General features: G+C 73.4%; 49 protein-coding genes (2 of these 49 running past the window's edge). 19 read left to right on the top strand and 30 right to left on the bottom strand.

Annotation, left to right across the window (positions count from 1 at the left end; genetic code table 11):
* Positions 1-628, top strand: the 3' portion of a protein-coding gene (locus AB0J76_RS27025) for a low specificity L-threonine aldolase (protein ID WP_352328505.1). The gene continues 422 nt to the left of window position 1, outside the view; 628 of the gene's 1,050 nt are visible here — the last part of the coding sequence; its start codon lies beyond the left edge, outside the window; its stop codon occupies positions 626-628.
* Between the two features lie 7 nt (positions 629-635).
* Here the strand turns inward: AB0J76_RS27025 and AB0J76_RS27020 are convergent, their stop codons facing one another.
* On the bottom strand, positions 636-2,057 hold the full coding sequence (locus AB0J76_RS27020) for an NAD(P)/FAD-dependent oxidoreductase (protein WP_352328503.1): 1,422 nt from the start codon (positions 2,055-2,057) through the stop codon (positions 636-638).
* A 57-nt stretch (positions 2,058-2,114) separates the two neighbouring features.
* On the bottom strand, positions 2,115-2,756 hold the full coding sequence (locus tag AB0J76_RS27015; protein ID WP_352328502.1) for a DUF305 domain-containing protein: 642 nt from the start codon (positions 2,754-2,756) through the stop codon (positions 2,115-2,117).
* A gap of 119 nt (positions 2,757-2,875) precedes the next feature.
* Here AB0J76_RS27015 and AB0J76_RS27010 point away from each other — a divergent pair, with 119 nt between their 5' ends.
* Positions 2,876-3,577, top strand: a complete 702-nt coding sequence (locus AB0J76_RS27010; RefSeq protein WP_352328500.1) for a DUF3105 domain-containing protein — start codon at positions 2,876-2,878, stop codon at positions 3,575-3,577.
* A gap of 94 nt (positions 3,578-3,671) precedes the next feature.
* On the opposite strand, the gene ald is transcribed toward AB0J76_RS27010, so the two are convergent.
* Positions 3,672-4,787 carry an alanine dehydrogenase gene (gene ald, locus AB0J76_RS27005; RefSeq protein ID WP_352323880.1) on the bottom strand — a complete coding sequence of 372 codons (1,116 nt, stop codon included), beginning with the start codon at positions 4,785-4,787 and terminating at the stop codon, positions 3,672-3,674.
* A gap of 166 nt (positions 4,788-4,953) precedes the next feature.
* On the opposite strand from ald, the gene AB0J76_RS27000 reads away from it, so the two are divergent.
* Positions 4,954-5,904 (top strand): excalibur calcium-binding domain-containing protein, encoded by a 951-nt coding sequence (locus AB0J76_RS27000; RefSeq protein ID WP_352323879.1) that lies wholly within the window; start codon positions 4,954-4,956, stop codon positions 5,902-5,904.
* Here the strand turns inward: AB0J76_RS27000 and AB0J76_RS26995 are convergent.
* The 3 genes from AB0J76_RS26995 to AB0J76_RS26985 form a co-directional block, all read right to left on the bottom strand.
* Positions 5,901-7,280: an NCS2 family permease gene (locus AB0J76_RS26995; protein ID WP_352323878.1), complete on the bottom strand. Its 1,380-nt coding sequence runs from the start codon at positions 7,278-7,280 to the stop codon at positions 5,901-5,903. The two genes, AB0J76_RS27000 and AB0J76_RS26995, sit on opposite strands and share 4 nt — an antisense overlap.
* A 61-nt stretch (positions 7,281-7,341) precedes the next feature.
* The gene (locus AB0J76_RS26990) at positions 7,342-7,575 is read right to left on the bottom strand and encodes an EF-hand domain-containing protein (protein ID WP_352323877.1); all 234 of its coding nucleotides are present in this window, start codon (positions 7,573-7,575) and stop codon (positions 7,342-7,344) included.
* Positions 7,559-9,766: a molybdopterin cofactor-binding domain-containing protein gene (locus AB0J76_RS26985; protein WP_352323876.1), complete on the bottom strand. Its 2,208-nt coding sequence runs from the start codon at positions 9,764-9,766 to the stop codon at positions 7,559-7,561. The genes AB0J76_RS26990 and AB0J76_RS26985 overlap by 17 nt, the downstream gene beginning before the upstream one ends.
* 95 nt (positions 9,767-9,861) lie before the next feature.
* Here AB0J76_RS26985 and AB0J76_RS26980 point away from each other — a divergent pair, with 95 nt between their 5' ends.
* Positions 9,862-11,430, top strand: coding sequence for a helix-turn-helix domain-containing protein (locus AB0J76_RS26980; RefSeq protein WP_352323874.1), 1,569 nt, complete (start codon positions 9,862-9,864; stop codon positions 11,428-11,430).
* A 2-nt stretch (positions 11,431-11,432) separates the two neighbouring features.
* On the opposite strand, the gene AB0J76_RS26975 is transcribed toward AB0J76_RS26980, so the two are convergent.
* The 3 genes from AB0J76_RS26975 to AB0J76_RS26965 are packed head-to-tail and all read right to left on the bottom strand — an operon-like array spanning position 11,433 to position 19,839.
* The gene (locus AB0J76_RS26975) at positions 11,433-14,240 is read right to left on the bottom strand and encodes a BTAD domain-containing putative transcriptional regulator (RefSeq protein WP_352323873.1); all 2,808 of its coding nucleotides are present in this window, start codon (positions 14,238-14,240) and stop codon (positions 11,433-11,435) included.
* Positions 14,237-17,044: a BTAD domain-containing putative transcriptional regulator gene (locus tag AB0J76_RS26970; protein ID WP_352323872.1), complete on the bottom strand. Its 2,808-nt coding sequence runs from the start codon at positions 17,042-17,044 to the stop codon at positions 14,237-14,239. The genes AB0J76_RS26975 and AB0J76_RS26970 overlap by 4 nt, the downstream gene beginning before the upstream one ends.
* Positions 17,041-19,839 carry a BTAD domain-containing putative transcriptional regulator gene (locus tag AB0J76_RS26965; protein WP_352323871.1) on the bottom strand — a complete coding sequence of 933 codons (2,799 nt, stop codon included), beginning with the start codon at positions 19,837-19,839 and terminating at the stop codon, positions 17,041-17,043. Before AB0J76_RS26965 ends, AB0J76_RS26970 begins: the two co-directional genes overlap by 4 nt.
* Positions 19,840-20,291: 452 nt before the next feature.
* Between AB0J76_RS26965 and AB0J76_RS26960 the strand changes: the two genes are divergently transcribed.
* The 4 genes from AB0J76_RS26960 (at position 20,292) to AB0J76_RS26945 (ending at position 24,770) form a co-directional block, all read left to right on the top strand.
* On the top strand, positions 20,292-21,575 hold the full coding sequence (locus tag AB0J76_RS26960) for a helix-turn-helix domain-containing protein (protein WP_352323870.1): 1,284 nt from the start codon (positions 20,292-20,294) through the stop codon (positions 21,573-21,575).
* A gap of 44 nt (positions 21,576-21,619) precedes the next feature.
* The gene (locus AB0J76_RS26955) at positions 21,620-22,201 is read left to right on the top strand and encodes a copper resistance CopC family protein (RefSeq protein WP_352323869.1); all 582 of its coding nucleotides are present in this window, start codon (positions 21,620-21,622) and stop codon (positions 22,199-22,201) included.
* Positions 22,198-24,174 (top strand): cytochrome c oxidase assembly protein, encoded by a 1,977-nt coding sequence (locus AB0J76_RS26950; protein ID WP_352323868.1) that lies wholly within the window; start codon positions 22,198-22,200, stop codon positions 24,172-24,174. Before AB0J76_RS26955 ends, AB0J76_RS26950 begins: the two co-directional genes overlap by 4 nt.
* A 206-nt stretch (positions 24,175-24,380) precedes the next feature.
* The gene (locus AB0J76_RS26945; RefSeq protein WP_352323867.1) at positions 24,381-24,770 is read left to right on the top strand and encodes an ATP-binding protein; all 390 of its coding nucleotides are present in this window, start codon (positions 24,381-24,383) and stop codon (positions 24,768-24,770) included.
* Between the two features lie 13 nt (positions 24,771-24,783).
* On the opposite strand, the gene map is transcribed toward AB0J76_RS26945, so the two are convergent.
* Positions 24,784-25,632, bottom strand: coding sequence for a type I methionyl aminopeptidase (gene map / locus AB0J76_RS26940; protein ID WP_352323866.1), 849 nt, complete (start codon positions 25,630-25,632; stop codon positions 24,784-24,786).
* A 32-nt stretch (positions 25,633-25,664) separates the two neighbouring features.
* Here map and AB0J76_RS26935 point away from each other — a divergent pair, with 32 nt between their 5' ends.
* Positions 25,665-25,841 (top strand): hypothetical protein, encoded by a 177-nt coding sequence (locus AB0J76_RS26935; RefSeq protein WP_352323881.1) that lies wholly within the window; start codon positions 25,665-25,667, stop codon positions 25,839-25,841.
* 7 nt (positions 25,842-25,848) lie between these two features.
* Here AB0J76_RS26935 and AB0J76_RS26930 read toward each other — a convergent pair whose 3' ends face one another.
* Both AB0J76_RS26930 and AB0J76_RS26925 read right to left on the bottom strand, forming a co-directional pair.
* On the bottom strand, positions 25,849-26,496 hold the full coding sequence (locus tag AB0J76_RS26930) for a cyclase family protein (protein ID WP_352323865.1): 648 nt from the start codon (positions 26,494-26,496) through the stop codon (positions 25,849-25,851).
* Positions 26,493-26,744 (bottom strand): hypothetical protein, encoded by a 252-nt coding sequence (locus tag AB0J76_RS26925; protein WP_352323864.1) that lies wholly within the window; start codon positions 26,742-26,744, stop codon positions 26,493-26,495. Before AB0J76_RS26925 ends, AB0J76_RS26930 begins: the two co-directional genes overlap by 4 nt.
* A gap of 73 nt (positions 26,745-26,817) precedes the next feature.
* On the opposite strand from AB0J76_RS26925, the gene AB0J76_RS26920 reads away from it, so the two are divergent.
* Entirely contained in the window at positions 26,818-27,759 is a 942-nt protein-coding gene (locus AB0J76_RS26920; RefSeq protein WP_352323863.1) for a LysR family transcriptional regulator, read from the top strand.
* 58 nt (positions 27,760-27,817) lie between these two features.
* On the opposite strand, the gene AB0J76_RS26915 is transcribed toward AB0J76_RS26920, so the two are convergent.
* The gene (locus AB0J76_RS26915) at positions 27,818-28,396 is read right to left on the bottom strand and encodes a hypothetical protein (protein ID WP_352323862.1); all 579 of its coding nucleotides are present in this window, start codon (positions 28,394-28,396) and stop codon (positions 27,818-27,820) included.
* Between the two features lie 103 nt (positions 28,397-28,499).
* Here AB0J76_RS26915 and npdG point away from each other — a divergent pair, with 103 nt between their 5' ends.
* Positions 28,500-29,153, top strand: coding sequence for an NADPH-dependent F420 reductase (npdG, locus tag AB0J76_RS26910; protein WP_352323861.1), 654 nt, complete (start codon positions 28,500-28,502; stop codon positions 29,151-29,153).
* Here npdG and AB0J76_RS26905 read toward each other — a convergent pair.
* From AB0J76_RS26905 to AB0J76_RS26880, 6 genes are read right to left on the bottom strand one after another with little or no spacing between them, the layout of a single operon-like run.
* Complete coding sequence (locus AB0J76_RS26905; protein ID WP_352323860.1) at positions 29,150-29,755, bottom strand: response regulator transcription factor; 606 nt, start codon at positions 29,753-29,755, stop codon at positions 29,150-29,152. The genes npdG and AB0J76_RS26905 overlap by 4 nt on opposite strands.
* Positions 29,752-30,843: a histidine kinase gene (locus AB0J76_RS26900; RefSeq protein WP_352323859.1), complete on the bottom strand. Its 1,092-nt coding sequence runs from the start codon at positions 30,841-30,843 to the stop codon at positions 29,752-29,754. The genes AB0J76_RS26905 and AB0J76_RS26900 overlap by 4 nt, the downstream gene beginning before the upstream one ends.
* Positions 30,844-30,862: 19 nt before the next feature.
* Positions 30,863-31,582: an ABC transporter permease gene (locus tag AB0J76_RS26895; RefSeq protein ID WP_352323857.1), complete on the bottom strand. Its 720-nt coding sequence runs from the start codon at positions 31,580-31,582 to the stop codon at positions 30,863-30,865.
* The gene (locus tag AB0J76_RS26890) at positions 31,579-32,460 is read right to left on the bottom strand and encodes an ABC transporter ATP-binding protein (RefSeq protein WP_364390750.1); all 882 of its coding nucleotides are present in this window, start codon (positions 32,458-32,460) and stop codon (positions 31,579-31,581) included. The genes AB0J76_RS26895 and AB0J76_RS26890 overlap by 4 nt, the downstream gene beginning before the upstream one ends.
* 46 nt (positions 32,461-32,506) lie before the next feature.
* Complete coding sequence (locus tag AB0J76_RS26885; protein WP_352327859.1) at positions 32,507-33,196, bottom strand: alpha/beta hydrolase; 690 nt, start codon at positions 33,194-33,196, stop codon at positions 32,507-32,509.
* A 13-nt stretch (positions 33,197-33,209) separates the two neighbouring features.
* A complete protein-coding gene (locus tag AB0J76_RS26880; protein ID WP_352327860.1) occupies positions 33,210-34,655 on the bottom strand; it encodes a PLP-dependent aminotransferase family protein in 1,446 nt (481 codons plus the stop codon).
* Positions 34,656-34,715: 60 nt separating this feature from the next.
* Between AB0J76_RS26880 and AB0J76_RS26875 the strand changes: the two genes are divergently transcribed.
* A complete protein-coding gene (locus AB0J76_RS26875; RefSeq protein WP_352327861.1) occupies positions 34,716-35,888 on the top strand; it encodes an aminotransferase class I/II-fold pyridoxal phosphate-dependent enzyme in 1,173 nt (390 codons plus the stop codon).
* A 47-nt stretch (positions 35,889-35,935) separates the two neighbouring features.
* The gene (locus tag AB0J76_RS26870; protein WP_352327862.1) at positions 35,936-36,871 is read left to right on the top strand and encodes a serine/threonine dehydratase; all 936 of its coding nucleotides are present in this window, start codon (positions 35,936-35,938) and stop codon (positions 36,869-36,871) included.
* Between the two features lie 70 nt (positions 36,872-36,941).
* Here the strand turns inward: AB0J76_RS26870 and panB are convergent, their stop codons facing one another.
* The gene (panB, locus tag AB0J76_RS26865; protein WP_352327863.1) at positions 36,942-37,781 is read right to left on the bottom strand and encodes a 3-methyl-2-oxobutanoate hydroxymethyltransferase; all 840 of its coding nucleotides are present in this window, start codon (positions 37,779-37,781) and stop codon (positions 36,942-36,944) included.
* A gap of 134 nt (positions 37,782-37,915) precedes the next feature.
* Between panB and AB0J76_RS26860 the strand changes: the two genes are divergently transcribed.
* The 3 genes from AB0J76_RS26860 (at position 37,916) to AB0J76_RS26850 (ending at position 41,572) form a co-directional block, all read left to right on the top strand.
* Complete coding sequence (locus AB0J76_RS26860) at positions 37,916-39,157, top strand: MFS transporter (protein WP_352327864.1); 1,242 nt, start codon at positions 37,916-37,918, stop codon at positions 39,155-39,157.
* Between the two features lie 248 nt (positions 39,158-39,405).
* Positions 39,406-40,947 carry an MFS transporter gene (locus AB0J76_RS26855; protein WP_352327865.1) on the top strand — a complete coding sequence of 514 codons (1,542 nt, stop codon included), beginning with the start codon at positions 39,406-39,408 and terminating at the stop codon, positions 40,945-40,947.
* A 7-nt stretch (positions 40,948-40,954) separates the two neighbouring features.
* The gene (locus AB0J76_RS26850; protein ID WP_352327866.1) at positions 40,955-41,572 is read left to right on the top strand and encodes a TetR/AcrR family transcriptional regulator; all 618 of its coding nucleotides are present in this window, start codon (positions 40,955-40,957) and stop codon (positions 41,570-41,572) included.
* A gap of 72 nt (positions 41,573-41,644) precedes the next feature.
* Here the strand turns inward: AB0J76_RS26850 and AB0J76_RS26845 are convergent, their stop codons facing one another.
* The 5 genes from AB0J76_RS26845 to AB0J76_RS26825 form a co-directional block, all read right to left on the bottom strand.
* On the bottom strand, positions 41,645-42,757 hold the full coding sequence (locus tag AB0J76_RS26845; RefSeq protein WP_352327867.1) for a DNA alkylation repair protein: 1,113 nt from the start codon (positions 42,755-42,757) through the stop codon (positions 41,645-41,647).
* Positions 42,758-42,857: 100 nt separating this feature from the next.
* Positions 42,858-44,630: an NAD+ synthase gene (locus tag AB0J76_RS26840; protein WP_364390746.1), complete on the bottom strand. Its 1,773-nt coding sequence runs from the start codon at positions 44,628-44,630 to the stop codon at positions 42,858-42,860.
* A 32-nt stretch (positions 44,631-44,662) separates the two neighbouring features.
* Positions 44,663-46,159, bottom strand: a complete 1,497-nt coding sequence (locus tag AB0J76_RS26835) for a BTAD domain-containing putative transcriptional regulator (protein ID WP_364390744.1) — start codon at positions 46,157-46,159, stop codon at positions 44,663-44,665.
* 49 nt (positions 46,160-46,208) lie between these two features.
* A complete protein-coding gene (locus tag AB0J76_RS26830) occupies positions 46,209-48,089 on the bottom strand; it encodes a sensor histidine kinase (protein WP_352328052.1) in 1,881 nt (626 codons plus the stop codon).
* Positions 48,090-48,206: 117 nt separating this feature from the next.
* Positions 48,207-49,400, bottom strand: a complete 1,194-nt coding sequence (locus tag AB0J76_RS26825) for an MFS transporter (RefSeq protein ID WP_352328051.1) — start codon at positions 49,398-49,400, stop codon at positions 48,207-48,209.
* Between the two features lie 58 nt (positions 49,401-49,458).
* On the opposite strand from AB0J76_RS26825, the gene AB0J76_RS26820 reads away from it, so the two are divergent.
* Positions 49,459-50,436 carry a DUF5937 family protein gene (locus tag AB0J76_RS26820; RefSeq protein ID WP_352328050.1) on the top strand — a complete coding sequence of 326 codons (978 nt, stop codon included), beginning with the start codon at positions 49,459-49,461 and terminating at the stop codon, positions 50,434-50,436.
* A 29-nt stretch (positions 50,437-50,465) separates the two neighbouring features.
* Here the strand turns inward: AB0J76_RS26820 and AB0J76_RS26815 are convergent, their stop codons facing one another.
* A complete protein-coding gene (locus AB0J76_RS26815) occupies positions 50,466-51,446 on the bottom strand; it encodes a terpene synthase family protein (protein ID WP_352328049.1) in 981 nt (326 codons plus the stop codon).
* A gap of 8 nt (positions 51,447-51,454) precedes the next feature.
* The gene (locus AB0J76_RS26810) at positions 51,455-52,000 is read right to left on the bottom strand and encodes an EF-hand domain-containing protein (RefSeq protein WP_352328048.1); all 546 of its coding nucleotides are present in this window, start codon (positions 51,998-52,000) and stop codon (positions 51,455-51,457) included.
* A gap of 153 nt (positions 52,001-52,153) precedes the next feature.
* On the opposite strand from AB0J76_RS26810, the gene glnA reads away from it, so the two are divergent.
* On the top strand, positions 52,154-53,515 hold the full coding sequence (glnA, locus tag AB0J76_RS26805) for a type I glutamate--ammonia ligase (RefSeq protein ID WP_352328047.1): 1,362 nt from the start codon (positions 52,154-52,156) through the stop codon (positions 53,513-53,515).
* A gap of 26 nt (positions 53,516-53,541) precedes the next feature.
* Here the strand turns inward: glnA and AB0J76_RS26800 are convergent, their stop codons facing one another.
* Together AB0J76_RS26800 and AB0J76_RS26795 are read right to left on the bottom strand one after the other, a co-directional pair.
* Positions 53,542-53,886, bottom strand: a complete 345-nt coding sequence (locus AB0J76_RS26800; RefSeq protein WP_352328046.1) for a YciI family protein — start codon at positions 53,884-53,886, stop codon at positions 53,542-53,544.
* 37 nt (positions 53,887-53,923) lie between these two features.
* The gene (locus AB0J76_RS26795; RefSeq protein WP_352328045.1) at positions 53,924-54,517 is read right to left on the bottom strand and encodes an AAA family ATPase; all 594 of its coding nucleotides are present in this window, start codon (positions 54,515-54,517) and stop codon (positions 53,924-53,926) included.
* A gap of 445 nt (positions 54,518-54,962) precedes the next feature.
* On the opposite strand from AB0J76_RS26795, the gene AB0J76_RS26790 reads away from it, so the two are divergent.
* On the top strand, positions 54,963-55,676 hold the full coding sequence (locus AB0J76_RS26790) for a hotdog fold domain-containing protein (protein ID WP_352328044.1): 714 nt from the start codon (positions 54,963-54,965) through the stop codon (positions 55,674-55,676).
* 44 nt (positions 55,677-55,720) lie between these two features.
* Here AB0J76_RS26790 and AB0J76_RS26785 read toward each other — a convergent pair whose 3' ends face one another.
* A protein-coding gene (locus AB0J76_RS26785; RefSeq protein ID WP_352329481.1) for an alpha/beta hydrolase crosses the window boundary here: on the bottom strand, positions 55,721-55,829 show its 3' end. Its footprint extends 740 nt past the window's final position; only the last 109 of its 849 coding nucleotides appear in the window; its start codon lies beyond the right edge, outside the window; it ends in the stop codon at positions 55,721-55,723.

Raw genomic sequence — 55,829 nt, 5'->3', positions numbered from 1 at the left:
GGTGGTGTCCATCTCCAACACCACCGAGTGGGGCACCGTCTACACGCCCGAGGAGATCGCCGCGATCTGCGCCCACGCGCACGAGCTCGGCCTGCTCGTCCACCTCGACGGCTCGCGGCTGACCAACGCCGCCGCCGCGCTCGACGTGCCGATGCGGGCCCTGACCACCGACGCGGGCGTGGACGTGCTCTCCTTCGGCGGCACCAAGATCGGCCTGCTGTACGGCGAGGCCGTCGTGGTGCTCAACCCGTCGGCGGCCACCGGCGTCGACTACATCCGCAAGACGTTCATGCAGCTGTCGTCCAAGATGCGGTTCGTCTCGGCGCAGTTCGAGGCGCTGCTCTCGGGCGACCTGTGGCTGCGCAACGCGCGGCAGGCCAACGCCATGGGGCGGCGGCTGGCCGAGGCCGTGGGGCGCATCCCGGGCGTCAGGCTGCCCCGGCCCGTGGAGGCCAACGCGGTCTTCGCGATCCTGCCGGCGGACGTCACCGAGCGGCTGCAGAAGCGCTTCCGCTTCTACACCTGGAACGAGGCGACCGGCGAGGTGCGCTGGATGTGCGCCTTCGACACCACCGAGGCGGACGTCGACGCGTTCGCGGCGGCGGTCGCCGAGGAGATGCGGGCCTGACCGGCGGTCAGGAGGCGTGCCGCTCCGCCTGCGTGGCCAGGCGGGCGGCCTGCCAGCCGCCCATCCCGTGCACGCCGGGCCCCGGCGGCGTCGAGGACGAGCAGAGGAACACCCCCGGCAGCGGGGTGCGCCACGGCGCGGCCGACCAGACCGGCCGCCGCACGAGCTGGACCAGGTCGTTGAGCCCGCCGCCGATGTCGCCGCCGACCAGGTTGGGGTTGCCCGCCTCCAGGGCGGCGGGGCCGGTGGCGTGCCTGGCCAGCACCCGGTCGCGGAAGCCGGGCGCGTACCGCTCGATCTGGTCCTCGACGGCGTCCGTCATGTCCACGGCCGAGCCGTTGGGGACGTGGCAGTAGGCCCACAGCGTGTGCCCGCCCCTGGTCGGATCGGCCGCGTACGGCTGCACGACCAGCACGTACGGGCGGGGCGAGTGCCGTCCGGCGGCGACCTCCGCCTCGGCGAGCGCGATCTCCTCCAGCGTCCCGCCCAGATGCACGGTCCCGGCCCGCGCGACCTCCGGGTCACGCCAGGGCACCGGGCCGTCGAGCGCCCAGTCCAGCTTGAAGACGCCGGGCCCGTACCGGTAGCGGCGCAGGCCGCGGCGGTAACCGGCGGGCAGGTCGGCCATCGCGAGGAACTGCCGGGGCGTCACGTCGAGCACCACCGTCCGGGCGTCGAGCTCGTCGAGCCGCTCGACCCGGTGGCCGGTCACCGCCTCGCCGCCCAGCGAACGCAGCTCGGCCACCAGCGCGTCGGCCAGCACCTGCGAGCCGCCGCGCACCACCGGCCAGCCCACCAGGTGGGCCAGCGCCCCGAGCACCAGCCCGTACCCGGCGCTGACGGGGGAGCGCAGGTCGAGCATGGAGTGCGCGGCCAGCCCGGCCAGCAGCGCCCGCCCCTCGACGGTGCGCAGCGCCCGCCGGCCGAACGTCGTGGCCGGCAGCACGGCCGCGGCCCCGAACCCGGCCGCCCGCGCGAACGTGCGGGGCCCGGCCCGCCACGGCCCGAGCGGGCTGAGCAGCACCTCCACCAGCGGGAACCCGGCCCGCGCCGCCGCGCCCGCGGTCGCCTGCCAGATCCGGCCGTCCCTGCCGAGCCCTTCAGCCGTACGGGCCGCGTCGCGGTGCAGCAGCACGGCCGGACGGTCGTCGAGCGGATGGGCCGCGGCCACCGGGGGATGGGCGAACTCGACCCCCTTGAGGTCGAGCGCCCGCAACGCCGGCGAGGCCAGCGCCATCGCCATCACGGTGGCGCCCAGGTCGTGCACCCGGCCGGGCAGCGTCAGCTCGCCGGAGCGCAGCCCGCCGCCGAACCGGTCGGCGGCCTCCAGCAGCAGCACCTCGCGCCCGGCGCGGGCCAGCATGACCGCGGCGATCAGCCCGTTGGGGCCCGACCCCACGACGACCGTCTCAGCCCTTGCGGTGATCATGGCGCCCGCCCTTCCGCGCTCCGGGCCTCCAGCCTCTCACGCCGCCCCGGGCGGGGTTCAGGAGGCCAGGATCGACGGGTACGGCTGCGCGCCCCGCTGCTTGAGCAGGTCGGTCATCAGCTTGATCTCACCGCTCTGCCCCTGGACGATCTTCTGGGCCATGCCGGCCACCTCGTCCCGCTTGGACAGCTTGAGCAGCCCTTCGGCCATCTCCACGCCGCCCTCGTGGTGGCGGATCATGAGCTGCAGGAACAGCACCTCGGCCTGGACGCCCTGCAGCTCCTTGAGCTTGGCCAGCTCCTGCGGCGAGGCCATGCCCGGCATCGTGCCGGGGGCGGTGCCGGGCGTCGCCGGCGTGGCGCCGTGGCCGTGGCCCGCCATCCAGGCCATCGGCCGCTGGTCGGTCGCCTGGTCGAGACCCCACTGCTGCAACCAGCCCTGGAACATGCCGCGCTGGTTGGACTGCGTGGTGATGATGTCGAAGGCGAGGTTCCTGATCTCCTTGGCCGGGTTCTTGTCCCGGATGACGAACGCCATCTCCACGGCCTGCGCGTGATGCGTGGCCATGTCGCGGGCGAACCCGGCTTCGGGCGAGGAGTCGCCGGGCGTGGAGTCGCGGCCGAACAGCAGGAACGCCGCGGCGAGGAGCACCAGCACGGCGCAGACGATCAGAACGGGTTTTCTGGCGGGCTTTTCCATGGCTCGTCCAGCGTACCCATGCCCGCGCAAGCTGTGATCCGACGCTTATGCGCCTCTTATTCTCCGCATACGCCGGTAGGGCATAGGGTGACCGGAGTCAGGTAGCCGTTGGAGGGACGATGACGAAGGAGAAGGCGCAGGCGAGGCGCGAGCATCTGCAGAAGATGCGGGCCGAGCAGCAGCGCAAACAACGCCGCGCCGCACTGCTCATGTGGGGGACGGGCGGTCTCATCGTCGTGCTCCTCGTCGGCGTGGTGGGCGTCTACCTGGTCAACCAGGCGCGCGCGACCTCGCTCGACGCGGTGGCCAACTACAAGTACGAGGCCGGCCAGCACGTCGCCAAGACGGTCACCTACAAAGAGACCCCGCCCGTCGGCGGCGAGCACAACAACTACTGGCAGCAGTGCGCGGTCTACGACAAGCCGATCCACAACGAGCACGCGGTGCACTCGCTGGAGCACGGCGCGGTCTGGATCACCTACCGCCCCGACCTGCCCAAGGCGCAGCTCGACGCGCTGAAGGAAGTGGCCACCTCCACCGGCCAGCAGGACTACATGCTGGTCAGCCCCTACCCGGGCCTGCCGGCGCCGATCGTCGCCTCGACGTGGGGCCACCAGCTCAAGCTCCAGGACCCGTCCGACCCGAAGCTCCCGGCCTTCATCAAGAAGTACCAGAACGGCCGTGACACCCCCGAGCCGGGCGCCATCTGCGGCGGCCAGGACGCCATCACCACCACGGCCGACCAGGCTCCGCTGCCGCCCGCGCCGACGGGCAACACCCCGATGGAGACGCTGGCGCCCTCGCCCAGCCAGTCCAAGTAACACCCCTTCGCGAGATGTCGAGGGCCCGGCTCCGGCCGGGCCCTCGACGTCTGTCCGGGGTTCCGCCGGAGGTCGCCGGCCAGCGGGCCGCGGCTCAGGCCAGCACCTCCTCCAGCGGCGTCCACTCCAGGCCGTGCGCCTCGGCCACCGGCCGGCTGGTCAGGCGTCCCTCGTGGGTGCTCACGCCCGCGGCCAGGGCGGCGTCCGTACGGACCGCCTCGCGCCACCCCTTGCCGGCGACGGCCAGCGCGTACGGCAGTGTCACGTTGGTCAGCGCGAACGTCGAGGTGTGCGGCACCGCGCCCGGCATGTTGGCCACGCAGTAGAAGACCGACTCGTGCACCCGGTACGTCGGCTCGGCGTGCGTGGTCGGCCGCGAGCCCTCGAAGCAGCCGCCCTGGTCGATCGAGATGTCCACCAGCACCGAGCCCGGCTTCATCCGGCTCACCAGGTCGTCGGTGACCAGCGTGGGCGCCTTGGCCCCCGGCACCAGCACCGCGCCGATGACCAGGTCGGCCTCCAGCACGGCCTTCTCGATCTCCAGGGTGTTCGACGCGACCGTCTGGCAGTGGCCCTGGTAGATCATGTCCGCCTGGCGGAGCTTGTCGATGTTGCGGTCGAGGAGCAGCACCTCGGCCTGCATGCCGAGCGCGATGGCGGCGGCGTTCATGCCGGACACCCCGGCGCCGATCACCACGACGTTCGCCGCCCGCACACCGGACACGCCGCCCATGAGCACGCCCCTGCCGCCCTGCGAGCGCATCAGGTGGTACGCGCCGACCTGCGGCGCCAGCCGTCCGGCCACCTCCGACATCGGGGCGAGCAGGGGCAGCGAGCCGTCCCTGTTCTGCACAGTCTCGTAGGCGATGGACGTGACGCCCGAGTCGAGCAGGGCCCTGGTCAGGGGGCCCGAGGCGGCCAGGTGGAGGTAGGTGAACAGGATCTGGCCCTTGCGCATCCGGTGGTACTCCTCGGCCACCGGCTCCTTCACCTTCATGATCAGGTCGCACGTGGCCCACACCTCGTCGGCGTGCGGCGCGATGACGGCGCCCGCCGCGGCGTAGTCCTCGTCCGGGATGGCCGAGCCGAGGCCCGCCTGCCGCTCGACGTGGACCTGGTGCCCGTGGCGTACCAGTTCGTGGACGCCCGCGGGGGTGAGTGCGACGCGGTACTCGCTGTTCTTGACCTCGCGGGGAACTCCGACCTTCATGGGGTCATCCCTCGTTCGCGTGGAAAGTTGTCGCCAACCTGCGTTCTCATTTCCATTTTTCCTCCGATCTCACAGATGGGTGAGGATTTTTCGGCTGATTACCCCGCTGCTGCCCGTCCTCGATAAGCTCACCGGCAGCCCGAACGTCAGGATGGGGTCGTCAACGATGGACAGACCGGTAGAGGCGCCTCCCGCGGAGCCGGAAGAGCCGGCCGAGCCGGAGGAGCCGAAGGCCAGCCGTCTCACCACCCTCGTGCTGACCGTCTCGCTGGTGCTGGTCGTCGTCGTGGCGGGCGTGCTCGGCACGGTCGCCGTCCTGATGACCAAGAGCCCCGACAGCCCGCTGCTCGGCGGCGCGCCGCCGCAGCGCCTGGCCACGCCCATCCACTTCGCGCCGGTCAAGGAGACCAAGACCGCGCCCTGCCCGGGTGAGCCGGCCGTGCTCGACGAGCAGCAGACCACCTGTTACCTCCTGGAGGACGGCGTCACGGTCGGCGCCGTGCAGCGGATCGAGGCCGTCCGGGGCACCGACAACTCCTACTCGGTGCGCATCGCGGTCGCGCCCGTCTTCAAGAGCCGGCTGGTGCGGCTCATCGACGAGCTCCAGCCCACGCAGCGGCAGGTCGCGATCGTGCTGGCGCCCGAAGGCGAGCAGACGCCGAAGACGGTCCTGGCCGCGCCGGTCGTCACCCAGAGCATGGACGGCGACAGCCTGAGCATCGCGGGCTTCACCAAGGAGGAGGCCGACGCGCTGGTGGTCCGGATACTCGGCGCGTCGCCGTCCCAGCCGTCCCAGCCGCAGCCGTCCCAGCCGGCCACCGACCAGCAGCCCCAGCAGCCCACCAACCAGCAACCGACGGACCAGCAGCAGCCCACGGACCAGCAGCCGCCGAACCAGCAGCCGCAGCAGCCCACGGACACCGGCCAGGGCACCGCGACCACCGGCACGACCGCCCCCGCGGGCGTCGCCCGCGTCCCCGACAAGCGGTACGCCAGCTGCAAGGAGGCCCAGGCCGCCGGCGACGGCCCCTACACGCGCGGGCGGCACGAGGAGTACTCCTGGTATCCCGACCTCGACCACAACGGCGTGGCCTGCAACAGCGCTGACATCCGCTAGCCGAACAGGGCCCGGAGGGCGTCGATGCCGAAGTAGGCCAGGAAGACCAGCGAGACGGCCCACAACAGCCACGGGATCTCCGCGAACCGGCCCCTGGCCGCCTTGATCAGCGTGTACGAGATCACCCCGGCCCCCACCCCGTTCGTGATCGAGTACGTGAACGGCATCAGCGCGATCGTCAGGAACGCCGGCACGGCCAGCTCGATGTCGGTCCAGGGCACGTTCTTGGACTGCGTCATCATCAGCGCCCCGACCAGCACCAGCGCGGGCGCCGCCGCGGCCGCCGGCACCACCGCGGCGATCGGCGTGAACAGCAGCGTCAGCCCGAGCAGCGCCCCGGTCACGACGCTGGCCAGACCGGTGCGCGCCCCCTCGCCCACACCGGCGGCCGACTCGACGAAGACGGTGTTGGCCGAGGCGCTGACCGAGCCGCCGATCATGCCCGCGACGCCGTCGACGGTCAGGATGCGGCCCAGCCGCGGCACCCGTCCGACCTGGTCCACGAGCCCGGCCTCGTCGCTGACGCCGATGATCGTGCCCATCGCGTCGAAGAAGCCCGACAACACCAGCGTGAACAGCACCACGGTCGCGGTCAGCGCGCCCGCCCTGGCGAACCCGCCGAACAGGTCGAACTGCCACACCAGCCCGAAACTCGGCGCCGCGACCAGGGACTCGGGCATGTGCGGCACGACCACCCCCCACTCCTTGGCGGGAACCGGCACCAGCGAGTTGACCACGACGGCCAGGACCGCGGTGACCGCGATGCTGACGAGGATGGCGGCCGGGGTCCTGCGCACGTACAGGACGATCATCAGCAGCAGGCCGAAGCAGAACAGCGTGACCGGCCAGCCCGTGAGGTGCCCGGTCGCGCCGAGCTGCACGGGGGTGCCGGTGCCCCGGGCGACGAAACCCGCGTCCACCAGGCCGATCAGGGCGATGAACAGGCCGATCCCGACGCTGATCGCGTGCTTGAGCGCCAGCGGGATCGCGTTCATGATCAGGGTGCGCAGGCCGGTGACGGCCAGGACGATGATGACCGCGCCCTCCAGCACGACCAGGCCCATCGCCTGCGGCCAGGTCATGTGCGGCGCGGCCTGGTAGGCGACCACCGCGTTCAGCCCGAGCCCGGCGGCCAGCGCGAACGGCGCGTTGCCGACGAACGCCATGAGCAGCGTGGAGATCGCGGCCGCCAGCGCGGTCGAGGTGGTCAGCTCGGCGATGGACAGCCGGGCGCCGGTGACGTCCGTCGCGCCGGCCAGGATGATCGGGTTGAGCAGGATGATGTAGGCCATCGCCATGAACGTGGTCAGGCCGCCGCGGACCTCGCGTCCGACGGTCGTCCCCCGCCCGGTCAGCTCGAAGAGTCTGTCGAGCACCACACGTCCCCCTCGTCATGATCGAGGGGAATGCGGGTCACCTACCCGGCGGGGGACATGATCACGCCTTCTCGTGCCGCCCGTGGCCGACCAGGCCGACGAACTCCTCCAGGCCGATCCGGCCGTCGCCGTCGGTGTCGGCCGCGTTGATGAACGCCTCGATCTCCTCCTCGGAGGCGCCGTGGACCCCCAGCGCCTCGTTGGCCTGCCTGATCTCGGCCGCGGTCAGCAGACCGTCGCCGTCGGTGTCGAAGCGACTGAACTCCGCCTCGGCGGCTTCACGACCGCTCGCCATCGGATACCTCCCCGTGATTGGACAAGGCGATATCTTCCGGCCTGATCGGAACGCGAGTCAACCGGAGCCCGGTCGCGGCGCGTACGGCGGCGGCCACGGCCGGGGTGGAGGAGAGCGTGGGCGGCTCGCCGGCGCCCCGGAGGCCGTACGGTGCCGACGGGTCCGGATTTTCCAGGATTTTCAGCTGCATGGGCGGCATGTCGAGCATGGTGGGGATCAGGTAGTCGGTGAACGACGGGTTCAGCACGCGGCCGTCGCGTATCTGGATCTCCTCCATGAGCGCCAGCCCGAGGCCCTGGGCCGTGCCGCCGTGGATCTGGCCCTCCAGCGCCTGCGGGTTCATGATCTTGCCCACGTCCTGCACCGCGGCCAGCTCCACCACCTTGACCAGCCCGAGCTCGACGTCCACGTCCACCACCGCGCGGTGCACGCACAGCGCGAGCTGCGTGTGCGAGTCGCCCTGCCCGGTCACCGGGTCCATCGGCTTCGTGGGCCGGTGCCGGTACTCCCGGGTCTCCTCGATCGGCCCGAACCTGGCCAGCGCCTCCCGCGGCGGCAGCCCCCCGAACCGCTCGCGCACCGCCTCGCAGGCCGCCTTGACCGCGCCGCCCGTCACGTAGGACTGCCGCGAGGCCGACGACGAGCCCGCCGAGCCCACGGCGGTGTCGGCGGTCGCCACCGTCACCTCCTCGATGCCCAGCTCGGTGCGCGCGATCTGGGCCTGGACCGTGACCAGGCCCTGGCCCACCTCGGCGGCGGCGGTGTGCACGGTGACCCGCGGCTCGCCGCCGACCAGCTCGGCCCGCACCCGGGCCGTGGAGTAGTCGTCGAAGCCCTCGGAGAAGCAGATGTTCTTGATGCCGACGCCGTAGCCGATCCCGCGCCGCACCGACTCGCCGTGCGTGGTCTGGGACACCCCGCCCGGCAGCGCCCGCAGGTCCGCCCCCGTGCGCGGCGCGGGCAGCGGCATGGCCTCCAGCTCGCGCAACATGCCGGCCAGCGGCGCGGGGGAGTCGATCACCTGGCCGGTCGCCAGCGCCGAGCCCTGGGAGACGGCGTTGCGCACCCGGATCTCGACCGGCGACAGGCCGCACGCCTCGGCCAGCCGGTCCATCTGCGACTCGTAGGCGTAACACGCCTGCACCGCGCCGAACCCGCGCATCGCCCCGCACGGCGGGTTGTTGGTGTAGACGCCCGCGGCGTCGATCCACACGTTCGGCACCTCGTACGGCCCGGCCCCCAGCGAGGCGGCGTTGCCGACCACGGCGGGGGAGGAGGAGCAGTACGCGCCGCCGTCCAGCAGGATGTCGGCCTTGACGTAGACGAGCCTGCCGTCGCGCGTCGCGCCGTGCTCGTAGCGCATCCGGGCCGGATGGCGGTGCACGTGGCCGAAGAACGACTCCTCGCGGCCGTAGACGATCTTGACAGGGCGGTTCAGGCGCAGGGCCAGCATGCACGCGTGCACCTGCATCGACAGGTCCTCGCGGGCGCCGAACGCGCCGCCGACGCCCGACAGCGTCAGCCGTACCTTCTCCGGCGGCAGGCCCAGGCAGGGGGCGAGCTGGTCGCGGTCCACGTGCAGCCATTGGGTGGCGATGTACAGGTCCACGCCGCCGTCCTCGGCCGGGACCGCGAGCCCCGACTCCGGGCCGAGGAACGCCTGGTCCTGCATGCCGACCTCGTACTCGCCGGTGACGACGACCTCGGCCTCGAACGTGTCGCCCTTGCGCACCGGCTGGCGCCTGACGTACTCGCGCGACTCGCGCGGATCGGTCACCGCCGGGCGCGGCTCGTAGTCGACCACGACGGCCCGCGCGGCCCTGCGCGCGGTCTCCGGATGGTCGGCGGCCACCAGCGCCACCGGCTCGCCCTGGTGGCGGACCTGGTCGATGGCCAGCACGGGCTGGTCCTTGTGGTCGAGCCCGTAGAACTTCTCGCCGGGCACGTCCTCGTGCGTCAGGACGGCCAGCACGCCCGGCATCCGCAGCGCCGGGCCCACGTCGATCGACCGGATCCAGGCCGACGGGTGCGGGCTGCGCAGCGTCACGCCCCACACCATGCCGTCGAGCCACAGGTCGGAGGCGTAGGCGAACTCGCCGGTCACCTTCAGCGTCGCGTCCGGCCGCCGGGCGCTCGTGCCGACCCCCTCGCCGACGCCTTCGGACCTGGTGGGGTGGACCGTCTCCGTCATCCTCCGAGTAGAGCACCGGCCCGGCCGGGCGTCCTATGCCCGTGACGTGAAATCCCGGTCATCGCTTGACAGAGCGGGCTTGTATATTCCTCCAAGTGCGCATCAGTGACCTGCTGGCGATCGACGAGCTGGGTCTCAGGCTGCTGGCCGGCGACCCGGAGCGCGAGTTCGGCACGGTCCACATCACCGACCTGCCCGAGCCGGGGCGCTACCTGTCCGGCGGCGAGCTGGTGCTGACCGGCCTGATGTGGCGCGACACCGCCGCCGACTCCGCCCGTTTCGTCACCGCCCTGGTGGAGTGCGGGGTGTCCGCGCTCGGCGCGGGCGCGGCCCGGCTCGGGCACGTGCCCGCCGACCTCGTCTCGGCCTGCGGGCAGGCCGGGCTGCCGCTGGTCGAGGTGCCGGTCGAGGTCTCCTTCCGCACGCTGGCCGAGCTGGTCGCGCCCCGGCTGTCCGGCGACGTGCGCGACGCGCTCGGGCGTCACCGCAGGCTCGTGGCGGCCCTGGCCGAGGGCGCCGACCTGCGCGGGCTGTTCGAGCTGACCGCCGCCGAGCTGGGCGTCACGGGCGCCGTCCTGTCCGCGTGCGGTGAGGTGGTCGTCGGTACGGCCGCCGATCCGGCGGGGCTGGCCAGGGCGTACCTGACCGCGCCCCGGCTGCCCGCGCTGGCCGGCGGCGCGACGCTCTTCGCCGTCGGACGCGGCCACCGGGCGGCCGGCTGGGTCCTGGCCTGCGACGGCGACCTGCTCGGCCGCGCCGACCTCGGCTACGAGCTGGCCGCCTGCGTGGCGCTCGAACGCGGCCGCCTGGAGGAGGGCCGCCGGGTCGAGCGCCGCCTGGCCGGGCAGCTCGTGGCGGCCGCCCTGGCCGAGTCCGACGCGGCCGACCTCAACGCCCGGCTGCGCACCTGCGGTATCGACGCGGACGAGCCGTACGCCGTGGTCAGCGCCACCGCCGCGCCCCCCGCCGCCATCGCCGCACCCCCCGGCGCCCCCGGCGCAGCCGATCCGGGCCCGACGACCCCGCCCGGCCCCGCTCCCGCCGTCCTCGGCGGCCGGATCCTGGAGGAACTGCTGGCCCGCGAGGTCGTCGCCGCCCCCGTCCCCGCCGAGCCGCCTCAGGGAAGTGGCGGCGGGGCGGTGGCGGTGGTCGCGTTGCGGGGGAGGAGCGCCGGGGAGCTGGCCGCGCGGTTGCGGGCCGGGGCCGCCGTGCTGGCCGCGCTGCCCGGCACCCGCCTGAGCGTCGGCCTGAGCGGCGCGCTGACCGGCGCCGCCGCGCTCAAGGGCGGCCTGGAGGAGGCCGGGCACGCCAGGCGGCTGGCGCAGGCCCGCGACGGCGGCGTGGTCACCAGCGACGAGATCTACACCCACGCGCTGCTCCTGGCCACCGTGCCCGGCGACGTGCGCCGCTCCTTCTCCGACCGGCTGCTGTCCCCGCTGCTCGCCTACGACCGCCGCCACCAGTCGGACCTCGTGCGCACGCTCGACGTCTTCCTCGACTGCTCGGGCTCGTGGAACGCCTGCGCCGAACGGCTCCACGTGCACGTCAACACGGTCCGGTACCGCGTCCGCAGGATCGAGGAGCTGACCGGCAGGAACCTGTCGGCGATGTCCGACCGCGTCGACTTCTTCCTCGCCCTCCGCGACACCACCCCACCCGCCTGACCTCACCTCTCCCGGTCCGCCGCGCCCGCCGCCCGCTCCTCGGCGACGCGCTCCAGCCAGGACGCGCTGTCCAGGGCCAGCGCCAGGGACTCCGCCTCGGCCAGGCGTTCCGCCGCCACCGTGCGCCGCCCCAGCAGCCGGTTGGCGCGGGCGAGCTGGATCAGGCACTGCACCTGCAGGAGCTTCGTACCGCCCGCCACAGCGAGGTCGAGCGCCCGTCCGAGCTGGGCGAGCCCGGCCTCCAGGTCACCGCGGTCGAGCTGGAGGCCGCCGAGCGCGTGGCGCATGTGCGCCTCCAGCGAGGCGTCGCCGGCCCGCCCGGCCATCGCCGCCGCCTCCTCCAGCGCGAGCGCCGCCTCCTCCAGACGGCCCAGGTGCCGGTAGGCGTTGCCGATCTGCAGGAGGGCGTACCGCTCGCCGACCTCCGAGGCGATCTCCCGGGCGATCTCGCGCTGGGCCAGCCCGTGTTCGAGGGCCAGGTCGTACCTCTGCGCCTTCACGTACGTGGCGGCCAGGTTGCCGTGGGCCCGTTGCTCGTCGAAGCGGTCGTTGAGCCGTCTGGCCAGGGTCAGGTGCCGGTCGAGGTGGTCCAGTGCGGCGGTGAGGTCGCCCTTGAAGTACTCGCCGGCCGCGGCCTGGCTGTGGGCGTGCATGGCGGTCTCGTCGTCGGCGAGGCGCTCGGCCACCGACAGCGCCTGGTTGCCGACGGAGATCAGATCGGCCACCCGGTAGGCCTTCTGCTGGGGCCACAACATGGCCAGGCCGATGGCGGCCCCCGTACGGGCGAGGTCATCGTCCGGGTCGGCCATGGCCTGGGCCGCGGCGGCCAGCAGGACGGCCTCCTCCTGCTCGATCCAGGCGTTCGCCTCGGCGGCGTCCCGGAAGGCGCGGCCCGGACCGGCCACCGCGAGGTGCGTCGGGTGGACCCGGTTCGGGTCCGCGGTACGGGCGGCCGACCGCAGGCTGACCGCGTAGTAGGCGAACACCCGCAGCAGCGGGGCCTTGCGGTCCTCGGCGGGGACCAGCTCGCCGGCGAACACCCGGACGAGGTCGTGCAACTGGAAGCGGTCCCGCGCGTCCCGTTCGATCAGGTGGGCGTCGCCGAGGCGGTCCAGCGCGCGCCCGGCCTCCCCCTCGGGCACGCCGGCCAGCCGGGCGGCCGCGTCCACCGAGAGGTCGGGGACGTGGAGCAGCCCGAGCAGGGCCAGCATCCGCGCGGCCGCCCGATCGACGGCGCGCTCGCTGTGCGTGAGATGGCTCCAGCTCGCCGCCAGCCCCGACCGGACCGCGAGGTCGCCCGCCTCCAGCTCCTGCAGCCGGGTGCGCTCGTCGGCCAGCCGGCCGGCCAGCTCGCCGACGGTCCAGTCCGGGCGGTCGGCCAGGCGCGCCCCGGCGATGCGCAGCGCCAGCGGCAGCCCGTCGCACAGGCGGATCAGCGACGCGGTGCCGGCGGGGTCGGCGCCGACCCGGCCCTCCCCGGCCAGCCTGGCCAGCATCGTTCCCGCCTCGGCGGACGAGAGCCGGCCGAGCCGGACCCGGACGAGATCGTCCTCCGCCCTGAACGAGTCCCTGCTGGTCACGAGGACGGAGACGCCGGCCGGCGGCGGCAGCAGCGGGCGGATCTGCTCCGGGTCGGCGGCGTCGTCCAGGAGCACGAGGAGCCTCTTGGACGCGGACCTGGCCTGCCACAGGGCCGCCGCCTCGTCCAGGCCGGGCGGCACCTCCTCGTTGCGGGTGCCGATCGCGCGCAGGAGCCGGGCGACGATCTCCTGCGGGTTCAGCCGCGGCACGTTCGGCGTCCCGCCGCGGAGGTTGACGAACACCTGCCCGTCCGGGAAGCGGTGCCGTACGGCGTGCGCGACGCGCACAGCCAGCGCGGACTTGCCGGAGCCCGGCGCCCCCGAGATCACGACCGGCGGACGTGGCCCGGTGTCGTCATCGGGGGCGAGCAGGCCCCGGAGGTGGGCGATCTCGCGCGGCCTGCCCACGAAGCCGAGGAGATCGCGCGGCAGCTGCCTGGGGGCCGGCACCGCCTCCCCGCCGGCTGTGGTTCGAGCGCTCACCAGGGCGTACGCCTGCCGCACGCCCGTCGCGGGCCCCACCCCCAGCCGGTCGCTGAGGACCCGCCGCGCCTCCGCGTACACGCGCAGCGCCTCCGGCCGCCGCTCGCAGGCGTCCAGCGCCAGGATGAGCAGTTCGTACGGGCGCTCGCGCAGCGGATGCCGGGCGATCAGGGACCTGAGCTCGGGGACGGCCTCGTGCGGCGCGCCGAGCAGGATCCTGGCCGCGGCCCGCCCCTCGACCGCGCCCGCGTGCAGGTCCTCCAGCCTGGCCCGCTCCGCCTCGGCGAAGGGCCCCGGCACGTCGCCGAGCGGGCGTCCGCGCCACAGCCCCAGCGCCCGGTCGTAGGCCCGCAGCGCCTCCGCCTGCGCGCCCGCCGCGGCCGACCTGTGCGCCGTCTCGGTGAGACGGGTGAAGGCGATCGCGTCCACGCGGTCCGGCTCGACCAGCAACCGGTACCCGCCCGCGGCGCTCACCACCAGGCCCGGCCGCTCACCCGGGTTCCGGTCCGGTTCCAGCGCGCGCCTGAGCCCCGCGACGTAGGTGTAGACGCTCTGCCGGGCGCTCGACGGCGGGCGATCGCCCCACAGCCCCTCGAACAGCCGCTCCTTGGTGACCACCCGCCCAGGGGCGGCCGCGAGCATCGCCAGGACCGCCTGCTGCCGCGGCGGCCCAGGATCGACCTCCATGCCGTCGACGGCGCACGAGACCGGCCCGAGGAAGCGCAGACCGAGACCGGGCGCGCTCATGAACGGCCCGCCGCGATGCTCATCGCCGCCCGGACGGCCGCCTGCTCGTCCCTGGCCCGTTTCTCCCAGGACAGGTAACCGAACCGCTCCGTGACGCGCACCGCGTCGTCGGCGTAGGACAGGGCCTCGTCGAGCCTGCCGAGCGCGCGCGACACCTGCGACAGCGAGATGAGGGCGTTCACGTTGAACCGGTGACCTGTCGAGCCGAGCAGGGACTGCGCCACCCGCAGGTGCTCCAGGGCGTGCTCGGGGTCGCCGAGCTGGATCAGGACATCGCCGAGCGCCAGGCGGACATGCGCCTCATGGGTGTCGTCGCCCGCCGCGAGGGCTCCGTCCAGGGCCTCGCAAAGCGGCTCGTACGCCTCGCGGGCACGTCCCAGGCCGAGCAGGCTCTTGCCGATCACGATGAGGGCGAAGCGGACACCGACCTGCGAGCCGGTCGCCCGTGCCACGTCCAGCTGGCGCTCGGCGTAGGGCAGCGCCTTCACGTAGCGCTGCGCCGTGACGTGGAGGTTGGCGAGGTTGCCGAGCGCGCGCAGTTCGCCGAAGGAGTCGCCGATCCTGGCCGCCAGCTCCAGCGCCGCCTCCAGGTGCGGCACCCCCTGTTCGGCCCGGCCCGTCAGGCGCAGGCCGTTGGCGATGTTGTCGTGCGCGACCAGGGCCAGGCGCTCGTCGCCGAGCCGCTCGCACACCCGCAGGGCCGGCACGTTGAGATCGATCATCTCCTGACCCGCGTGCTCGCGCTGCTGCTGCCAAAGGAGCGCGAAGGTCAGCGTCACGCCCAGCTCCGCCAGGTCGTCGTCCGGCGAGTCCAGAGCCTGGACGGCCGCCGCGTTGAGCACCTGCCGCTCCGCACGCAGCCAGGCCGCCGCCCGCCCGGCGTCCGCGTGCTCCCGGACGGGCCCCTCGACGTGCCGGGCGAGTTGCACCCGGTGCGGGTCGACGGTGACGCTCGCCGACCGCGCCGACGCGGCCAGATAGGACAAGGTTCGCAGCAGGGCCTCCTTCCAGTCCGCCGGGCGCAGCTCGCCGGCGAAGAGCCTGACCAGGTCGTGAAGCGCGTAACGCCGGTCATGGGCCCGTTCGAGGAGGTTCGCGTCGGCCAGCCGCTCCAGGGCCCGCTCCGCCTCCTCGACGGAGCTGCCGAGCAGCATCGCCGTCAGCTCGGCCGTCACGTCGGGCACGTGCAGCAGCCCCAGCAGCGGCAGGGCGCGGGCGGCCAGCCGATCGAGCGGGCGGGAACCGGTGGCCAGGCCGTGGTGACTGCTCGCGAGGCTGGAGCGCACGGCCAGGTCCCCGGCCGCCAGCTCGCGCAGGCGGCCTCGCTCGTCGGCGAGCCGGTCGGCGAGCGCGCCCAGGCTCCACCCGGGGTGGTCGGCGAGGCGGGCGCCGGCGATCCGGAGCGCCAGCGGGAGACCGTCGCACAGTCTCACCAGGGCGGCGGTCCGCTCGGCGTCGGCCCGCACCCTGTCGGCGCCGGCCAGCCCCGAGAGCATGACCGCGGCGTCGGACGAGGTGAGGCGGCCCAGCCGCAGCTGCACGCAGTCGTCCCCGGCGCTGAAGGACTCCCTGCTGGTCACGAGGAGGGTGACGCCCAGCGGGGTGCGCAGGAACGGCCTGACCTGCGCCAGACCGGCCGCGTCGTCCAGAAGCACCAGCAGCTTCCTGCCGTGCAGCTTGCTGCGCCACAGCGCGGCGGCCTCGTCCAGGTCGGCGGGGATCTCCTCGTTGGCCGCGCCGAGGCCGCGCAACAGCCGCCCCGCGATCTCATGGGGCGGCAGCGGGGAGACGCCCGGCGTGCCGCCGCGCAGCCCGACGGCGAGCTGCCCGTCGGTGAACCGGCCCTCGACCTGGTGTGCCACGTGGACGGCCAGCGCCGACTTGCCCACGCCGGGCGGCCCCGAGATCACCACGAACGGGTGCGGAGGGCCGTCCGCCGGCGACAGCAGAGATCTCAGCCAGGTCGTCTCCGCGGCCCGGCCGACGAACCCGATGAGATCGCGCGGCAACTGCCGGGGGACGGCGGGACGGGCCGGCTCGGGCTCCTCCTCGCCCCCGGACAGCAGCAGTTTGTGCGCCGCGCGCAGCCCTTCGCCGGGCAGGACGCCGAGCTCCGCGTCGAGGACGCGCCTGGCCTCCTCGAACGCCTGGAGCGCCTCCGCCTGGCGGCCGTCGCCGTCCAGGGCCAGGACGAGCAGCTCGTGCAGCCGTTCGCGCAGCGGGTGGCGGCCGGTCAGCTCGCGCAGCGGGGCGATGGCCTCGCGGGCCCGGCCGAGGCGGATGAGCAGCTCGGCGCGCCTCTCGGTGGCGCCGAGGAACAGCTCGTCCAGCCGCATGCGCTCGGTCTCGGCGAACGGGCCGGTCAGGCCGCTCAGAGCCACGCCCCGCCACAGCGCCAGCGCCCGGTCCAGTGTGCGCAGGGCGTCGTCGTCGTCCGGCCCGCGAACGTCGACCGTCTCCAGCAGCTCGGCGAAGACGCAGGAGTCCACCTGGCGCGGATCGACGAGCAGCCGGTATCCGCCCGCCTCGCCGACGAGCACCCTGGACCGCTGGCCCGGCCTGCGTCCGGGGTCGAGCGTGCGCCGCAGCCCGGCCACGTACGTGTAGATGCTCTGCCCGGCGCTGGCCGGCGGGTTCGCGCCCCACAGGCCCTCCACCAGCTGTCCCATGGTCACGACGCGGTCCGGGGGAGAGGCCAGCATGGCGACGACCGCCCGCTGGCGCGCGGCCCCCAGATCGATCTCCCGGCCGTCGAGCACGCCCGTCACCGGGCCGAGCAGGCGGATGGCCACGCCGTCGGTCACCGGTGCCTCGCGCGGGCCTCGTGCACGGCGGCCTGCTCTTCCCTGGCCTCCCTCTCCCACTCCGCCAGCCCGTCGGCCCCGGCCACCGCCTCGGTGACGTGCGCGAGCGCCAGGTCGAGCTCCCCCATGGCACGGTACGTGCGCGACAACCCGACCAGGTCGCGCACCCGTCCCACGCGGTAGCCGGCCCGTTCGATCAGCTCCAGGGCGATGAGGTAGTGGGGCAGGGCGTGCTCCGGCTCGCCCAGATCCAGATGCACCCGGCCGAGGACGGCGCGCAGCTGCGCCTGATGGGTCTTGTCGCCCACCTGTTCGGCCTCGGACAGGGCCGAGCTCAGGATCTCGCGAGCCTCCTCCGCCCGGCCGAGGGCCTGACGGGCCTCGCCGATGATGAGCATGGCGTACCGGGCGCCGACCCGCGCGCCGATGAGGTCGGCGATGGCGAGTTGCTGTTCGGCGCAGCCGATCGCCTGCTCGTAGTGGCCGCCGTTGAAGTACGCGTTGGCGAGGTTGCCCATCGCGCGCTGCTCGGAGAAGGCGTCGCCGAGCCGTCTGGCGAGGGCCAGCTCGGCCCGCAGGTGCTCGACGGCCTCCTCTATCCGCCCCTGCATGCGCAGGGCGTTGGCGAGCAGACCCCGCGCGTGCATCGTGCTCTCCGCGTCGCCGAGCCGTTCGCACACGGTCAGGGCCATGGAGCTGAGCTCGATCATCTCCAGCGTCCGGTAGCTGCGCTGGTAGGCCCATTCCAGGGCGAGCGTGAGCGCCACGCCCATCGCGGCGATGTCGTCGTCCTCGGCGGACAACGCCTGGCGGGCCGCGGCCGCGAGGACGGCCTCCTCCTCCAGCAGCCAGGCCGTCGCCTCCTCGCGCCCGGCCACCATGTGCGCGGCCGACTCCGGAGCGGTGCCGCGCCGGACGCGGTGCGGGTCCAGGACGCCGCTGGCCAGGTGCGTGGAGGCGGTGTAGTACGCGAGCGCGCGCAGGACCGGCTTCTTGGGGTCGGGTGGGCGCAGCTCGCCCGCGAACAGCCGGACGAGGTCGTGCAGCTGGTAGTGGCCCGGCCTGGGACGGTCGAGCAGGTGCGCGTCGGCCAGCCGTTCCAGGGCCAGGTCGGCGTCGGCGGGGTCGCAGTCGAGCAGCGTGGCGGCCGCCTCGGCGGTGATCTCGGGCACGTGCAGCAGGCCCAGCAGGGACAGCGTGCGGGCGGCCAGCCGGTCGAGGGGGCGGGGGCTGCGTTCCAGCGCGGTGTAGCCGGCCGCCAGGCTGGACCGTACGGCCAGGTCGCCGGCGACCAGCTCGTGCAGCCGCCGCCGTTCGTCGCCCAGGCGGCCGGCCATCGTCGCGATGCTCCAGTCGGGGCGGCTGGCCAGGCGGGCCCCCGCGATGCGCAGCGCCAGGGGCAGGCCCTCGCACAGCCGTACGAGCTCGGCGGTGTCGCCCGCGCCGGCCCGCACGCGCTCCTCCCCGGCCAGCCCGGCCAGCATCGCGGCCGACTCCGCGGGGGACATCCGGCCGAGTTCGAGCTGGTAGGAGTCCTCGCCCCAGGTCATGCTCTCGCGGCTGGTCACCAGCAGCGCGGTGCCGAAGGGGGTGGACAGCAGCGGGCGGATCTGCGCCAGGTCGGCGGCGTCGTCCAGCAGGACGAGGACCCGGCGGCCGTGCAGGAGGCTGCGCCACATCGCCGCCGCCTCGTCCAGGTCGGCCGGCACGGCGTCGGCCGCCACCCCCAGCCCCCGCAGGAACCGGCCGAGCAGGTCGAGCCCGGTCAGCGCGGGCAGTTCCGGGGTGGCGCCGCGGCAGTTGACGAAGAGCTGCCCGTCGGGGAAGCGCTCCTGGACCAGGTGGGCGACCTGGGCGGCCAGCGTGGACTTCCCGACGCCCGGCGGCCCGGAGACGATCACCAGCGGGGTCGGCGGACGCCCGCCGTCCGGGGCCAGCCGCCGCTCCAGCTCCTCCAGCTCGCGGGAGCGGCCCACGAACCCGGCCAGATGGCGCGGGAGCTGGTGCGGCACCCCGTCGCCGCGCCACGGTCCGGGCTCCCCGCGCAGCACCAGCTGGTGACACTTGCGTAACCCCTCGCCCGGCGTCAGGCCGAGCTCCTCCAGGAGCAGGACCCGGCCCTCCTCGTAGACCTCCAGCGCCTCCGCCTGGCGGCCCGACCGGTAGAGGGCCAGCATCAGCAGCTCGCGGACGCGCTCGCGCAGCGGGTGGCGGGCGGTCAGGTCGCGCAGGTCGTCGGTGAGCTCGTGGTGGCGGCCCAGGTGTAACAGGCTCTCGTACCGCTGCTCCAGCGCGGTCAGGCGTAACAGCTCCAGCCTGGCGCGCTCCCGCTCGGCGAACGGGCCGGTCAGGCCGCTCAGCGCGGTGCCGCGCCACATCGCCAGGGCCTCGTCCAGGATCCGCACGGCCTGGCGGTCGTCGCCTTCACGCCGGCAGCGCAGGGCGTCGTCGAGCCGCGCGGCGAAGCACACGGAGTCGACCTGCTGGGGAGCGATGTCGAAGACGTATCCGGCGCCGGTGCCCGGCAGCAGCCGCGACGGGGCGCGCCGCCCGCGGCCGGGCTCGAAGACGCGGCGCAGGCCCGCGACGTAGGTGTAGACGCTCTGCTCGGCGTTGCGCGGCGGCTCGTCGCCCCACATTCCCTGGACGAGCCGGTTCACCGAGACCGGCCGGGCGGCGGCCGAGGCGAGGATCGCGAGCGTGGCCCGCTGCCTGGCGGGACCGAGGTCGAGGGGCTGGAGGCCGCGTTCGGCGTGAACGGCGCCGAGCAGGCGGATGTAGATGTCGTCGCTCACGCGTCCTCCCCGGTTACGGCCCCGTGTCCGCTCACCAGGGCAGCGTAATCAGAATCCCGAGGAGGTGAAGCGGTCACACGACTGTAGATCGAATGTAGACGGCGTCAGGTACGCTCTCGGCCAGACGGAGGAAGAGGGGGCACATCGACGGGCTCGAGGACGTCGTCCTCATGGTGCGCTTTCACACCCTCGAAGGCTTGGTGCGGTGCAAGCCCCAGAGGTGCGCGACGCACCCCCTCATGGTGAGGTCAGCCGCTCAGCAGCAGTGCGCCAAGTCCTGGCCCGAATAGAGTGCAGACGTCTCGGCGTTCGCCGCCGTAACATTGCCTGCGACAGCCACCGCTGCGATGAGCACGGTGGCTAGCGCAGACAGGGCAATACGCATGCGCATGGGGGTTCTCCCTCGCCTATGTGGGGTTGCTCGGACTTCATCATCTCAGGGAGCAACGACTGTGACCACATCTGACCTGGTCGGCCTCCGTATTAAGACCGTTCGGCGACAGCGCGGCCTGTCACAGGCACAGCTGGCACACCCCGAGTTGTCGGACAGCTACGTCTCCTTGATCGAGAGTGGCAAGCGTACCCCTACCCCCGCCGTCCTGGAGTTGCTGGCACAGAAACTCGACTGTTCGCTGTCCTACCTGATCAACGGCGTGACCGCCGAGCAGATGGAGGACATCGAGCTGGCACTCGGCTACGCGCGTCTGGCGCTGGAGAACGGTGAGGTCGCCGAAGCGCGTACACGTTTCACCGAGTTGCTGGCGAACAACAACCTGACAGGGTTGACGGCCCTTCGTCAAGACACCGAATTCGGGCTCGCGCTCGCCACCCAGGCGGGCGGCGACCTCGACGGCGCCATCGCCATCCTGCTGCGCCTCCGGGAGGAGGAGCTGTCGGCCGAGCGCCGGATCGAGATCGCCATCAACCTGTGCCGCAGCTACCGGGAGAGCGAGCGGCTCACCGAGGCCGTCGAGGTCGCCGAGCGCATACTCAACGCCTCGGCGCGGCCCGCCTGGAACGATCTGCTCGTGGAGCTCGGCGGCAGCCTGCTGGCGGCGTACATGGAGCGCGGCGACCTGCTGCGCGCCCGGCAGTTCGCGGCCGAGCTGCTCAACGCGGCCGACGCCCTCGGCACCCCGCGCTCGCTGGTGGCGGCCAACTGGATGGCCTCCAACACGGCGGCCATCACCGGCCACACCGAGGAGGCGCTGGCCTTCGCCGAGCGGGCCATGGCCGTGCAACTGGAGCACGGTCAGCCCCGCAGCATCGCGATCATGCGGCTCGCGCTCGCCCAGAGGCGGCTGAAGGCCCGGCCGCACGAGGCCGCCGCCGCCCGCGACATGCTGCGCCAGGGCGTCGTCGAGCACGAGCAGACCTCCACCAGCCCCATCGAGCGGGCCCGCGTGCGCATCGAGCTGGGCGTCGCCGAGGCCATGACCGGAAACCTGGACGAGGCCGTCAAGCAGGCCAAGGCGGGTCAGGAACTGCTGCCGTATTCGGGCTCGGCGCTGGGCGCGGAGGCCGACCTGCTGCTGAGCCGGGTCTACGGCGGAGTCGGGCGGATGGAGGAGGCCCGCGCCCACGTGCTCCCGGTGCGCGACTGGCTGGCGCCGCTGCCCGACTCCCGCCGATCGGCGGCCACCTGGTACGCCACCGCCGAGACCATGGAGCAGCTGGGCGACTCCGACGGCGCCGTGGACGCCTACCAGCGGGCCCTCGCCTGCGCGGGGCTGTAGCGAGGTCAGGACCGGGCGGTGGCGTCGGTAGCCTTGGTGGTGCCATGAAGAGTTCCCCGCTCGCGGCACTCACCGCGATTCTCGCCGCCCTGTTCGTGCTCGGCACCGCCACCCCGGCGCTGGCCCACGACTCACTCAAGAGCAGCGACCCGGCCAAGGGCGCCGAGGTCGAGGCCCTCGACGAGGTCAGGCTGGAGTTCACCGCCAAGGTGCGCATGCCGTTCGTCATCGTCCGGGGCGCGGGCGAGGCCGTCTTCCAGGAGGGCAAGCCCGAGGTCGACGGCGCGGTGGTGCGGCAGGCGGTCAAGGGGCCGCTGCCGGGCGGGAAGTACACCCTCGCCTACCGGGTCGTCTCCTCCGACGGCCATCCCATCGAGGGCGAGATCCCCTTCACGGTCAAGGCGGCCCCGGCGGCCTCGCCGAGCGCGCCGGCCGCCGACGCGGCGTCGGCCGCGCCCTCCACCGCCGCCCCCGCTCCTTCCTCCGCCGCTCCGGTCGCCCCCGCGGCCGACCAGGCGGCGGCCACGCCGAAGGGCGGCTTCCCGACCTGGCTGGTCATCGTGATCGGCGCGCTGGTCGGCATCGGCATCGGGTTCCTGTTCAGCGCGCGGAAGAAGAAGCCATGAGCAGAACGGCGCGGCTCGCGCTCGCGGGTGCGGTGGCCGCGGTCGCCGCCCTGGTGATCGGCATGATCGCCGGCGGCAGGGCGTTCCCCAGGATCATCCCCGGGCTGCCCGACGCCGGCGCGGTGGTCAGGTGGGGCCTGCCGGTGTCCAAGCTGCTGATGGACGTCACCGGCGTGCTCACCGTCGGCCTGCTGCTCACGGCCGCCCTGCTGCTGCCCAACGACAAGGGCCTGCTCGGCAAGTCCGGCCTGCTCTACGTCAGGGCCTCGTCCTGGACGGCGCTCGGCTGGGCCGCCTCGGCGTTCCTGGCCATCGTGTTCACCACGGCCGACTCCTGGGGCCGTACTGTCCCGCAGATCCTCAACCGGGAATACCTGACCAGCACCGCCACCCAGACCACGCAGGGCGTGGCGCTCACGCTGGTGGTGCTGTTCGGGGTGGCCATCGCGCTGTTCTCGCGCGGCGCGATCACCGCCGGGTCCGCGGCCGGCCTGCTGGTCTTCGCGCTGGTGACGATGTTGCCGCCGCCGCTGACCGGCCACACCTCCTCCTCGCCCAACCACGACCTGGCCACCTCGGCCGTCTCACTGCACCTGCTCGCGCTCGCCCTGTGGGTGGGCGGCCTGGTCGTGCTGGCCGCGCACGCGATGCGCGGGCAGCCGCAGCTCACCGTGGCCGCCGCCCGGTTCTCCGCGCTGGCGCTGTGGTGCTTCGTCGCGGTCGGCCTGTCCGGCGTGTTCAGCCTGGTCGCCCGGCTCGGCGCGCTGTCCGACCTGTGGACCACCCAGTACGGCCTGCTGGCCCTGGCCAAGATCGTCGCCTTCGTGCTGCTCGGCTACGTCGGCTACTGGCACCGGCAGCGCACGCTCGTCGACCTGGAGGCGGGGCGGCCCAGGGCGTTCACCCGGCTGGCCGGCGGCGAGACGCTGCTCATGCTGGCCACCGTCGGGCTGGCCGTCGCGCTGTCGCGCACGCCGCCCCCCGAGTTCAGCGTGCCCGCCGACCGGGCCTTCGAGCTGCTCGGCTTCCCCGTCCCGCCGGAGATCACGATCGCGAACGTGTTCTCGCTGTGGTGGTTCGACCTGTTCTTCGCCGCGGTGGCCGCCGTGCTCGCCGGGCTCTACGGCGCCGGCGTCTACCGGCTGATGCGGCGCGGCGACTCCTGGCCGTGGGGGCGCACCGCCGCCTGGTTCATCGGCATCGCGCTGCTGGTGTTCGCCACCCAGAGCGGCCTGGCCCGCTACGCCAAGGTCCTGTTCGACGTGCACATGATCGAGCACATGACGCTGTCCATGATCGTGCCGATCTTCCTGGTCCTGGGCGGCCCCGTCACGCTGGCGCTGCGGGCGCTCAAGCCGGCGGCCCGGCGGGGCGACAGGGGCCCCCGGGAATGGATCACCACGATCCTGCACAGCCGGGTGGTCAAGGTCATGTCCCATCCGGTCGTGGCGACGGCCGTCTTCGTCGGCTCCACGTACGCCCTCTACTTCACGCCGCTGTTCGAGTCGGCCATGCAGGAGCACCTGGGGCACATCTGGATGACCCTGCACTTCCTGCTCAGCGGCTCGCTGTTCTTCTGGGTGATCATCGGCGTCGACCCGGGCCCGAGCCGGCTGCCGTACGTCGGCAGGCTGCTGATGCTCTTCGTCACCATGCCCTTCCACGCCTTCTTCGGCATCGCGCTGATGATGACCGGCTCGGTGATCGCCGCCGGCTGGTACGAGCCGCTCGGCCGTACGTGGGGCGACAACCTCCTGCAGACCCAGCAGGACGGCGGCGCCATCGCGTGGGGCTTCGGCGAGATCCCGACGCTGCTCGTGCTGCTGGCCATCGCGGCCCAGTGGTACCGCGACGACGAGCGGCAGGCCCGGCGCGGCGACCGCAAGGCCGACCGGGGCGGCGCCCGCGACACCGAACTCGACTCCTACAACGACTATCTCGCCCGTCTCAACCGCGCTGACAAGGGCGAGTAGCGGTTCGGCCATGGCACCCTATCCTCCGCCCACAGGTCTCAGGACCGCCGGGTAGCCTGTCTCACAGGGGAGAAGGGCATAACCTCATCAGCTAGCGCGCGCAGACCTTGAGGGGGGATTGCGCGACGCGTGCGGGGCGCCGGAGTGGGGACCGGCGCGGGCCCGGGGTGCCGAGGAAGGCGAGACCATTGGCGGAAGAGACACGCATGCGCGGGGGGCAGAGCCTGGCCGAGGCGCTCGAAGGCCTCCTGACGCAATGGTCGGAGCGGACGGGGATCGCCGTCGAGACCTGGGCGCTGCCCGGCACGGACGTGCCCTCACGGGTGTCGGGCGGCGTCATGGAGACGATGCGCGAGGCGCTGTCCAACGTCGAGCGCCACAGCCGGGCCCGTACGGTCGCGGTGGCGGTGACCACGGGCCCGAGCGGCCTGCGCCTGACGGTCAGCGACGACGGCCAGGGCTTCGCCGAGGGCGGCGCGGGGCGCGGGATCGCCCGGATGCGGGCCGCGTTCGCCGAGCTCGGCGGCACCCTGTCGGTCAACGGCGTGCCCGGCGAGGGCACGACGGTGAGCGGGGCGATCCCCAGGCGGCGCTGACGGCCAGGGCCGGTCAGGGGAGGGTCAGGATCTCGCTGCCCGACTCGGTGACCACGATGGTGTGCTCGAACTGGGCCGTGCGCTTGCGGTCCTTGGTCACCGCGGTCCACTTGTCGGGCCAGATGTCGTAGTCGATCGTGCCCAGCGTGAGCATCGGCTCGATGGTGAACGTCATGCCCGGCACCAGCTCCACCCGCAGCGACGGGTCGTCGTAGTGGGGGACCATGAGGCCGGAGTGGAAGCTCGTGCCGATGCCGTGGCCGGTGAAGTCGCGCACGACGCCGTAGCCGAAGCGCTTGGCGTACGCCTCGATGACGCGGCCGACCACGTTGAGCTGGCGGCCGGGGGCGACCGCCCTGATGGCCCGCATCATCGCCTCGCGGGTGCGCTCGACCAGCAGGCGCGACTCCTCGTCGACCTCGCCCACCAGGTAGGTGGCGTCGGTGTCGCCGTGGACGCCGCCGATGTAGGCGGTGATGTCGATGTTGACGATGTCGCCGTCGCGCAGCACGGTGTCGTCGGGGATGCCGTGGCAGATGACCTCGTTGATCGAGGTGCACAGCGACTTGGGATAACCCTTGTAGCCCAGCGTGCTGGGGTAGGCGCCGTGGTCGATCAGGAACTCGTGGCCGATGCGGTCGAGCTCGTCGGTGGTGACGCCCGGGGCGATGTGCCGGCCGACCTCCTCGAGCGCCTGCGCGGCGATGCGGCCCGCCACGCGCATGCGCTCGATGATCTCGGGGGTCTTCACGTCGGACTCGCCGGTCGTGGGGCGCTTCTTGCCGACGTACTCCGGCCGCTCGATGTGGGCGGGAACCTTCCGGACGGGCGAGACTCGCCCGGGCTGGAGCAGTGTCGTCATGAAACACGAGTCTACGGGGCAGAATTGACCATGTGAGCGAAGGCCAGTGGTGGTTCTGTCTCAAGCACATGCGGGTCGAGCCCGACCAGGGCTGCCCCAACAAGGACCGGATGGGTCCCTACGCCTCGGAGGAGGAGGCGGCGGGCGCGTTGCAGCGCGCCGCCGACCGCAACAAGGCGTGGGACGAGGCCGAGCAGGAGGACGAGTGACCCCCGCCTACGGCACCACGGCGTAGGCCCGTACGGGGAAGGTGCCCATGCCCGCGATCATCGGGGGCGCGGCATGGAACCTGAACCCCTCCGCGGGCAGCGCCGACAACCCCGTCAGGTGCTCGACGATCGGGATCCCCGCCTTCAGCAGGATCGTGTGGGCGGGGCGTTCGCCGTGCGGCGGGGTGTCGTCGATGTTGAGCGAGTCGATGCCGACCAGCGCCGCGCCCTGCTCGGCCAGCCACGCCGCCGACGCGGGCGCCAGGTACGGGTGGTCGCGGAAGTAGGCGCCGGTGCCGAAGTGGCGGTCGAAGCCGGTGTGGATCAGCACGGCCCGGCCGCGTACGTCGAGCGCGGTGTCGAGCACCACCTCACGGCCGTCCCCCGAGGCCGGTACGACCAGGCCGGGCAGGTCGGCCAGCCTGCTCAGCGGCACCTGCGCCAGGTCCTGGCCCCCGGCGTAGCGGTGGTGCGGGGTGTCCAGGTAGGTGCCGGTGTTGGCGGCCAGCGTGATCACGCCGATCTCGAACTCGGTGCCCGGGGCGTAGACCTCGCGCGAGTCCTCCCTGCTCAGGTGGGTGCCCAGCGTCGGCCCGGGGACGCCGGGGTAGGTGGTCATGCCTTCGGTGATGCGGTGGCTGAGTTCGACGATCATCTGGCGGCTCCCACCCGGACGAGTCTGACGAGGGCCACCGTGCCGATGGCGGCCCAGACGAGGTTCAGCCCGGTCGAGGGCCAGGCGGCGTTGTAGGCGCTGTTGACCATGAGCCCGAGTGCGCCGAGCAGGTTGACGACCTGGTACGTCGCGCCGTCGCCGGACAGCCGCGCGGACGAGACCAGGGCGTACCCGGCCAGCAGCAGGGCGGCTCCGGCCCAGCCGACGGCGTCGAGGAGGAGATCCATGGCCGATATTCTCTGGATTTTTGGCCTTAAAGCACAAATAAAGAAAGCTAAAGGTAGACGTAAGCTGACCTGCATGGATATTGATCCTCGACGCCTGCGTGTCCTGCACGAGGTCGCCCGCCGCGGCGGCGTGATGCGCGCGGCCGAGGCGCTGTTCCTCACCCCCTCCGCGGTCTCCCAGCAGCTCGCCCAGCTCGAACGCGAGGTCGGGCTGGCGCTCATCGACCGCTCGCAGCGCCGCGTCTCGCTCACCCCGGCGGGACGCGTGCTCGCCGGCTACGCCGAGCGGGTCGAGGAGGAGCTGAGCGAGGCCAGGAAGGAGCTGACCAGGTTCACCGAGCGCCTGGCCGGGCCGGTGCGCATCGCCGCCTTCCCCACGGCCATCAAGCACATGCTGGTGCCGGCGATGCGCGCCCTGGCCGAGCGCCACCCCCGCATCACGCCGGTCATCCACGAGGTCTACGGCCAGCCCGCCCTCCAGGAGCTGCGGCTGGGCGCCGTCGACCTGCTCATCACCGAGCAGGACATGAGCCTGCCGGTGCCGGCGCAGCCGTCGCTGAACGTCCGGCCGCTGCACGTGGACGAGTTCCGGGTCGTGCTGCCGCCCGACTGGCCCGAGCCGGAGTCGACGGCCGACCTGATGCGCCTGCCCTGGGTGGCCGCCGAGCCGGACCAGGCGTGCGGGCAGGCGCTCGACCGGCTCGCCGGGATCCACGGCGTCGAGCCGCGCAGGACGCACGTCGTCACCGACTTCTCGCCGGTGCTCGCGCTGGTGGCCGCCGGGCACGGGGTGGCGATCGTGCCCGCCCTCGCCCTGCTCGACGTGCCGGAGGGCGAGGTGCGGGTGAGCGAGGTGCGGGAGGTGGGGGCCCGCCGCCTGGACGCGGTCACCCGGGTGAGCAGGACGCGGTCGGGCGAGCCGGACCCGGTGCAGGCGGTGGTGATCGGCGCCATCGAGGAGGCCACCGAGAACCTGCGGACCGCCCTCGGCCCCCGCCTCGCCGCCCATCCCTGACCCGCGAGCCGCACTCGGCCCCCGTCGCGCGGCCCAGCCCCGACCCTGCGGCCGTGGCCTACTCCGACAGGCGGGGGCCGCTGACCTTCTCCAGCAGGCGGGCCAGCCGCTCGCGCAGCCCCGCCCGCCGCTCGACCTCGCCGGCCGCCGCGCTGACCAGGTGCTGGGCGCCGTCGAAGGTGATCAGCCCGGTCGGCGGGACGGCGATGGCGTCGTGGGCCAGCCCGCTCAGCTCGGAGTCGGCGCCCTCGATCGCCAGGATGGTCGCCCCTGTACGGCGGGCGTCGTCGACGCGTTCCAGCAGCGGGACGGGCGCGGCCTGCTCCGACAGCACGAACAGGGTCTCGCCGCGGCCCGCCTGCCGCAGGCGGTCGAGGCCGACGCGCAGGTGGGCGGGGGCGTCGGCGGGCGGCGACCAGCGGATCAGGGTGGGGGCGAGCTGCGGCAGGCCGGAGAATTTGGCCTCGTCGCTGAGGTGGGCCGTGACGTGCCAGGGCTCGTCGTCGGGGGGGCCGACGAGCAGCAGGCCGCCGGGCGAGCGGGTGGTCCGCAGGGCCAGGCCCAGCTCGCGGGTGCGTTCGAGCCAGCCCGTCGTGGCCAGGAGCTCGCGCAGGAATGCCACCGAACCTGAGTCCATGCCTCCATGGTGCACGAGGAGCGCGGCGCAGGTGGCCCGTTCGCGGCCGGGTGGCCGCCCCCGGACTGCGGCCCGCGCGGCCGGGGCTGGCATGATCGGAGTCATGACAGATGTGAACGGGCTCTCCGTCGCGATCCTCGGCGGCACCGGGGACCAGGGGAAGGGGTTGGCGCGGCGGTTCGCGCTGGCCGGGCACACGGTGCTGATCGGCTCGCGCAGCGCCGAGCGGGCCCAGGAGGCGGCCGCCTCGATCGGCTCGGGCGCGCGGGGCGGGGCCAACGCCGACGTCGCGGCCGAGGCCGACGTCGTGATCGTGGCGGTGCCGTACGAGGGGCACAAGGCGCTGCTGGAGTCGTTGCGCGCCGAGCTGGCCGGGAAGATCGTGGTCGACTGCGTCAACCCGCTCGGCTTCGACAAGCAGGGCGCCTACGCGCTGCCGGTGGAAGAGGGCAGCGCCGCCCAGCAGGCCGCCGCGGTGCTTCCCGACAGCCGGGTCGTGGCGGCCTTCCACCACGTGTCGGCCGTGCTGCTGATGGACCCGGCCGTGGAGAAGGTCGACCTCGACGTGCTGGTGCTCGGCGACGACCGCGAGGCCACCGACACCGTGCAGGCGCTGGCCGAGCTGATCCCGGGGGTGCGCGGCGTCTACGGCGGCCGGCTGCGCAACGCCCACCAGGTCGAGGCGCTGACCGCCAACCTCATCTCGATCAACCGCCGCTACAAGGCCCACGCCGGGCTGCGCGTCACCGACGTCTAGAGCCAGCCCGCGTCCTCGGCGACGCGGACGGCGTCGATCTTGTTGCGGGCGCCCGTCTTGGTGATCGCGGCCGTGAGGTAGTTGCGCACCGTGCCCGGCGACAGGTGCAGGCCGGCGGCGATCTCCTCGGCGGTCGCGCCCCTGGCGGCCTGCCGGAGCACGGTGGTCTCGCGGGGGGTGAGCGGGCTCTCGCCGTACTCCATGGCCGAGGAGACCAGCTCGCTCTCCAGTACGCGCAGGCCGGCCGCGGTGCGCCTGATGGCCTCGGCCAGGCGGTCGCCCGGCGCGTCTTTGACCAGGAACGCCTCGATGCCCGCGGCCAGCGCCCGGCGCAGGTGGCCGGGCTGCCCCATGGCCGTGAGCACCAGGATCCGGCAGGACGGCAGCCGTTCGCGCAGCTCCGCGGCGGCGGTGATGCCGTCGGTCACCGGCAGGTCGATGTCCACGACCGCCACGTCGGGCCGGACGTCGAGGGCCACCGGCACGATCTCGTCGCCGCGCACGACCTCCGCCACCACCTCGATGTCCGGCTCCAGCCGGAGCAGGGCGGTGAGCGCGGCGCGGATCATGTGCATGTCCTCGGCCAGCAGCACCCGGATCACGCCGGAACCTCCATGGTCAGCAGGAAGCCGCCGCCGTCCGTGGGGGCGGCGGCGCTCGTGCCGCCCGCCTGGGAGGCCCGTTCGGCGAGCCCGGTCAGGCCACCGCCGGGCTCGCGCGCCGGCGTGCCGGCCGCGCCGTCGTTGGCGACCTCCAGGCGGACCCGGCCGTCGCGCAGCGACGTGGTGATCGTGCAGGTGGTGGCCCTGCTGTGGCGCAGGACGTTGGTGACCGCCTCGCGCACCCCCCAAGCCAGCGCCTCCTCGGCCCGCCGGGGCAGCGTCACGGCGGCCAGGTGCGCCTGGCAGCTCACCCCCGACGACTCCAGCAGGGCGGCCGCGCGGTCGGTCTCGCCGCTCAGCGACATCGCGCGATAGCCGCGGGCCACGTGCCGGACGTCCTGCGCGGCCTCGCGGGCGACGCGTACCAGCTCGCCCACCTCGCCGCGGGCCGAGGCGGGGTCGCGGTCCATCAGGCGGGCGGCCAGGTCGCCCTTGAGCGCGATGGCGGTGAGGCTGCGGCCCAGGCCGTCGTGCAGGTCGCGGGAGATGCGCAGGCGTTCCTTGAGCACGGCGGCGTCGGCCAGCTCGGCCCTGGCCTCCTCCAGCTCGGCGGCGACGCGGACGAGCCGGACCAGGACGTAGATCATCGAGCCGGTGATGGGGACGGCGATCACGTAGAACAGGGTGACCACGGCGTAGTGGGGGCCGATCCACATGATGGCGCCCTCGTACGTCATCATGAGGACGACCAGCGGCACGGCCCAGCGCAGCCCCAGGAACACCAGCAGGGTCCCGGCCAGCAGCGGGGCGGCGATCGACGACCACCCGCTCGGCAGCAGGTAGTCGCCCGCGTAGGTGACGACGGCCTGGAGCACCAGCGTGGCCGGGAACAGCGGCGGGCGCCCGCCGCGCAGGGCGGCCCGCATGTTGACGTAGTGGGTGGAGACGACGGCGACCGTCACGGCCGCCGCGAGCAGCCCGATCGCCGGGCCGCCCATGAAGTAGAGCAGCCCGATGAGCGAATAGACGACCGAGACGCCGGTGATGAGCACGCGCGCGAGCCTCTGCGCCGAGGACGAGACCACCACAGCAGCGATTATGTCCGACTCAGGACCGGCGCGGTTCCCAGCGGAACCACAGCCGGATCGCCACCCCGCCCACCACCGCCCAACCGGCCAGGACCAGCGCCGGCACGAGCGCCTCCCCGGTCTTCACCGCGTGCACCACGGCCGAGGTGGGCAGCAGGTCCAGCACCGGGCTCAGCCACGAGGGCAGCGGGATCGGCCCCATCGCGCCCGCCGACACGGCGGCGACCAGGAACACCGGCATGGCGAACGCCCCGGCCAGCTCGCTCCGCGGGATCGCCGCCGTGTAGGCCGCCCCCAGCAGCGCCATGACGGCCGAGCCCGCGGCGGTCATGGCGGCGAACAGCAGCGGGTCGTCCGGCAGCGGCACCCCGGCGGCGAACCGCACGGCCACCGCGCACAGCACGATCACCAGGAAGGTCTGCGTGGCCGTGCTGGCCACCTGGCCGGCCAGGATCTGCGCGTCGGTCAGCAGCCCGGCCCGCAGCCGCTTGAGCACGAGCTGGTCGCGCCGGTTGGTCAGCGCGACCGCGATGTTCATGAACGCGGTGAGCGCCAGCACGATCGCCAGCGAGCTGTGGAACACCGCCGTCGCGAACGGCACGCCGCCGCCGGTGACGTGCCGCATCAGCGCCGGCATGCCGACGGTCAGCCCGACCGGGGTGATCACCGAGGCGGCCAGCATGGCCCGGTCGCGCCAGAACAGGCGGGTGCCGAGACGGTAGGTGGCGGTCAGGCTCATCGGGCGCTCCTGGGCAGGTCGAGGAAGAGGTCTTCGAGGGTGGCCGCGCGGACCTCCAGGCCGGTCAGCCGCAGCCCGCGGCCGGCCGCCCAGGTCAGCAGCGTCTGCGCGGCCAGGTCGGGGTCCTCGGCCCGGCAGACGGCGGTGCCGCCGTCCACCGTGACCGGCAGCGGCAGGTCGTCCGCGGCGACCCCGGCGGGCAGCCGGAAGGTCACCCGTCCGCCCCGCGCGGCCAGCGTCTCGGCCATCCCGCCGGCCGCGACGATCTCGCCCCTGTCCATGATCGCCATGGACGAGGCCAGCCGCTGGGCCTCCTCCAGGTAGTGGGTGGTGAGCAGGATCGTGGTGCCGCGCGCGGCCAGGCCGGAGACGACCTCCCAGGTGTTCGCGCGGGCCTCGGGGTCCATGCCGGTCGTGGGCTCGTCGAGGAACAGCACGTCAGGGCGGCCGAGCAGGGCGAGCGCCAGGTCGAGCCGGCGTTTCTCGCCGCCGGAGAGCTGGCGGACCCTGGTCCCGGCCTTGTCCGTCAGGCCGGCCAGGTCGAGCGCCTCCCCGGCCGGGCGCGGCGCGGGGGTGAAGTCGCGCCAGACCTCGACCGTTTGGGCGACCGTCAGGTCGGGGAAGAAGCCGGCCTCCTGGAGCATGATGCCGACGCGCTGCCGTACGGCCGCGCGGTCGGACCAGGGGTCGAGGCCGGCGACCCGGACGGCGCCGCCGTCCGGGCGCTGGAAGCCGGCCAGCACCTCGACCGTGGTGGTCTTGCCCGCGCCGTTCCGGCCGAGGAGGGCGAAGATCTCGCCCTCGCCCACCCGGAACGAGACGCCCCTGACCGCCGCGAATGTCCCGTGGTTCTTCCTGAGCTCGGTCACCTCGATCATGTGTCCGACTATGGCCGGACGGGTCAGGGGGCCGACAGTGAAGAATTCACGACTTCCTGGACAGCTTCAGCAGCGCGTCCGTGACCCCCTCGGGGTCGATCACCTGGTGCAGGTGGAGGCCGGGCAGCCGGGTCACCGGCCAGCCGCGCCCGGCCGCGTCGCGGGCCACCTCCTCGTACGGCGGCCCGAACCACAGGCACGAGCACCTGACCGCGTCCCAGCCCGCGGGCACCGGGACGGGCTGCGTGTAGTAGTCGAGGGGCAGCCGCGGCTGCTCGCCGGTGACCAGCAGCCGCTGGGCGGGGTCGGGGAGCATGGCCACGATGTCCTCCTCGTCCCACCAGTCGGTCCAGCGCGGCAGCACGCCGTCGGGGCCCGCCAGGCCGCGCAGGAACGGCAGGAAGCCCTCCTCGGCCGTCCTGACCAGCCCCTGGGACGGCGGCACGTGCGCGTCGGCGAACACGCACGCCACCACCCGGTCGCCCAGCCCCTCCTTGATCACCGGCACGAAGAACCCGGCGTTGCTGTGCGCCACCAGCACGAGCGGCCCGTCGGAGTGCACGGCCGCGCGCACCGCCGCGACCACGCGCGGCCAGTACGGCGCCCCGCCGGCGGACACGCCGGTCAGGTCGGGGACGACGGCCGCCCGGCCGCGCCGCGCCAGCGACTCGGCCACCGGAGCCCACGTCGAGGGCCCGACGGAAGGGCTGTGCACCAGCACGAAGGTCGTTTCCATGGCCCCCACCCTGTCAGACGACGAGGGCGTGCCGGGAGACGGGTTTCCCGGCGCCGTCGTAGGCCGCCCAGGCCGCCGCGAGGTCGCACACCGCCCGCGACAGCTCCTCCTCGGGGAACAGGAAGTGCAGGCGCAGGTGGCCGGCGTGGCCGCCCAGCGGGTCGAAGGAGCCGCCCGGCGGCACCGCGACGCCGTGCCGGAGCGCCACCTGGGCGAAGGAGCCGGCGTCGCCGCGCGGCAGGCGCACCCAGACGGTCTGGCCGCCCTGGGCCGGCTCGAACGTCCAGGACGGCAGGCGCGCCCGCAGCTCGGCGCACAGGTGGTCGTGCCGCCGGCGCAGGGCGCGTACGCGGGACTCGCGCACCTCGCTGAGGCGGCGCAGCAGCGCGACGGCGGCGAGCTGGCTGAAGACCTCGCCGCCGAGATCGTGCACGGCCCGCAGCCTGGCCAGCCGCGAGACCAGCGGGGCGGCCGCGCGGATCCAGCCCACCCGCAGCCCGCCCCACACCAGCTTGCTCAGCGAGCCGACGGTGACCACCCGCTCGCCCCCGCCGAAGGCCGCCACCGGCGCCGGCGTCCCGCCGGAGAAGCACAGTTCGGCGCAGACCTCGTCGTCGACCAGCGGCACGTCGTGCGCGGCGGCCAGGGCGGCCAGCCGCCTGCGGCCCGGGTCGTCCATGACCGCGCCGTCGGGGTTGCGCGCGGTGGGCACGCTGTAGACCAGCGCCGGCCGCTCGCGCATCGCGCGCAGCGTCTGGTCGCCGCCCGCGTCGCCCAGGTCGACGGGCTTGACGACGGCCGCCGCGTGCCGGAACACCTCCAGCGCCCCCGGGTACGTCGGCGCCTCGGTCAGCACGGTGTCGCCCGGCGCCACCAGCAGGCCGGCCAGCAGCGTGAGCGCCTGCTGCGCGCCCGTCGTCACCATGATCTGGTCGGCCGTGGTGGGCAGGCCGCGCGCGGCGTAGTAGCCCGCCAGCGCCTCCCGGAGCGCGGGGTCGCCCGCCGGGTGGTAGCCCAGATCGCGCCGGCCGGCCACCCGCGCCCCCGCCTCCTGGTACGCCTCGAACAGCGCCGGCGGCGGGTCGTCCGGCGCCGCGCAGGTCAGCAGCCGCACGCCGTCGGAGTCGTGCAGGAGGTTCAGCATCAGCGGGTTGGCCGCCACGCCGTCGGCGGTCCTGGTGGCCGGCGGGTCGCCCGGCGCGACGCGGGTGCCGCTGCCCTGGCGGCGCGTCACCCGGCCCTCCTGCTGGAGCAGCTCGTAGGCGGCGACCACCGTGCCGCGGCCGACCGCGAGCCGGTCGGCCAGCACCCGGTCGGGCGGCAGCCGTTCGCCGGGCGGCAGCACGCCGTCGTCGATCAGCGCCCGCAGCCGGGCGGCGAGCAGCAGGTAGAGCGGCCCGCGCCCGGAGGCCCACCGGCCCAGCAGATGGACGAGGTCATCGGGATTGGCCCTGTTCATGGACCAATTCTCCGGTATTGGCTCTGCACTCGCGCACCAATCCAGGGGATATTCGATGACATGAGTGATTTTCGCCCTGAGACGCGTGCCGTCCATCTGCCGCAGCCCCCGGTCGAGGGCAGCCGGCCGATCGGCATGCCCATCTACCAGAGCGCCGGGTTCGCCTTCGACGACCCCGAGCTGATGGGCGTGGCGATGACCCGCCCCGACGACGCCTTCGTCTACGGCCGCGACACCAACCCCACCGTGCGCGCCCTGGAGCTGGCGGTGTCCGGCCTGGAGGGCGGCGCCGCCGCGCTGGCCGCCGCCTCCGGCATGGGCGCGATCAACACCGTGCTGCTCGCCCTGCTCAAGCCGGGCGACCACCTGATCGCCCAGCGCTCCCTGTACGGCGGCACCGCCACCATGCTCAACGACCTGGCCGGCCGGTTCGGCATCGCCGTCACCCACGTCCCCGAGAACGACCCCGCCGCGCTGCGCGCCGCCGTCCGGCCCGAGACGCGGCTGGTCTACCTGGAGACCATCAGCAACCCGATGGGGCTGGTCGCCGACCTGCCCGCGATGTGCGCCACGGCCCGCGAGCTGGGCGTCCTGTCGGTGGTGGACAACACCTTCGCCACGCCGGTGCTCTGCCGTCCCCTTGAGCACGGCGCCGACGTCGTCGTGCACTCCGCCACCAAGTACCTGTCCGGGCACGGTGACGTGATCGGCGGCATCGCCGTCTTCGCCGACCCCGACCTGTACGGAAAGGTCTGGCACTTCGCCACCGAACTGGGGGCCGCGGCCGCGCCCTTCACGGCCTGGCTGACGCTGCGCGGGATCCAGACGCTGCCGCTGCGCATGGAACGCCACTGCGCCAACGCCGACCTCCTGGCCCGCCGGATCGCCGAGCACCCCGCCGTGACGGCCGTCCACTGGCCGGGGCTGCCCGCGCATCCGTCGTACGAACTGGCCGCCAAGCTGCTGCCGGCCTTCGGCGGCGTGTTCTCCTTCGAGCTGGCCGGCGGGCGGGCGGCGGGGGAGGCGTTCATGCGGTCCGTACGGCTGGCGCGCATCGCCCCCTCGCTCGGCGGCGTCGAGACCCGCGTCATGCAGCCCGCCACCACCTCACACCGTTTCCTCGGCCCCGAGGACCTGGCCAGGCACGGCGTGAGCGAGGGCATGGTGCGCGTGGCCGTGGGCGTCGAGCATCCCGAGGACCTGTGGGCGGACCTGGCCCAGGCGCTCGGATAACGTCGGCTCATACCCGCCCATTGCGGGCGCACGACCGAAGGAGAGCCGTGACCACCGTCACTCACCAGGACGTCCTCGACGCGGCCGGCCGGATCGAAGGGCACGTGCTGCGCACGCCCGTCCTGGAGATCTCGCCGGGCCTGTCACTGAAACTGGAGCTGCTGCAGCACTCGGGCTCCTTCAAGGTGCGGGGGGCGTTCAACCGCATCCTGTCGGCCGGCTCGCTGCCCGCCGCCGGGGTCATCGCGGCCAGCGGCGGCAACCACGGGCTGGCCGTTGCCTACGCCGCCAGGGCGCTGGGCGTGCGGGCCGAGATCTTCGTGCCGGAGGTGACGAACCCGGTCAAGGTGGCCGGGCTCAAGGCGCTCGGCGCGCACACCACCCAGATCGGGGCGATCTACTCCGAGGCCGCGGAGGCCGCCGCCAAGCGCGCCGCCGAGACCGGCGCGCTGGCCGTGCACGCCTACGACCAGGCCGAGGTGCTGGCCGGGCAGGGCACGACCGGGCTGGAGATCATGCAGCAGACCGGGGGCGTGGACACGGTGGTGGTGGCCGTGGGCGGCGGCGGGCTCGCCGGGGGGATCACCCTGGGCGCCCGCGCCGGGGGAGCCGCGCCGCGGATCGTGGCGGTGGAGCCGTACGCCATCCCCACGCTGCACGAGGCGCTGCGCGCGGGCCGTCCGGTGCCGGTGCCGGTGGGCGGCGTGGCGGCCGACGCGCTCGGCGCCACGCAGCTCGGCGGGCTGGCTTTCGAGGTGCTGTCGGGGGCCGGCGTGGACAGCGTCCTGGTGGACGACGACGCGATCGTCGCGGCCCGGCGGACGTTGTGGGAGCGGCACCGGCTGGTGGCCGAGCCCGCGGGCGCGGCGGCGTACGCGGCGCTGCTGTCGGGGGCCTACCGGCCCGCGGCGGGGGAGCGGGTGGCCGTCGTGGTGTGCGGCTCCAACACCGACCCCGCCACGCTCTACGGCGCGGCGGGGTGAGCGCGTCCCAGATGCGCGGGGCGCGGGACGGCACCCGGGGCTTCTTCGCGGTGCGGGACGGCGCGCGCGGTCAGCTGTAGGTGTGCTCGGGGGCCGGGAAGGCCCCCGAGGTCACCTCGTCGGCGAAGGCCCGCACCGCGCGGTCCATCTCCGAGGCCAGGTCGAAGTAGCGCTTGACGAACTTGGCCGGGCGCGGCGTCAGCCCCATCAGGTCCTGCCACACCAGGACCTGCGCGTCCGTGGACGGCCCCGCCCCGATGCCGACCGTCGGGACCGACAACGACGTGGTCACCCGGTGCGCCAGGTCGGCCGGCACGCACTCCAGCACCACCGCGAACGCCCCGGCCCGCTCCAGGTCCTTGGCGTCGGCCATCAGCTCGTCGCCCGACTGCCCGCGCCCCTGCACCCGGTAGCCGCCGAGCGCGTTGACCGACTGCGGCGTGAGCCCGAGGTGGGCCATGACCGGCACGCCCGCCGACACCAGCGCCTCGACCTGCGGCAGCACCCGCCGGCCGCCCTCCAGCTTGACCGCGTGCGCGCCCGCCTCCTTCATGAACCTGGCCGCCGACTCCAGCGCCTGCTGCGGCGACCCCTGGTACGACCCGAACGGCAGGTCGGCCACGACGAGCGCCCGCGACGACCCCCGCACCACGGCCGCGGTGAGCGGGACGAGGTGGTCGAGGGTGACCGGGAGGGTGGAGTCGAAGCCGTAGACGACCATGGCCGCGGAGTCGCCGACCAGCAGCACGGGCACGCCCGCCTGGTCGAACACCCGGGCCGTCATCGCGTCGTAGGCGGTGACCATGGGCCACCGCTCTCCGCGCTCCTTGGCCGCCGCGAGGTCGCGGACGGTGATCCGGCGCCCTGACGCGCCGCCGTACAGCGTGGTGGAAGACGTGGTGGAAGACATGGAACTCCCTCCAGAAACGTCTCGAGGCGTCCCAGTGACGTCCCCGGACTCCTTCGATGATGTCATGCGGGAAATCCGGTGGCGAAACTGTCGGTGCCTCTTGACACAATCGACGCGGAGGTAAACGACACACCATGGCTCTCGACCAATACCGCAGGCTCTTCCGGCTGCCCGGCGTCCGCACTCTGCTCCTGGTGGGGATGCTCGCGCGCGTCCCGGCCACCGCCATGGGAATGGCGCTCACCCTCCATGTGGTCTTCGGGCTGCGCCTGGGCTACGTCGAGGCCGGCGTGGTGACGATGGCCAGCACGGTCGGCATGGCCGTCGGCTCGCCGTTGTCGGGCCGGATGGTCGACCGCCACGGGGTGCGTCCCGTGCTCGTCGTCACCACCCTGGCCCAGGCGGTGTTCTGGTCGTGCGCGTGGGCGCTGCCGCTGCCCGCCCTCGCCGTCATGGCGGCCCTGGCGGGCCTGCTCAACCTGCCGGTGTTCAGCGTGACCAGGCAGTCGCTGGCCGCGCTGGTGCCGCCGGAGCAGCGGCGCACCGGGTTCACGCTCGACTCGATGCTGGTCGAGCTGTCGTACATGACCGGTCCCGCGCTCGCCGCGGCCGGCATCACCACGCTGGGCAGCACGACGACGCTGGTCCTCATCGGCGTCGGCATCACGGCCGCGGGCCTCGGCCTGATCGTGTTCAACCCGCCCACCCGGTCGGCCGTCGAGCTGGAGGAGCCGGTGGTGAAGGTGCCGCGGCGGCAGTGGCTCACGCCGGGCTTCGTCGCGCTGCTCGGTACCACGGCGGCGGCCACGTTCATCCTCACCGCGACCGAGCTCGGGCTGGTGGCCACCATCAACACCGCGGGCGAGACGCAGTGGGTCGGCCTCGCCGTGGCGATCTGGTGCCTCTACTCGCTGGTCGGGGGCTTCGTCTACGGCGGGCTGTCGCGCGGATTCTCGCCCCTGGTGCTCATCGCGGGCATGGGCCTGCTGACCATCCCCGTGGGCCTGGCCGGCGCCGACTGGCGGTGGCTGATCCTGGCGATGCTGCCCGCCGGTCTGCTGTGCGCCCCGGCGCTGTCCTCCACCGTCGACGTGCTCAGCCGCTGGGTGCCCGCCGCGGCCAGGGGCGAGGCGATGGGCCTGCACGGCACGGCCCTGCTCATCGGCGGGGCCGCGTCCTCGCCGATCGCCGGGGCGATCATCGACGGCAGCGGGCCGACGTGGGCGTTCGTGGTGGCGGGGCTGGTCGGGGTGGTCATGGTGGCGGTCGCGCTGCCGCTGTGGCGGCGGCGTCCGCCGGTCGCGGGCACACCGGTCGCGGGCACGCCGGTCGAGGCCGAGGAGCACGTCCAGCCTCCGGCGGCGGCCAAGAGCTGATCCGGGGGGTTCCAGCCTGCCGGCCGTCGGGCCGGCGGGTGTGTCAGCGGTGCCCGCAGGCTTCGTGACGGCCTGTGCGGGGGTGGTTGTGACGCCCTGCGCCGGGGTGAACGGGGTTTCCCCGTTGTTTCCCCGTGCGCACTCCGCCCGTCAGAGGAAAGTTACGAAACGGGACCGTTGCGTATCGGAATACCTTGCGATACGGTGTCGTTGCGAAACTTGGTCGTATCGAAATTAAGGACGTTCTCATGGATCAGAACGCGGGGCATCCACGCAGGTGGGGCATCCTGGGAGTGCTGGTGTTCAGCCTCCTGGCGGTCGTGCTGGACAACACGATTCTCAACGTGGCGATGAAGACCATCGCCGACCCCCATGCCGGCTTGGGCGCGACGCAGGGCCAGCTGGAGTGGGCGATCAACTCCTACACGCTGGTCTTCGCCGGGCTGCTGTTCACCTTCGGCGTGATCGGCGACCGCACGGGCCGCAAGCGCATGTTGTTCATCGGCATGGCGCTGTTCGGCCTGGCCTCGCTGGCCAGCGCCTACTCCCAGGACCCGATGCAGCTGATCCTCGCCAGGGCGGCGATGGGCATCGGCGGCGCGGCGATCATGCCGGCCACGCTGGCGATCATCTCCAACGTGTTCCCGCCCGGCGAGCGTGGCAAGGCGATCGGCGTCTGGGCCGGCGGCGTGGGGCTCGCGGTGGCGATCGGCCCGATCACCGGCGGCCTGCTCATCGAGCACTTCTGGTGGGGCTCGGTCTTCCTGATCAACGTGCCGATCGTGGTGATCAGCATGTTCCTCATCGCCGCCTTCGTGCCCGAGTCGCGTGACCCGAAGCCGTCCAAGCTCGACCCGGTGGGCGTGCTGCTGTCGATCATCGGTCTGGTCGCGCTGGTCTACGGCATCATCCGCGGCGGCGACCTGGGCACCCTGGCGAACGCCGAGGTGATCGTCCCGACGGTGGCCGGCCTGCTCGTGCTGGGCGTGTTCGTGTGGTGGGAGCGGCGCATCGACAACCCGGTGTTCGACGTGCGCAACTTCAGCAACGTACGGTTCAGCTCGGCCATCGGCATGATGGGCCTGGTCTTCTTCGCGATGATGGGCGGGATGTTCTTCCTGACCTTCTACCTGCAGATCGTGCTGGGCTTCAGCCCGATCCAGGCGGGGGCCCTGATGATCCCGTTCGCCGCCGCGCAGCTCATCTTCGCGCCGCTCAGCCAGCGGGTGAACCAGCTCTTCGGCGCCAAGCTGTCGGCCACGGTCAGCATGCTCGTGGTGACCGCGGCGCTGGGCAGCTACGCGCTGATGGACGTCGACACGCCCGTGGTGCTGATCGAGATCATCTTCTTCGTCCAGGGCGCGGCGATGGCGAACATCATGCCGCCCGCGACCACCGCCATCATGGAGGCGCTGCCCAGGGAGAAGGCCGGTGTGGGCTCGGCCATGAGCAACACCGTCCGCCAGGTCGCCGGCGCGCTCGGCGTGGCCGTGCTCGGCTCCGTCCTGTCCAGCAGCTACCGCGGCGAGATCGCCTCGGCGCTCCCCGCCGGCGCCCCGCACACCGCCGGTGAGTCGATCATGCAGACGCTGCAGTTCGCCGGAACGCTCGGCGAGCGCGGCCATGCGCTGATCAAGCCCGCCTTCACCGCCTTCGTCGACGGCATGCACGTCACGGCGATGGTGTCGGCCGTGATCGGCCTGGTGGGCGTCGCGGTGGTGGCCAAGTGGATGCCGGGCAAGGCGCGCCCGGTCCAGCAGGCGGAACAGAAGGAACCAGCGGTAGTGTGAGGCCGCGATGACGATCCAGGATTCAGGGACTGCCCGCCCGGCGGGCCGTCCGCGCAGCGAGAAGGCCGAGAAGGCGATCATCGACGCGACCCTCGACCTGATCGGTGAGGGCATGGGGGTGTCGGAGCTGTCGATCGAGGCCATCGCGTCGCGGGCGGGCGTCGGCAAGACCACGATCTACCGGCGCTGGTCCAACAAGGAGGACCTGGTCGTCGACGCCCTGTCCACGCTGAAGGCGCCGCTCCCGCCGCTGTCCGGCCTCTCCGTGCGCGACGACCTGATCGTCCTGCTGGACGCGATGCGCAGGGAGGCGGGCCAGGCCCGCACCCGGTGCGTGATGAACATCGCGATGAGCGAGGCCGATCGTTATCCCCGGCTGATGGAGCGCTTCGTGAAGCGGGCCGTCGAGCCGCGCAGGGAGGCGCTGCGCTCGGTGGTCGAGCGCGGCGTCGCCACCGGCGAGCTGCGGCCCGGCCTCGACGTCGACCTGGCGATGGCCCTGTTCTCCGGCACGATGATGTGGCAGTCGAAGTGGGGTCCGGCCGGCGACCTCCCGGCCGACCTGGCCGAACGGGTGGTCGACATGGTCCTGCTCGGGCTGGCCGGAGACCGCGCCGAGCCCTGAATCTCCCTCACCCCGCACGGAGGCGCGTCCCTCGGGACGGCCTCCGTTCGTCGTTCCGGGGTGGCCTGTGCCCTACTGTCGCGCCGTGCCCTGAGCCGTCTGAGCCGCCGGGCCGGGGGCGCCGGTCAGGGTGAAGGGCGCGGTGGCCGCCACGCGGCCGTTGACGATGACGTCGAGCTCGCGCGGGCCGGGCGGCTCGTTGCGGGTGGTGACCGGGCGGAAGGAATGGCTCTTGCGCAGCGTGAACTCCGCCCCCTCGGCGGTGGCCGACCGTTCGCCCAGGTGGAAGACGCGGCGCGAGCCCGCCCGGCGGACGGCGTACTTGACCACCAGCGGGCCTGGCGCGCCCGCCGTGACCGTGACGCTGAAGGTCAGGCTGTCGCCGACCGCGACCGTGTCGGACTCCAGGGTGAGCGCCCGCGCCGAGCCGCTGCCCGGCGTGGCGCCCAGCAGCACGAGCGCCTCGGGATGCCCCGACCGCAGCAGCCCGCGCACCGCGTGGCGGACGACCCGCTCGACGTGCGAGCCGCCACCCGCCCGCCAGCGGGCCAGCACGGCGAGCGCCGCGTCGGGGTGGTCCTTGGCCAGGTCGTTGACGTGGTTGGCGACCGAGCGGCGGACGTATTCGCTCGGGTCGTCGCGCAGCAGGTCGAGCAGGGGCAGGGTGGGGCCGGGCGCCATCAGCCAGCCGACCCGCGGAGCCCACGGCAGGCGCGGCCGGGAGCCTTCGGAGGCCAGGCGGCGCAGGTGCTCGTCGGGGGACTCGGCCCAGCCGTACATGATCTTGAGGGCGTCGTCGCGGTGGTGGTCGAGGTAGGGGCGCACGGCGAACTCGCCCGTCGAGTACGGCGTGAGCGCCGCCAGCGTGGCCATCGCCGCCTCCAGGTGGCCGAGCCCGTGGACGGCGGTGTGGTCGGTGAGCGGCCAGCCGCTCCACAGGTCGAGCTCCCCGCGCGCGGCGCAGGCCCGCACCAGCTCGGCGGCCCGCGGATAGGGCAGCGGCAGGGCGTCGTGGAGGGCCGTGGAGACGTGCCTGACGCGGCCCTTCAGCTCCAGCGGGCCGAGCCCGGCCAGGGCGCGTTCGGTGAACCGGGCGCGCGGGAACGACGGCCACACGGCGGCCATGCCGTCGGCCAGCACCGAGACGGACCGGGCGTTGATCAGGTCTTTGAGCGGTTGTGCCACGGCCCCACCCTGCCATCCACGACCGACAATCCGCCCGCCCCTCCGGAGCGGAGGGGCGGGCGGGCCTGCCGCTCTTCTTGCGGGTGGACGGGCGATGGGGTCAGGTCGTCGTCTCGCGCCACCGGTTGGTGATGGGCAGACGGCGGTCGCGCCCGAAGTTCTTCGGCGTGATCTTGGGCCCCGGCGGGTACTGGCGGCGCTTGTACTCCGCCAGGTCCACCAGCCTGATCACCCGCGTGACCAGCGCCGGGTCGTGCCCGGCCGCGATGAGCTCCTGCGAGCCCATGTCCTTCTCCACGTAGTCGTCCAGCAGCCGGTCCAGCACCTCGTACGGCGGCAGCGAGTCGGTGTCGCGCTGGTCGGGACGGAGCTCGGCGCTGGGCTCCTTGGTGATCGAGTTCTCCGGGATCGGCTGCTCGACGTCCATCAGGAAGCCCTCGCAGGTGTGCGCGTTGCGCCACTTGGACAGCTCCCACACCATCGTCTTCGGCACGTCCTTGATCGGGGCGAAGCCGCCGGCCGAGTCGCCGTAGAGGGTGGAGTAGCCGGTCGCCAGCTCGCTTTTGTTCCCGGTGGTCAGCACCAGGTGGCCGTGCTCGTTCGACAGGCCCATGAGGATCATGCCGCGCACCCTGGCCTGGAGGTTCTCCGCGGCCAGGCCGGACAGCTCGATCTCCTTCTCGAAGGCCGTGACGATCTCTGCGATCGGCGCGATCCTGGAGTTGATGCCCTGCCTGGCCACCAGGTCCTCGGCGTCGGCCAGCGAGTGGTCGGAGGAGTAGCGCGAGGGCATGAGCACGACGTGCACCCGCGACGGGCCGATCGCGTCGGAGGCGATGGCCGCCGTCAGGGCCGAGTCGATGCCGCCCGACAGGCCCAGGATGACCGACTGGAAGCCGTTCTTGGCCACGTAGTCGCGTACCGCGAGCACCAGGGCCGAGTACACCTCGGCGTGCAGGTCGAGCCGTTCGGCGACGGGGGCGGGCGCCGCCGGGTAGGGCGCCACGGGCTCCTGCGAGAGCACCCGGCGCTCCACGGTGATCGTGGTGCCGTCGAGGGCGTCGCAGGGGAACGTCCCGGGCTCGGCGTCGGAGACCGGCAGGTCGAGGTCCACGACCAGCAGCTCCTCGCGGAACTGGCCGGCCCGCGCGACCAGCTCGCCCGAGCCGTCGACGACGATCGAGTCGCCGTCGAAGACCAGCTCGTCCTGGCCGCCGACCTGGTTGACGTAGGCGAGCGCGCAGCCGGCCTCGCGCGCCCTGCGGGCGCACAGCTCCAGCCGTACGTCGTCCTTCTCCTTCTCGTACGGCGAGGCGTTCGGCACCACCAGCAGCCCGGCGCCCGCCTGGCCGACGACGGACACCGGCCCGCCCTCCTGCCAGAGGTCCTCGCAGACCGCGATCGCCACGTCCACGCCGTGCAACCGGAAGATCGGCAACCGGTCGCCGCGCACGAAGTAGCGGTACTCGTCGAACACGCCGTAGTTGGGCAGGTGGTGCTTGGCCGTGCGGGTGACGACCTCGCCCTTGTGCAGCAGCGCGGCCGCGTCCAGCGGCGCGCCCTTGGGCTGCCCCACGCGGGGGGCCAGGCCGGCGCGGTCGACGTAGCCGACGACCACGGGGAGGTCGCCCAGTCCCTCGCGGTCGAGCCTGCGCGCCACCTCCTCCAGGGTCCTGACGCTGGCGTCCACGAAGGACGTGCGCAGCACCAGGTCCTCGACGGGATAGCCGGTGAGGAACATCTCGGTGAAGACGACGAGGTGAGCGCCCCGCTCGGCGGCGTCACGGGTCCACGCGACCAGCCGCTCGGCGTTGGCGGCCAGGTCGCCGACGGTCGGATTCGTCTGTGCCAGGGCTATGCGCAGTTGTGCCACGTCATTAGCCTAGTACGACCCGATTTTTATCGTCAAAGCGACGAAAAGTGTCCCATGTCGCCAGGAGTGACCAATCCGGACTCGTAGGCCGCCATCACCAGCTGCGCCCGGTCGAACAGCCCCAGGTGGTCCAGCAGCGACTTCACCAGCGCCGCCACCTCCTCCTCGGGCAGTGCGAGCGTCTGGCCGATCTGCCGGTTCGTCAGCCCGCGCGCGACGAGTTTGAGCACGTCGAGCCGGGCGTCGGAGAGCCCGGCCAGCGCCGGCGGCGAGGCCGGGTCGGTGCGGCCGGCGAACGCCGAGATCAGCCGGGTGGTGACCGCCGGGTCGATGAGCGCGTCCCCGACGGCGGCCGCCCTGATGGCGGCCAGGAACTGCTCGGGGGCCGAGGTCTTCAGCACGAAGCCGCTCACGCCCGCGCGCAGCGCCGCGTACAGGTTCTCGTCGCTGCCGAACGTCGTCATCATGACGACCTTGGGCGGGCGTTCCCCGGCCAGGATCCGGCGGGCGGCGGCCAGGCCGTCCAGGTGCGGCATCTGGATGTCCAGCAGCACGACGTCCGGCCGGTGCGCGCGCACCCCCGCGATGGCCTCCTCACCGTTGGCGGCCTCGCCGGCCAGCACGACGCCGTCCTCGCTGTCGAGCATGGCGCGCAGCCCCGCCCGTACGAGCGCCTGGTCGTCGGCCACCAGCACGCGCAGCACCCGCTCGTCGGCGGCCGCGGCCGGCACGGGCGACGGCGCGGGAGACGGCACGGGAGACGGGGCGGACGGCACGGGCGGCGGCTCCTCCAGCCGCTGGGCCAGCATGTCGGCCTCCAGCCGGCGCAGCCCGGCCGACAGGTCGAGCCCCAGCTCGTCCCGCCACACCGCGCGGGCCCGGCGCAGCGCGGCCAGCGCGTCGCCCTGGCGGCCCATCCGGTACAGCGCGAGGGCCAGCAGCCGCCACGCCTCCTCGCGCAGCGGATGGGCCGAGGCGTGCGCCTCCAGGTCGGCCACCAGGGAGGTGGCCCGGCCGAGCGCGAGACCGGCGTCGGCGCGCCGCTCGACCGCGATCAGCCGCAGCTCCTCCAGCCGGCCCGCCTCGGTCGCCGCCCAGGTCAGCTCGGCGAACTCGGCCAGCGCCGGCCCGCGCCACAACCCGAGCGCGCTCTCCATGGCCGCCCACACCTGCGGCGGCGGCCCCTCGGTCTTCACCAGGCCCTCGAACCGCCACGAGTCCACCTGCTCGGGCGTGGCCCGCAGCGCGTAGCCGGGCGCGGCCGAGACCAGCACCTCGGCCTCCTCGCGCGGCGCGCGGCCGGGCTCCAGCGCGCGCCGCAACCGGGAGACGTAGCCCTGGATGGTGGACAGGGCCTGCGCGGGCGGATCGCCCGGCCACAGCTCGTCGATGAGGGTGTGCACGGGCACGGCCCGGCCGCCCGCCACGAGCAGACGGGCGAGCACCGCCCGCTGCCGCTGGCCGCCGAGGTCGAGGGGGACGCCGTCGCTCCAGGCGTGGAACGGTCCCAGTGCGGTGAATGTCAGCATGTCAGGGGTAAGCGTAGAGGGAGAACACGTCCGGGGATATGGCGAATTGTCACAGGGGAAGTTCGGCGTGGACAACCGTGCCACCTCCTGGTCCTGTTCGTACGGCGCAGGTGCCGCCGAGCTCGGCGGCCCGTTCGCGCATCGAGCCCAGCCCGACGCCGGGCCGCGCGTCCGGCGGCAGGCCGATCCCGTCGTCGCGGACCGTGACGCGCAGCCGGTCGTCGCGGCGCAGCGCCACCGTGATCCGCGAGGCACTGGCGTGCTTGCGGGCGTTGGTGAGCGCCTCCTGCACGATGCGGTAGGCCGCGACCTCGACCGCGGCGGGCAGGCCGGTCAGCTCGCCCGACGTCTCGATCGGCGTCCCGGCCAGCTCCTCGATCGCGCCGGCCAGGCCCAGCTCGTCCAGGGCGGGCGGGCGCAGGCCGTAGACGAGCTGGCGGATGTCGCCGGTCACGGCGTCCATGCCGGCGCGCAGCCCGGCCAGCAGCCGGTCGGCCTGCTCGGGGGCGCTGTGCATGGTCAGCCGGGCGGCGTTGATCGACATGGCCATGCCGGTCAGCGACTGGCCGAGCCCGTCGTGCAGGTCGCGGCGCAGCCGCCGCCGTTCCTCCTCCCGCGCGGTCAGGATGCGCTCGCGCGAGCGCTGCAACGCCGCCGTCAGCCGTACGGCGTGCGCGGCGTCGGCGATGTACGGCGTGATCGTGGCGATCACCCGCTCGTCGTGGGCCGCGGGGAACCTGCGCCGGTCCGTCGGCCCGATCAGCAGCAGCCCGACCGGCTCGCCGTGCCACACCAGCGGCACCGTCCTGGCCGCCGCGCCCACCACGCCGGACGTGGTGACCGCGCCGTCGGCCTCGACCGCCACGCCGGTCACCGACAGGCCATCGCGCAGCACGTCGAGCGTGGCCAGCAGGCCGTGCACCGGGTCGGTGTGCTGCAGCCGGTGCCGCAGCCGCCGGGCCAGCGTGCCGGGGACGCCGGTGCTGCCGTACAGCAGGCGGTCCACGCCGCGTTGCAGGCCGCGGCGCATCGGCTGGAAGAACGCCCCGGCGAACAGGGCCGCCGGGATCCCGGCGATCCGGTCCACCTCCGACAGGAACAGGCTGAGCGCCGCGCTGACCGCCACGTACACGAGGGTGATCACGATGGCCAGGCCGGTGCCCACCAGCGCCCTGCTGATCAGCGTGTCGATGCCGAACAGCCGGTAGCGCAGCACCGCCACGGCGATGGCCGCCGGGATCAGCGGGATGGCCAGCGAGGCCACCCACCAGACGTCCGCGCCGAGCATCCAGGGCACCAGCAGGCCCGGCAGGGCCACCAGCAGCCACAGGAGCTGCCGCCGCTCGACCGCGTCGCCGCGCCGGAAGCGCACGACCAGCGAGGCGAAGGCCAGCACCATGCTCGCCGAGAGCGTGCCGTGCCCGGCCTCGCGCAGCTCCGGCCGGCCGGTCAGCAACCCGGCCCAGTCCAGCGCCTGCCCGGCCACGGCCAGCGCGATCACCGCCCGCCAGCGCCGCGACAGCAGCCTGCCCACCGGGTACAGCAGGGGCAGCAGGACGCCGAGGGTCAGCTCGCAGACGTTCCAGGTCAGGTTGACGACCGGCCAGCGCGGCCCCGGCCGTCCGTCGAGCAGCTGGTAGAGGTTGGCCGACAGGATGTTGGCCGCCGCGCTCGCCCCGCCCAGGCACAGCAGCCAGCCGATGACCAGCCGCGGCCTGCTGTGCACGAGGATCGCGCCGAAGACCGGGAAGGCCGTGCCCGCCATGTCCTCCGGCGCGAACGGCAGCGGCGTGGACGGCGACGGCGGCAACTGGGCGGTCACCCAGATGTCGGCAAGCTCCAGCACGACGGCGAACGTGGCGATCCCGATCGCGACGCGGGGCGTGGCCAGCCTCGTCACCACCCGGCGCGCCCAGACTGCGTGGCGCATCCCACCATTTCCTTCCGTGATCGGCAGGAAATTATCGGGACGAAGCCAACATCCGATCAAAATTCTCTCAACGGCGGCGGATTCCGTTGAAACGCCGCCCAGAACCTCAGGCCGGCGTCAGCGCCGGCGGATCGCCGGGCCGAGGGCCAGCATGCCGGCCGCCGAGACCAGCGCGACGCCGCCCACGGCGAACCACAACGTCTTCGGCCCGGCCGCGAGCAGCGGGCCGCCCATCAGCGGCGCCAGCACCGAGGCCAGCGACCAGGCGAAGCCGAACAGCCCCGAGTACCGCCCCCGCAGGTGCTCGGGGGCCAGCGCGGCCACGATCGTCCCGGCGATGCCCGCGGTGATGATCTCGCCGACGGTCCACACCCCGATCGTGACGGCCAGCCAGAACGTCGTGGTGACGAAGGCCGTCAGCGCGAACCCGGCCCCCATGACCGCCAGCCCGAGCGCGAACGTGCGGGAGGGGTCCCTGCGCCCGAGCCAGCCGGACACCAGCGGCTGCACGACGACGATCAGCACCCCGTTCAGCGCCATGGCCAGGCCGAACTGCCCCGGCGTCAGCTTCACCACCGACGTCATCGCGACCGGCAGCATGGTCACGGTCTGCAGGTAGACCAGCGCGTTGCCGAGCACGACCAGCGTGAAGGCCACCATCAGCCGGTCGCGCAGCACGACGCCGAACCCCCCGGACGACTCGCGCGCCGGCGGCCGGGTCTCGGGCACCGCCCGCCACACCAGCGCGGCGAAGACCAGGCACGAGGCCGCGTCGATCCAGAACAACCAGGCGAACCCGACGCTGGCCAGCCACCCGCCGGCCGTCATGCCGACCGCGTAACCCAGGTTGATCGCCCAGAACAGCAGCCCGTACGCGCGGGCCCGCTCCGACGGCGACACCAGGTCGGCCACCAGGGCGCTGGACGCCGGCCGGTAGATGTCGATCACCAGCCCGAGCACGAACATGGAGGCGACGATCGCCGGCAGCGAGGTGCTGTAACCGAGCGCCAGCATGGTGGCGGCGGTGGCCAGCATGCCGCCCGCCAGCGTGACCCGGCGCCCGATCCGGTCGGTGAGCACGCCGGCGAGGATCTGCGACAGCAGCGAGCCCGCGCCGTAGACGCCCATGACCAGGCCCACGGCGGTCACCGACATGCCGCGGGAGTGAGTCAGGTACACGCCGGTGAACGGCATGACCAGGGTGCCCAGGCGGTTGACGAGGGTGCCGCTCCACAGGGCCCAGAAGGGCCGCGGCAGCCCGCCGATCTGGGAGCGGAGGAAGGAAGGCTTCTCAACAGCGGTGCTAGACACGGACCAAGGGTCAGGTCTGGGACGCCGAGGCGCCATCGATTTAGTGCACACTAAAACCATGGCCGTCACCTGGGACCTCAAGCCGGAGGACGTCGCGCGCATCCGGTTCGCGTTCTCGCCCATGTGGGAGCTGGTCGCGAGCCTGCGCACCCTCCAGGACCCCTCCAGGCAGTCGATCCACCTGCCCTGGATCAAGGCCGTGCGCCCCCGGCTGGCCGGGCTCGACCTCGACGAGCTGTTCGCGCTGGTGCCGCCGAGCGGCTACCTGGCCGACTTCATCACGCCGCCCCCGCGCACGCCGCTGCCCGACTTCGCCGCCGAGCTGGAGCAGGTCCGCAACACGCCGCCGGAACGCGCCCGCACCGAGGCCGCCACCATCGCGGGCACCATCGCGGGCACCGACCGGGCGCTGCTCGACCGGTTCATGGCCGACCCGGCGGCCGGCGTGGCGCGGGTGGCGGCGGCGCTGGAGACGTACTGGCGGGCCTGCTTCGAGGAGTTCTGGCCGCGCGTCTACGGGCTGCTCGAACGCGACGTGCTGCGCCGCTCCCGCCAGCTCGCCCAGGGCGGGGCCAGGGAGCTGTTCGCCGGGCTCGGCCCCGCCGTGGAGTGGACGGGGGAGCAACTGCTCATCGACCGGCCCTGGTGCCACGCGGGCGGCCTGCACGGCGACGGGCTGCTGCTGGTGCCGAGCGCGTTCTACTGGCCGTCGGTGGCCGTGATGTCGGCGCCGTACCAGTCGATGCTCGTCTATCCGGTGCTCGGCGTCGGCACGCTGTGGGAGCAGGGCCCGCCGCCCGCCCCCGGCGCGCTGGCCGCGCTCATCGGCCGCAGCCGGGCGCAGATCCTGCTCGCGCTGGCCGAGCCGAGCACCACCTCGGCGCTGGCCGCCCGGATGTCGCTCACCCCGGGCGCGGTCAGCCAGCACCTCGGGGTGCTCAGCGACGGCGGGCTGGCGGTGGGCCTGCGCCTCGGCAAGCAGGTCGTCTACCGCCGGACGGCGGCCGGCGACATGCTCGCCGGCGCCTCCGCCTGACCGGCCCCCTCCGGCCCCCTCCGGGCGGCTCAGGCGTACCGGGACGACTCCAGCAGCCAGTCCAGGTGGGCGCGCGGCGCGGCCAGGTAGGCGCAGGCGACCTTGCTGACGTCCCTGGCCGCCTTGGGCGGGAGGTCGTCGAGCGGCAGCCGCCTGGCCGCCCGGTTCATGTCCTGGCAGCGCCCGGCGATCCGGTCGAGCACCCAGGCCACGGCCTCGCGCTCGCCCAGCCCGAGCTGCCGGACCGCCAGCTCGACCAGGTTGTGCACGTCGCCGCGCTCCTTGGGCCGCGAGGCGACGTCGTTGCACCAGGCCGTGACGTCGCTGCAGGCGTCCACCAGCTCCCGCCACGGGTCGCACTGGACCACCCAGGCCGGCACCTCGACCCGCAGGCACGGCTCCACCAGGTCGTACAGGTAGGGGCCCACGGTGCCCCTGCGCAGGGCCGGGTACTCCTCCAGCGTCGGCATGCGCCCGGCGGCCCGGTTGTCGGCCTCGGTGCGGCACGCGTCGGCCTGGCGGCGCAGGTTGACCGCGAAGCGGGCCCGCCACTGGTCGCTCATGCGCGCGCTGGTCACCCGCCACAGGTCGGCGAAGGCCGCCTCCAGCGGGTGCCGGGCCGCGCCCTTGAGCATGCCGCCGAAGATGTCCAGCGGGCACGACCCCTCGTCCAGCTCGTCGTCGAGGTGGAACAGCCAGGTCAGCCACTGGGCGAACAGCGCCGCCGCGGCCGCGTCGAACTCGGCGAACGCGCGCCCGGCCATCCGGTGGAAGCCCACCCCGGCGTCGGCGCGCAGGCCCGTCCGCCTGGCCCAGTCGATGACCGCGGCCTCGATGGCGTACACGGCCGGGTGCATCCGGCAGGGCGCCGCCATCGCCGGCACCCGCTCGACGAGCGGCAGCAGCGCCAGCGCGGGCGAGCCGCCCTTGCGCGGCAGCGGCAACATCGGCTTCCAGTGCAGGACCGAGCGGAGCGCGGTGCGCACCGTGGCGAACACGGTGGTGCTCACGGCCGTGTTCACAGCGGACCGTAAAGCCAGTTGCCCGCGGCGTTCGGGTCTGAGCTGCGGTAGTAGTCCTCGGCCGCGTGGATCAGCTCCTCGACGGTGAGCGCGCCTCTGCCCTCCCGGTCGAGCCGGTCGAAGGCCTCGTCCACGTCGTCGTAGGCGGTGCCGAACGCGCTGAGCATCGTGCGGAACTCGCCCGGCCGGATCAGGCCGTCGCCGTCGCCGTCGCAGAGCTGGGCCACCGCCACCGTCGCCGGCCGGAACACCGGCTCGTACCGGTCGCCGGTGACGAACGCCGCCGTCATCCCGCCGCGGAAGTCCGTACGCGCGATGCCGGAGTCGCCGTCGCGGTCGAGCGCCTGCGACAACGTCGACCAGATGCCGTCGAAGCTGCCGACGAGCCGGTTGCCGGTGACCGAGGTGGGGGACTCCCCGAAACCCACCAGCAGGCGTGCGCCCAGCCCCAGCAGGTCCTCCCGCTCGACGACGCCGTTGCCGTTCGCGTCGATGTGGTCGAACGCCCGATCGAGCTTGTGATTGAGCAGGTCGATAGCCACCAATGCCTCCCCCGAGACTAACTGCGTGATCACAGTAGATCTGGGCGGCCCCTTTGTCAGTGAGGCTCGCACCGGCACCCCCCGTAACGTGTGCGAAACACGGGCACGGCATGCTGATGTCAAGACCCGCACCAGCTTCGACGAGGGGATGCCTTGGACCGCCAGCAGGAGTTCGTGCTCCGCACGCTAGAGGAACGCGACATCCGGTTCATCCGGCTCTGGTTCACCGACGTCCTCGGCTTCCTCAAGTCCGTCGCGATCGCGCCCGCCGAGCTGGAAGGCGCCTTCGCCGAGGGCATCGGCTTCGACGGCTCGGCGATCGAGGGCTTCGCCCGGGTCTACGAGTCCGACATGCTGGCCAAGCCCGACCCCTCGACGTTCCAGATCCTGCCCTGGCGCAGCGAGACGCCGGGCGCGGCGCGCATCTTCTGCGACATCCTGATGCCCGACGGCACCCCGTCGCACGCCGACCCGCGCTGGGTGCTCAAGCGCACGCTCGCCAAGTGCGCCGACATGGGCTTCACCTTCTACACCCACCCCGAGATCGAGTTCTTCCTGCTGAAGAACCGTCCCGAGGCCGGCCAGCGGCCCGAGCCGATCGACTCCGGCGGCTACTTCGACCACACGCCCCACAGCTCCGGCCACGACTTCCGGCGCCAGGCGATCATGATGCTGGAGTCGATGGGCATCTCCGTCGAGTTCAGCCACCACGAGGGCGCCCCCGGCCAGCAGGAGATCGACCTGCGCTACGCCGACGCGCTCACCACGGCCGACAACATCATGACGTTCCGGCTGATCATGAAGGAGGTCGCCCTGGAGCAGGGCATCTGGGCCTCGTTCATGCCCAAGCCGTTCACCGAGCACCCCGGCTCGGGCATGCACACGCACATGTCGCTGTTCGAGGGCGACCGCAACGCCTTCCACGAGGCGGGCACCGACTACCGGCTGTCGAAGATCGGCCGCTCGTTCATCGCGGGCCTGCTGCGGCACGCCGCCGAGATCACCGCCATCACCAACCAGTGGGTCAACTCCTACAAGCGGCTGTGGGGCGGCGCCGAGGCCATCGCGGGGCAGGGCGGCGAGGCGCCCTCCTACGTGTGCTGGGGGCACAACAACCGCTCGGCGCTGGTCCGGGTGCCCATGTACAAGCCGCACAAGGGCGGCTCGACCCGCGTCGAGTTCCGCTCCCTCGACTCGGCGTGCAACCCGTACCTGGCCTTCGCGCTGGTGCTGGCCGCCGGGCTCAAGGGCATCGAGGAGGGCTACGAGCTGCCGCCGGCCGCCGAGGACAACGTCTGGACCCTGACCAGCGCCGAGCGCCGGGCCCTGGGCATCCAGCCGCTGCCCGGCTCGCTCGACGAGGCCATCGCCGTCATGGAGCGCAGCGAGCTGGTGGCCGAGACGCTGGGCGAGCACGTCTTCGACTTCTTCCTGCGCAACAAGCGGGCCGAGTGGCGCGAGTACCGCCGTACGGTCACCGAGTTCGAGCTGGGCCGCTACCTGCCGGTGTTGTGAGGCCGGGCGGGACGCACCCGCCCGGTTCAGCCCTTGAACTCGCGCACCTCGACCGGCAGCACGCCCACGGCGCGGGCCAGCCGGCGCCCCCACTCCAGCGCGGCGTCCCGGTCGGGGGCCCGGATGACGGTGAACCCGCCGACGTGCTCCTTGCCCTCGGTGTAGGGGCCGTCGGTGGTGAACGTCTCGTCCGCGCGCATCCGGATCACCGACGCCTGCTCGGCCGGGGCCAGGCCCCCGGAGAAGACCCACACGCCGGCCGCGCGCATCTCCGCCTCGACCGCGCCGATGTCGCGCATGATCGGCTCCAGGACGGCGGGCTCGGGCGGCGGGCCGTCGGGCTCGAACAGGGTGAGCAGGTACTGCTTCATGGGTCCTCCCTCGTGCGTCCGCGTCCCCCGGACGCCGTCAGTCGGCGGGGGCGCGGTCGGCGCTGTCGAAGACGATGTGCTCCAGCAGGTCGGCCTCGGCCCGGGTGAGCACGTGCGCGCTGACGGCCGGGGCGGGGTCGCCGCCGGCCACCCGCGCCAGCAGGCTCTCCCAGCGGCGGCGGTGGCGGGCGAACGTGCGGGGCGCGACCACCCGGCCCCTGGCGTGCTGCCCGGCGACCGCCACCTCCGGCGGCGCGTCGAGAAGCAGCAGGTGGAAGCTCGCCCGCTGCCTGCGGGCCAGCCAGGCGAACCCCTTCAGCACGTACGTGGCGCAGCCCCGGTTGTGCGCGAGGACCGCCCGACCGCCGGCCAGCGCCCGGCTGATGCGGCTCAGGTGGGTGGCGAACACCACGGCGCGGCGCACCGGACGGGGGGCCCAGGGGATCCGGCCGTGCCAGCGCAGGCGGGACTGCCCCGAGTCGATCACCACGACCGCCTCGGCGGCGACGGGCGCGCTCTCGGCGCCGTGCAGGCCGTAGAGGCGGCGCAGCAGCGTGGTCTTGCCGGCGCCGGGCAGCCCGGTCAGCACGACCAGCGACCCGGGCGGAAAGCGTAACGTCGCCCGCTGCACAGACCCACCCCGCCCGATCGGATTCGCTTCGACCCCTGTGCGCGCCAGCATAGGGGGCGGGGGCGCGTGGCGGGCGGGCCCGGCCGCCGGAACGGTCCGACGGGATATACCGGGAACGGGTCCGGGGCGGGGAAATCACGGGATAAGGTACTGCCGACGCCTTGATCGGTCTCACCCCGGATACAGATACGGCTCCGGGTTGGGGCCGATTTTCGTTGTTCCTCACCCCCGAGTCACATCCGTGCCATGGACGGCGCCGACGCTGGGAGGGGACGGCCGGGGGCGGCCGGGGAAGTTTCGGCCACGCCTGTGGCGTTATGGCATGAGTCGGCCGTCGGTCAGGGACCCCCAGCATCGTGGTAATCCGGGAGTCCAGTAAAATCGGCCTACTCTTTACGATATTTCCGGACTTCTCGCCTTGTGGGGCGATATTGGAGGGTGTGGCATGACGACGGCTGCCCTGCAGACCGTGTTGACCGTTCCCGAGCGTTTCCGGGGCCCGGTGGGAGTCGCCAACGGCGGCTGGATCGCGGGCACCATGGCAGAGGCGCTGAACGGCGGCCGATCAGCGGTCGAGGTCACGCTGCACGCGCCCACGCCCCTGGAGACCGAGCTGCGCCTGGAGCACGTCGCCAACAGCGTCTCGCTGTCCGACGGCGACAAGGTCCTGGTCGAGGCCATCCCCGTCGCCGAGACCCTGGCCGGGCCCGGGTTCGTGCCGTTCACCGACGCCGCCCGCGCCGAGGCCGGGTTCGTCGGCCTGAAGGCTCACCCGTTCGCCGAGTGCTTCGCCTGCGGCCTGCGCGAGCCCGGCGACGGCCTGCGCATCTTCCCCGGCCCGGTGGAGGGCTCCGACCTGGTCGCCGCCGGATGGCGGGTGCCGTTCACGGTGAGCGGCGAGGACGGCGTGCCCGCCTCGATCGTGGGCGCGGTGCTCGACTGCATCACCGGCTGGGCGCACTTCGGCCCCGGCGAGTCGGCCCTGCTCGGCCGCCTGGTCGTGCAGATCAACGGCCCGGTGCTGCCGGGCGGCCGCTACTCCGTCGTGGCCCGTCCGACCGGCCGCGACGGCCGCAAGATGTACGGCGAGAGCGGCATCTACGAGGACGACGGCACCCTGGTGGCCGCCGCCCGCGCCACGTGGATCGCTCCACGCTGACCTGCGCATCAGGACGGCCCCCGAGCTCGGCTCGGGGGCCTTTCTCATGCCCCGGTGATGCGTTCCAGGACGGTCGTCACCGGCTGCTCGTCGAACAGGATCGTGTAGTGGTTGCAGTCGGGCACGACCTCGTCGCGCAGGCCGGGCACGCGG

It is taken from the genome of Nonomuraea sp. NPDC049624, assembly GCF_040675255.1.
Lineage (GTDB): Bacteria > Actinomycetota > Actinomycetes > Streptosporangiales > Streptosporangiaceae > Nonomuraea.
This window is presented reverse-complemented; position numbering and strand designations above follow the sequence as displayed.

Bases quoted from the DNA above. Each gene is read 5' to 3' on its own strand.
- AB0J76_RS27020 (WP_352328503.1), bottom strand. From the start codon at position 2,057: ATGATCACCGCAAGGGCTGAGACGGTCGTCGTGGGGTCGGGCCCCAAC.
- AB0J76_RS27015 (WP_352328502.1), bottom strand. From the start codon at position 2,756: ATGGAAAAGCCCGCCAGAAAACCCGTTCTGATCGTCTGCGCCGTGCTG.
- AB0J76_RS27010 (WP_352328500.1), top strand. From the start codon at position 2,876: ATGACGAAGGAGAAGGCGCAGGCGAGGCGCGAGCATCTGCAGAAGATG.
- ald (WP_352323880.1), bottom strand. From the start codon at position 4,787: ATGAAGGTCGGAGTTCCCCGCGAGGTCAAGAACAGCGAGTACCGCGTC.
- AB0J76_RS27000 (WP_352323879.1), top strand. From the start codon at position 4,954: ATGGACAGACCGGTAGAGGCGCCTCCCGCGGAGCCGGAAGAGCCGGCC.
- AB0J76_RS26990 (WP_352323877.1), bottom strand. From the start codon at position 7,575: ATGGCGAGCGGTCGTGAAGCCGCCGAGGCGGAGTTCAGTCGCTTCGAC.
- AB0J76_RS26985 (WP_352323876.1), bottom strand. From the start codon at position 9,766: ATGACGGAGACGGTCCACCCCACCAGGTCCGAAGGCGTCGGCGAGGGG.
- AB0J76_RS26975 (WP_352323873.1), bottom strand. From the start codon at position 14,240: ATGAGCGCGCCCGGTCTCGGTCTGCGCTTCCTCGGGCCGGTCTCGTGC.
- AB0J76_RS26955 (WP_352323869.1), top strand. From the start codon at position 21,620: ATGAAGAGTTCCCCGCTCGCGGCACTCACCGCGATTCTCGCCGCCCTG.
- AB0J76_RS26950 (WP_352323868.1), top strand. From the start codon at position 22,198: ATGAGCAGAACGGCGCGGCTCGCGCTCGCGGGTGCGGTGGCCGCGGTC.
- AB0J76_RS26945 (WP_352323867.1), top strand. From the start codon at position 24,381: ATGCGCGGGGGGCAGAGCCTGGCCGAGGCGCTCGAAGGCCTCCTGACG.
- map (WP_352323866.1), bottom strand. From the start codon at position 25,632: ATGACGACACTGCTCCAGCCCGGGCGAGTCTCGCCCGTCCGGAAGGTT.
- AB0J76_RS26930 (WP_352323865.1), bottom strand. From the start codon at position 26,496: ATGATCGTCGAACTCAGCCACCGCATCACCGAAGGCATGACCACCTAC.
- AB0J76_RS26925 (WP_352323864.1), bottom strand. From the start codon at position 26,744: ATGGATCTCCTCCTCGACGCCGTCGGCTGGGCCGGAGCCGCCCTGCTG.
- AB0J76_RS26920 (WP_352323863.1), top strand. From the start codon at position 26,818: ATGGATATTGATCCTCGACGCCTGCGTGTCCTGCACGAGGTCGCCCGC.
- AB0J76_RS26915 (WP_352323862.1), bottom strand. From the start codon at position 28,396: ATGGACTCAGGTTCGGTGGCATTCCTGCGCGAGCTCCTGGCCACGACG.
- npdG (WP_352323861.1), top strand. From the start codon at position 28,500: ATGACAGATGTGAACGGGCTCTCCGTCGCGATCCTCGGCGGCACCGGG.
- AB0J76_RS26895 (WP_352323857.1), bottom strand. From the start codon at position 31,582: ATGAGCCTGACCGCCACCTACCGTCTCGGCACCCGCCTGTTCTGGCGC.
- AB0J76_RS26890 (WP_364390750.1), bottom strand. From the start codon at position 32,460: ATGATCGAGGTGACCGAGCTCAGGAAGAACCACGGGACATTCGCGGCG.
- AB0J76_RS26885 (WP_352327859.1), bottom strand. From the start codon at position 33,196: ATGGAAACGACCTTCGTGCTGGTGCACAGCCCTTCCGTCGGGCCCTCG.
- AB0J76_RS26880 (WP_352327860.1), bottom strand. From the start codon at position 34,655: ATGAACAGGGCCAATCCCGATGACCTCGTCCATCTGCTGGGCCGGTGG.
- AB0J76_RS26875 (WP_352327861.1), top strand. From the start codon at position 34,716: ATGAGTGATTTTCGCCCTGAGACGCGTGCCGTCCATCTGCCGCAGCCC.
- panB (WP_352327863.1), bottom strand. From the start codon at position 37,781: ATGTCTTCCACCACGTCTTCCACCACGCTGTACGGCGGCGCGTCAGGG.
- AB0J76_RS26860 (WP_352327864.1), top strand. From the start codon at position 37,916: ATGGCTCTCGACCAATACCGCAGGCTCTTCCGGCTGCCCGGCGTCCGC.
- AB0J76_RS26855 (WP_352327865.1), top strand. From the start codon at position 39,406: ATGGATCAGAACGCGGGGCATCCACGCAGGTGGGGCATCCTGGGAGTG.
- AB0J76_RS26850 (WP_352327866.1), top strand. From the start codon at position 40,955: ATGACGATCCAGGATTCAGGGACTGCCCGCCCGGCGGGCCGTCCGCGC.
- AB0J76_RS26835 (WP_364390744.1), bottom strand. From the start codon at position 46,159: ATGCTGACATTCACCGCACTGGGACCGTTCCACGCCTGGAGCGACGGC.
- AB0J76_RS26830 (WP_352328052.1), bottom strand. From the start codon at position 48,089: ATGCGCCACGCAGTCTGGGCGCGCCGGGTGGTGACGAGGCTGGCCACG.
- AB0J76_RS26820 (WP_352328050.1), top strand. From the start codon at position 49,459: ATGGCCGTCACCTGGGACCTCAAGCCGGAGGACGTCGCGCGCATCCGG.
- AB0J76_RS26800 (WP_352328046.1), bottom strand. From the start codon at position 53,886: ATGAAGCAGTACCTGCTCACCCTGTTCGAGCCCGACGGCCCGCCGCCC.
- AB0J76_RS26790 (WP_352328044.1), top strand. From the start codon at position 54,963: ATGACGACGGCTGCCCTGCAGACCGTGTTGACCGTTCCCGAGCGTTTC.